This is a genomic window from Bacillus sp. F9_6S_D1_P_5 (assembly GCF_054823925.1).
Genome location: NZ_JBTREW010000033.1, coordinates 1 through 41,989 on the forward strand (window position 1 = coordinate 1; position 41,989 = coordinate 41,989).

The following is a 41,989-nucleotide window of genomic DNA, read 5'->3' on the forward strand; positions in this document are numbered from 1 at the left end:
TAAATTCTATGATTTTATATTGTTTTCTTTCACTAAAATCAAAAAAGATTCCGGAGTGTTGGGAACCCCTTCAGGGTTTCCCAACACTCTGAAAAGAAGCTTACGTTTTTACGTAAGCTTCTTTCTATATATTATCTCTTCATCTATGACTTATCTCTTAAAATTACAGAAAATTCATTTTATAATCATTCGTTTTTAATTTTTTATGATACAATTTACATATACAGGAAAGGGTGAGACCTATGAAAAATTTTTCTCGTACAGGAAAAATTTTATTCAGTTACGGAGCAATCCAACTTTTTTGGGGACTTGTAATGCTTAACGTTAATTTATTTGAGCATACAAGTGAAACGATAAAATATATTATTCTAATTACCGGAATAGTTTGTTGTATTATATCCAACTTTTTTAAAGCACCTCAAAGTCATACTAATACGTGATTTCATGTTAACTTAATGGGAGCGGAAACCTGCATTTTATGCAAAGTTACGCTTCCTGTTGTAATATCATCACTTATCCCAGAGTAAACCGATTTTCACATAGACAAATTACGATTTCGAATATATAAATTATATCCCTACTCGCTACCTCTCTCTAGTTTCACACCGCATAGGGCTAAAAAAGGCCCTGACCGCTTCTACCCGTGGCTGGATCATCTATTCCATCTAAAAAGAAGTCTTTTATCTTTTTAGCTCTTCGTTAATTCTTTCTCATCTTTCATGCTATAGTAGCCTAAATTAACAACAATTAAAAAATAACCGCCCATAATCCCTACTGCAAATGCCCACATAACCATGTGGTGCTCAATTTCATACATAATAATAGCACCCAAAATAGCAGCGGCAAAACGGTTAAACATACCGAGCGTCGGTGCTTTCGTTTTCTTTACGATACTATCTCCAAGCTTCTCAATTCGTCTCCCTAAAAGCCAAACACAATACATACTTACAATAAGTCCAATTCCTGCACCTAGAAAATGTGCTGAAAACGGCGTTACCATCCAGCCTAGCAAAAGAATACCTAGTATATAATACGATTGAATCTTAAACGACCTTAATGACATACTAATCATGCTGTTCTCCTCTTCGATAATTTTTATCCCGCATTAACGGGCAGTAAGACCCTCACCTCAAAATTCAGCGGAAGCAAAGAAGTTAGGTGGGGGTCGGGCTGCCCGTAAAAGCCCGATTGGTGAGGGCTGATAATCAGTGGGGGATGAACAAAACCCCCACTGATTAAAGTTTCACTTTATCTATCCAACAAAAAATTTCTTTCCAGTTTATACTGCTTACATCCATTTCACTCAAATTAAAAACAACATAAACAGTACGTTTATGTTGTTTAAATATTTTTAGAAAATAATATTATACAAGATTTCAAACATCATATCCTCATAATTTGTGAAGTTTTTTCAAACATTTTTCGTCCATTTATGAAAAAAATGATATCAATCTATGAACATACGGATATGATGTAATAAGCACACAAATAAAGGGGGCGTCTAATGATTTATTTTTTAATGGCTCTCATTCACCTTATTATCCCTGCACTTATTGGACTTTCATTGTATTGGTATACGAAAAATCATAGTATTTTCTACGCTGTCCTCGGTGTTCTTCTTCCAGGTATTATTCTTATCACACTCTTCCGTATTCCATTTTTAAACTTAATTCCACTTATTACTGCTATCTTATTTCTCATCTTCTTACCAAAAATAAAAAAATAGGAAAGCAGATCATAGGTGATCTGTTTTCCTATTTTGATATAGGTTCCCCCGCAGCAGAATGTACATTTACTTTCTCCGATTTTACAAACCATAGACCGAAGAAAATAATAATTCCACCGATTATTTGTTGAAACGATACATATTCATTTGCCCATACAGCTGCAAATAAAACAGCTACAAGCGGCGTTATATACATATATACCATCGTATGTGATGCGCCAATTTTTTGAACACCAACATACCACATGACTAAACCAAATACTGTTACAAAGAAAATGGAATATAGTAAGGCGAATAGTGTCATTCCGTGTGTAATGTGAAATGGCATTATAAATACATATGGTCCACTTAACAATAAAAGCGGAATCGCGCCAACTAAGGCTGACCATGCGGTAACACGTAGTGCTGAATATTTTTTAATTAATGGACTTGCTAAAACAGGATAAAGTCCCCAGCATATTGATGTAATGAGTCCGATCCCATTCCCGTAAAACGAACTAGCAAGTGAATGCCCTGCTACTAAAACTAATGCGGCACCGCCAAACGCAATGATAGAGCCGATGAGCTTTCGAGAAGAAAACTTTTCTTGTTTCAAGAAAATCGCAAATACAGTTGTAAAAATAGGTGAAATAGAAATGAGTAAAGAGGCATTTGTAGCGGATGTATATTTGACAGTTTCCATAAATAATGTTTGATACAGTACAATACCTACAACGCTAACGATGATTAATCGAGGTATATCCTTTCGCTCCATATGAACCGACTTTTCAATAAAAAATGTAAGGAGTAACATAAGCGGTGCTGCCGATATCATCCGAAGTGCAGTAAACTCAATTGCTGTAAATTCTAACAGTCCATATTTCGCAATCGTAAAATTAATCCCCCAAATAATAACGACACTTAAAATTAATAACTCCATCCCCCATTTTCTCACGCGTATCCCCTCCGCAAATAAATTATACAGAAAATTCAATCACATGTACATTTCATTATGTGAAAAAATCTTTGTATTGTCTGGAGAGGGGTGCGTTGTTTGGTACATGAAATTATATCGGCGATTTTTCGAATATATCAGCGCAACTCGAATTATATCAGCGATTTTCCAAATATATCGGCACAGCTCGAATTATATCAGCGATTTTCCAAATATATCGGCACAGCTCGAATTATATCGACTTATCAACAAAAACGACAATAATAGCGACTTATACAATAAAAAGGTGGTTCCAAAATACATTTTGGAACCACCTTTCCTTACTTACACTCGAACGTGTAACTTCATATTCGGATTATAAAATTGGCTCGGACTCTTCAGCTGAAAAGTTCCTCCACCTTCATGCCAATCAACTGTTAACTTATCATCCATAAATACAAGCTTTGTGCGATCTGCAATAAAATTCATTACGCTAGATTCGATATCCACATCGCGCTCATCTTTTTCTGCTACAGCTACTAAATCGATAATTCCGCTCATTACACAACCGCAACCTTCATTATCGTAAAATAACTTTATATATTTCGCCTCATTTGGAATCGTATCCATAATTTTTTTATATGCTGCTTCTGTTACAGTAACGTACATATTCTAAACTTCATCCTCTCTTCTCGTATCCTTCATATATTGTACCACCATTTTTCTTTAAAAATATATACAGAAAATTACGAACAATATACAATGTATGTAGTAAAGGAGGTTGTATCACTCATGCTCAAATTATTGCGATACCCCATCTTCCTAGGTCTACTCGGTAGCTTTTTTATTTCTAGCGGTATGGTATTACAACATATACTTCCCTATTCTCCTTCTATTGGTTGGATTTTAGGTTTTATTGGTTTCCTAACCGCTTCTTATTTCGCTGTGAAGAACAAAAACATCTAATTAGTTCAAGGAGGATAACATAACATGCCAGCTTTAAAAGAAATAGAACAATCACTCAATCATTTATTCCAAATAGAGAAATACGGAAAAGACAGTGCCTTTAGTCGATTTATCCCGGCCGTATATGATCCTATCCCATTTCCATGGCAAAAATTTTTTGAAGCCAATTTTATAGAGCTATTTAACGGCCTTATGATACGAGGAGCTGAAACTGTAAATAAAGTATTTTTAGCTGTTTTTCCTACAAATGACGTTCTTGAAACATTCATTTCACAATCCACATCTGGTGATTTACTTTTTATGCACCACCCACTTGTAATGGAATGCGGTGATCCGCTTGGAAAATCAGGTCGTGGTTTTATTCCAATATCTGAAAAATATTTGCAAGCGATAAAAGAAAAACAACTTTCTATATATACATGTCACGGACCAATGGATGTTCATCAAACGCATGGAACGAGCATTTCAATTGCAAAATCCTTACATGCTCATGTAGTTGACGGCTTTGCATATGAAGGTCCAGAACAAGAGCCAGTTGGCCTTATTTGTGAAATAGATGAAACATCCACAGAAGCACTCCAAAAGCGTCTCAAAAATCTCTTCCATATTCCTTACACAGACTTCGAAGGTAAACAACATAATTCTATCAAAAAAATTGCAATTATTGCGGGATGTGGTGATGTCGTTTCTCTCATGAAAGAAGCAGAAGCAAAAGGCGCTGAAGCATATATTACTGGGGAAATCCATTGCCATATCGACAATAATTACGGCAAACATAAATACTCGCTCATTATGGATTACGTAACAGAAACGAATATGTCACTCATCGGTGTATCACACTCTGCCTCTGAATATTTAGTGAAAGAGACATCGATGTATGATTGGTTTAAAGAGAATTTTGAAGTGGATGTTACTTTGGTTCCACAGGAGAAATGGTGGTTATAAACTTTTAAAGAGATAGCTAAATTAGCTACCTCTTTTTACTAAACTTAAAATTTCATGAGGCGTTTGAAAAATATAATCAGCCTCTTCGAATCCTTTCCTTGTCTTTGCTCCCCACAAGGCTAAACCAAATTTTGCTCCCGCTTGTTTTGCGCATTGTAAGTCATATACTGAGTCACCTATGTATATCGCTTCTTGTGCATCTATATTCAATCTTTTTAGACATGTCACAAGTGGCTCTGGATGTGGTTTATGTTTCATTGTATCTTCCACACAAATAGAGTGTTCAAAATATGAATGTAATCCAAATGGCTGGAAATCATCGATAAACTCTTGACGTGTTTTTGAAGTCACAATACCTGTTCGAATCTTATATGAAGATACTATTTCAATCACTTCTGCAATTCCTTTAAATACTGTAATTTCATTCTTAAAATCTGCCATATTACGTATCCATTTCTCATGAACTGCTTTCATATTTTCCACACCAATTTCTTGTAACGCAGCCATACCAGGAATACCTAATGCAAAATGTAGCTTTTCTAATGAATAATTCATCCCTTCATCTCGCAACGTTCTCTGTAATGAATATAAAACTGCTTTTTCCGTATCTAACATCGTTCCGTCAATATCAAATATAATCCCCTTCATTTTTACGTCCCCCTTTACTTCACTCCAACGATTAGCTCAATTCCATATTCTTTCACTACTCTTTCTAAATCGCCAGGAATAACATCATTCGTAATAATTGTATCTATCGATTCTAATGACAGCGCCTTAAAGTTTTGACGTTGATTCATTTTTGTCTCATCGGCAAGTAAAAACACTTCATTTGTTTGTTTAACAATTTGACGCTTAAAATGAATATCTTCCTCATACGCATAATAGACACCATCTTCTGTAAGACCGGGTGATCCAATAAAAACTTTATCAAAATGATAATCTTTTAGTTTCTCCATTGCAGAAAAACCCGTCATATAACGTGAGTGTTTATTTAATTCTCCACCCAAAATATGAATATTTACATTCTCCATATCCATTAAATGATTTACTGTATCAATTGAATTTGTAACAACCGTTATATTACTTGCTGTCAAAAATGAAGCCATACAGTTAACAGTTGTTGAAACATCAAGATAAATCACTTCATTATCTCCTACAAAAGAAGCAGCTCGCTTTCCAATAGATACCTTATATTCAATTTCTTTTTCCTCACGATTTACATAATCCGATATTTTATGGTGGAAAGATGATAAAGCTACACCACCATGGGTTCGTACTATTGTTGTTTCATTTGTTAACTTTACAATATCTCTTCTTGCTGTATCTCTGGAGACTTGAAATAGCTCACACATTATCTTCAAACTCATCGTCCTATGTTCATTCAAATACTCCATTATTTTTATTAAACGTTCCTCTTGATTCATACTCTCACCCATTTTCATTTACTTTTAAGTACTTTTAAGCTATTTTAAGTATATCACAACGAAAACCCTTAAATAAGCCTTGAAACAACTTAAAACAGGAGTGAGAAAATGCTACGTACAATTATTTTTGATTTTGATGGCACACTAGCTGATACTTTACCTTTATGTTATTACTCGTTTCAAAACGTTTTTTTGCAATTTGATAATAAAGAAATTACTGAAGCAGAGATTCTTTCTATGTTTGGTCCAAGTGAAGTTGGTATTATTCATGAGAACTTACTCTCTGAAGAAAAAGAAGTAGCAGTTGAAAGATACTATGAATGTTATGAAGAAAAGCATCATGATTACGTAGAGCGAAATCATGAAATAGTAAACCTTTTAATACATTAAAAAAAACAAGGGTTTCAGTTAGCTATCGTAACTGGAAAAGCAAGAAGAAGCCTGGATATTTCTCTAAAAGCATTAGGATTAGTTTCTTTCTTCGACTGTATAGTAGCTGGAGATGATGTAACGAAGCCAAAACCTGATCCTGAAGGTATTCTTCTTGTATTAAATACATTAAATGTAAATGCAAACGAAGCAATTTTTATTGGGGATAGTGATGCTGACATACTTGCTGGAAAACAGGCAGATGTACGAACGATTGGCGTACAATGGTTACCGAACTATCAATCTGCTACATTTACTGTGCAACCAGATTATTTTATTAAGAAAATAGATGATTTTCTCATCTCATTAAATACTAGATTTTCAAAATAAGTAGTCTACTACTGACAAAATTACTGGATCGGAGCAAATTCAAGTATTTAATCCTACTTCATCTGTAGGTCCCGCTACTGTAACTTGGACTAGCATTACAACTGGAAACCCAGTTTCAAGAGGAGATGCTATATCCCTTTATATTACCCCTGGGATTACTGCCAGTGCTGTATATTCTATTTTTCTAATCATTGATATTTAGTTCCCTCTTAAAAGTAATTTATTTAACAAAAAAAGCCCCAATAATTTGGGCCAACAAATAGAAATACAAATGGATTAAAACAAATAACAGACAAATTCACTATATACTATCATTATAAAAATACCCATCTTTTGGATTATCAATTATATAATGCGTCAATAGTATAAACACTTTCAAATTTTTCTTCACAAAAAAAGAGATCCCTCTCAAATCAGTGATCTCCTTTTTAAAAATAATTTTTTATGATATCGGCAATATAACCTTCACCGTCGTTCCAACCCCAACTTCACTTTCAAAACTCATTTTACCGTTGTGATCTTTAATAATTTTTTCTGTGACTACTAAACCTAAACCTGTTCCTGTTTCTTTCGTTGTGTAAAAAGCTTCATTTAGCTTCGGAATTTTATCTTTTGGGATGCCGCACCCTTCATCCTTAACTTGAACAATGATTGCATCTTCTACAGTCACTTTAATCGTAATTGTTCCGCCAACTGACATTGCTTCAATCGCATTTTTAATTAAATTAAAAAATACTTGCTTTAATCGTTTTTCATCACATGTAATCGATGGTATGTCTTTACTATAAATACCTTGTATGTGCACTCCTTGATTTAAAGCAGGCTTCCCCATAACTCGGATAACATAAGCGATAATTTCTTCTATATTATGAACTTCTGATTCTAGTGATTTAGATTTCTCAAATCCACTAAGTTCTGTAGCGATTGTATGAATTCGTTCTACTTCTTGTTTCATAATATCACTATATATTTTATCCTCTGGATATTTAATCGCTTGCTTATTAACAAATTTATCTAAATTAGCTAGAGGTCTTCTAATTTTGTACCCAATAACTGTAGCCATTTTCCCAACAGTTGCTAGCTTTTCTGTTTGTTGTATTTCTTTATCCATCATCTCAAGCGTACGAACGTAAGATTGAAACCTTAAAAACATAATCCAACATATGATAGTAAATACGCTATATAATGCCATCGGGATTAAAACGAGTGACGAATGAATAATGATTCCTATAAGGGCGTATTTCCCAACAAGTATACCAGTAACTAACCAAAAATACCTTTTGTTCACAAAGAGTGGGACAAATAAAATAAAAAATCCTTCTACTATATTCCCACCATCGAACTCAGCATCACTACCGTAGTAAATCATAAAATTATGGATAAAATCTAATAGGTTATATCCAATTAGAATAATATATTTCACTGCAAATGGATTCTTCCATTTCATGAAGTATACTCCAATACAAAACAAAATCACCATTAGAAAATAGAGCCATAAACCTAAACCATCTTCAAATTGTCCAACTCCTTCTTGCTCTCCTCCTATTAAAGGTACAATAAATTCGTAGGCAAGATCGTATACAAAAAATATAATGAAAAATAAACTTAAAAATATTTTCAGTGCCTTCATTTCTTCATTTTTAAATATATCGTCTTTATTCATATGGTAACTCCTAGCTTTTCTCCCTCTTGGATTTCATTATTTCTACGTTGCTTCGGGAGCATAATATCTATTCTAGTTCCAATATCTCTTTCACTTGAAATATGTAATTCACCAAGATGCTGCTCAGTAACAAGCCGATTCGCTACCGTAAGTCCTAGGCCAATTTTATCTTGCTTCGTTGTATAAAAGGCCTCTTTAACACGAGCTAAATTTTCTTTCTTAATACCGTAACCATTATCAATTACACTTAGCATTACATAATCTTGCCCTTTGTTTTCTAACCGTAACTCTAATGTGCCACCTTGCTCCATTGCCTCCAGAGCATTTTTTATGACATATAGAAAGACTCCTCTTATTTTCCGCTCATCACATTCAACTTCTATCGTATTTTCTTCCACATTAGAAATAAACTGGACGCTAGATTCATTCATTTTTTCGCGAACAATTGTTACTGCTTGTAATGCAATTTCACCTATATTATGTTTCTTATAAACAGAAGGTTTACATGTAGCAACTTCCATTAACTCGCTTATCATATTATTCATATTTTCTATTTCAAAAATCATCTGTTTGTAAATAGGATCCTCCCCATGCTTCTCTCGTTGTAATTGCGTAAACCCTTTTAATGAAGCAAGTGGATTTTTAATTTCATGTCCCACTGTCGCTGCCATTTTGCCGATTACTGCTAATTTTTGTGATTCACTAGCAATCTTAATACTTTCCTTTACCGCTGAAAGATATTGTATAAATCGATTTAAAATGATGTATGCCGCTATTAATACGAGTGTATACATAATGAGGAACATAAACCCTTTTACTTCCTTTAATACAAATAAATAAATAACATATTTCCCTACAATTGTCGAAAGTACAAACACAAAATATTTTTTACTTAAAAATATAGGTACAAAGAAGATGAAAATAATTTCTATTATATTTACTCCATCAAATGCCGCCTCATTATAAAGCATATACGAAAGTATATTAACGATTTCTATTCCTATGTATGCAAATACACATGCATATTTAACAAGGTTCGCTTTCTCTTTTTTTATTAAATATACATTCACACCGAGTATTGCAGTTCCGCAAATAAATTGCCATAGTATGCTATGTCCCTTATCGGTTAGCGATTTATTCTCTAATACGATTGCGTAGAAAATTTGGTATGAAACAACAATGACATACAGCACCCATAAAAAAATTTTTGCATTCCTTTCTTCTTCTTTATATGATAGAAAACTTCCTTTCACTTCAACACCCCTTCAAAATAATATCTCGAAGAATACCATTTATTATAATAAATGATTTTCATAGACAAACAAAGATAAATCGAACATTTGAGGGAAATCATTCCAATAAAACACATCATCTTCAGACTATATATACACATAAAAGCTATGAACAATAATACTTATATTATGGGTGCAAAAAAATAAAAAAGCATAACAACGCTTTTGGGATAGAGCATATGAATAGAATAGGGGGATGATTTATGTTTGTTACCGTCGAGAAAGATGTTCATATTTTTGTGCAAGACGTTAATCCCAGACCCGGTAGTAAAACTGTTTTCTTCGTCCATGGCTGGCCTTTAAATCATCAAATGTACCAATATCAACTCAATGTGTTACCACAGCGCGGTTTCCGCTGCATCGCTATGGATATACGCGGGAACGGGCAATCTGATAAACCGTGGACTGGCTACACATACGATCGTTTAGCAGACGATATCGCCATTGTTCTAGAAGCACTTCAAGTCGAAAATGCTACATTAGTCGGTTTTTCAGTAGGTGGTGCTCTTTCTATTCGGTACATGTCTCGCTATAATGGCCATCGTATTTCTAAACTTGTATTAGTCGATGCCGTTTCCCCCTCTTTCGTTAAAAATGAAGAATCTCCCTATGGTGTCCCAAAAGAACAAGCAGATACCCTTATTAATCAAATGTATGCCAATATGCCAAAATTTTTAAATGATGTGTCTTTATCATTTTTCAATAGAAATTTAGGGTCTGCTACGTTAGAATGGTTTTCTTACCTCGGTATGCAGTCTGCTTCCTACGCTCTCATCAAAATATTGCAAGCAGCCGCAAAGGAAGACGTAACGAAAGATTTAAGTAAAATTAACGTCCCAACAAAAATATTCCACGGTGTTCACGATCAACTTATCCCATACAAAAGCGCTGAACTTACGCAAAAGCGGATTAAAAATTCTCAGTTACACCCTCTTACAAATAGCGGTCACGGCTCTCCAATCGATCAAGCGGATGAATTAAATGAAGAACTTATAAAATTTTTGAATTCATAAAAAATGTATGCTAAATCGTGTAATAGGAATGCAGTTTTTGAAAAATAAAATTCACATATTTCTCACAAATCAATTAATAAAACGATTACATTTTCATTTATACTAAATGTACAGGTAATACTCCCTAACCCCAGGTTACCCCGTTAAATATTATAAAAAAAAGAACTTGTATCGTTATACAAGTTCTTTTTGTTTTCTATTTAAACAGTATATCTTTACTATACTGTTTTCCAGCAAGTAAATCATATTGGATCATTTTATATTTCTCTAACATTTCTTTTTGTTCTTTTGTTAAATCAGTTATCTCTTCCCCATCTTTATTAACCTTTAACTCATCTCTAAGAACCGGTATCTCTTTATGCATTTCCGATAAGAATTGATAAAACGGTGATTGATTTAGTCCTGCATAATCAAAAACAAGACTAGAAAAATAAATTGGACTTACTAAACCTAAATTGTCATTTGGCAAATCAAAGTTTGCATACATTAACAATGGTGTTTCTGACATAATTAATCTTTCTCTTACCGTCTCTTCGTCTTCTATATATCCTGCTTCTGCATAAATAGCTTTATTAGTTCCTAACATAGGTAAATGGTCTCCAAAGAAGACTAGTAAAGTAGGTCTATCTAGATCGTCAAGCTGCTCAATTAAATATTGCAACGCTTCATCTGATAGTCTTACACCTTCTGTATACGCTTCTAATTCCGCTTTCGATTCCTCTTCTGTTAATCCACTAATTTCTATTTTATTTTCTCCAAACATATTTGGCGTATATGGAAAATGATTTTGCATCGTAACCGCATGAATAAACGTAGGTTGTTCTCTCTTTTTTAATTCATCTATTATTTCTTTACTCATAGATAAATCACCAATATTGTCTCCAACTACTTCTTTATTTTTCATCGTGTCTTCTGCATTAAAATTATCAAATCCCAATGTTTTATATACATCTTCACGTTTATAAAACGATCGGTTGAAAGCATGAATTGCACTTGCATAATACCCTTGTTTTTTCAATTCACTTGCAATAGATGGCACTTCTTTCTGGCTTGGAATAGCTTGTTGATATGGTATAGACCCAGGCATTAAAAGACTCATTGAGTAACTCGTTAACGCTTCAAATTCTGTATTCGCTGTATTTCCTCCAAATGTAGGAGCTATCGTTTGTCCCCCTGGAAAATTCTCCATATAACGATGTAAATTCGGCACTGGATCTTCGCTAAATGACAGATTTGTTAATTTTGTCGGATCCCAGAATGCCTCACTCATAATAAATATAATGTTCGGCTTCTCTGCTTTTTTTTGCGCTTTTACTTTACCGCCATATTGTTTTTCTATATCCTTTGCAATTTGCTGCATATTTTCCTTTGAATACTTCTCTGGCTCTTTAATGACTGTCGTATCTAAGTTACTTAAAAATCCAATAACAAAACCATTCACCTTATAATTTGCAGCTTGATTCCACGCACGGATGTCTACCCCAGCTTTTGTAAATATATTATTCATAAAGGTAGTAGGATAGTTACTATATGCATACAACATAAACGCAGAGCCACATATGAAAATAACCCTCATAATAATATGTGATTTTATAACTGGAATATACTTTCGTATATACATAACTACAAACACAATCAAAACAATGCTAATTATTGTAAAAGATATAGTCCTAAAACTGAAATAATCCATAACCATTGGTATAACGGAATCCATATGACCAACCTGTGTGAAATCAGACGGATAAAATGGTTCTCCTCTAAAAATGAGCTTAAAATGGTTCACCATCACAAAAATAATTAAAACTAAGCTAGTTATCGTTGTACTTAAGAAAACTCTTCCAAGCAAATTATATGCAAAAACGTATACCATATAAATAAATAGCAGGCTTAATATATACTGGCCATATTGTAAATACACCCATGCATTTACTGCTATAAGACTCATATCTTCCTGCACGATGATATACATCCAATTCATTGTATGAGCAATTAAAAATAATACGACATAAACTCGAATAGCCGGCCTAAGCTTATGACCGATGCCTTTATTTAAATGAATGATGTATAGTAGTACACTCCACAAAACAATAATGAGTATACTTAGCGGTAGTTTCCCATTAAAAAATTCTTTAGTTCTCTCAAATTCGAAAGATCTTAACATAACAAAAAACAGCGTTTCTAAACAAATCGCCCACATTCCACTAAGAATGATAGAAATTAGTAGGTTCTTCCTCGATTCTTGACGAGAAAAACTAAGATAAAATTCATCTCTTCTTCGTTGTTGTGTTAAAAAATCAAAACGCAATTTATTCCCTCTTTCCTTTACCCCTTCGTCTCGCATCAACGAACATATTGTCATATACAAAATAACATATTTGTATACAGTTAGTCTCCCTATGTGTTTGTATTATACACGTATCTCCTTAATTTTCCCTTAAAAAATACAACTTCTTCATCTCTTCTATATTCTAGTAGCATAATAAACGAACTATGCTTCATGAAAATATTACCATAAGAAAAGAACCTACCAACAATGACAGGTTCTCCTTCATTTTAACAGACATGGACATATTTATTATAGAAGAGAATACATCCATACCTTCCATATAATACATACAAGTACGATAACTACAAAATCAAAAAAGTCTAATCTCGGGCCCTTTTTCATATTCATCTCTAGCCACATATGAATCCATTTTATTTTTGTATATTTTCGGATGTTTTTCTTTGCAAATCGGTAAACGAGTACTTGCATAATAAAAAATCCGACTACGAAAATGAACAATAAAATGAGAAAATCGACCACAAAACTCCTCCCTATTTTTGCAGCGATTTTTCTACTATTTTATTTCTCAAAACCCACTCTTCAAATTGAGCACTTCCAAATTCCCAGCTAAGATCACGAGCATGTACAGAAAAAACGTAATGACCAGCATATTCGTCCATAAATCTACCTGTCTCGATCTCATCTTTCTGAAGACCATATGCTCCAAAATTAAAATACACATCCCACACGTCTTCATTTTTCCTTTTATAAGCAATCGATTCCATATCACATTCTGTTCCAAAATAATCAAGATGTAAATGTACACTATCATCATATTCGTATTCCATTTTATCACCCCTTATATTTGTACTTCTTTATCACCCAAAAAATTCCTGCTATCTACACTCACATGTGGGCACTTACCTACATATCATGCTTGTAGAGTGACTTCTAGGAGGTGTTATATAGTGAAAAAATTAATAGCTGTTTTTTGTATCATGTTACTAGCTGTTTTCACATTTGCTGCTTGCAGCAGTAAAAAAGAAGGTACGAAAGAACAAACACAAAACATTCGCGTCGGCGAAGTTACCCATTCTCTCTTCTACGCCCCGTTATATGTCGGGATTGAAAAAGGATTTTTTAAGGATGAAGGATTAAATATTGACCTCCAAACAACAGCTGGCGGAGATAAAACGATGACCGCCCTATTATCTGGCGGGATTGATATCGCTCTCGTCGGTTCTGAAACGTCCATTTACGTTCATCAACAAGGCGCAAAAGATCCTATCATTAACTTCGCACAACTTACACAAACAGATGGAACATTTTTAGTTTCGCGTAAAAAATTAGACTCTTTTAATTGGAATGACGTAAAAGGTGTTACATTTTTAGGACAGCGTAAAGGCGGCATGCCACAAATGGTTGGAGAATACGTTTTAAAGAAAAATGGCATTGATCCTCGCAAAGATACGAACTTAGTCCAAAACATCGAATTTGCTAACATTGCAAATGCCTACGCATCTGGTACAGGGGAATTTGTACAGCTCTTTGAACCGACTGCAAGTATATTCGAAAAAGAAGGTAAAGGATATATTGTCGCTTCATTCGGAAATGAATCTGGTACTGTTCCGTATACAACGTTCATGGCAAAAGAAAGTTTCTTAAAGAAAGATAAAGATGCTGCTGAAAAATTCACACGTGCTCTCTATAAAGCGCAGCAATGGGTTGATACTCATAGTCCAGAAGAGATTGCTGATGCCGTTTCTCCGTTATTTAAAGACACTTCAAAAGACATTACAGTAAAAGTAATCGAACGATATAAAAAACAACACTCTTATGCAACAAATCCGCTATTAGATGCTGAAGAATGGAAACAGCTCCAAACGATAATGAAAGAAGCTGGCGAATTACAAAAAGAAGTTCCACATGAAGCGCTCGTCAATACAAAAATTGCCGAAAGCGTTATTAAGAAATAGAGGCGAAGTGTATGAGCTTTTTACAAATACGTAACGTTTCTCACTGCTTTTTCGCAAAAGAGAATGCCAAACTGATTCTCGAAGATATGAGTTTACAAGTAGAAGAAGGCGAATTCATTTCTATACTCGGTCCAAGTGGCTGCGGCAAAACGACACTTCTCTCCATTATTGCTGGGCTGCTTGATCCAATTGAAGGTATCGTCTTTTTAGATGGTGAGCCCATTACAACGAAAACTTCATCCATGGGATATATGTTGCAGCAAGATTACTTGTTCCCTTGGAAAACAATTGAAGAAAATATTATGCTTGGACTTCACACCCGAAAAATTTACAATGAACAGACGAAAGAACATACTTTACAACTTTTAAAGCAAGTCGGTCTACATGATGTAGAAGAGCAATACCCTCGTGAACTGTCCGGCGGTATGCGTCAACGCGCCGCTCTCGTTCGAACATTAGCGACCGATCCGAAAATTTTATTGCTAGATGAACCATTCTCAGCGCTCGATTATCAAACGAAATTGAAACTAGAAGATCTCGTTTTCAGCTTACTACGCAAATATAAGAAAACGTCACTACTCGTGACACATGATATCGAAGAAGCCATTGCGATGAGTGATCGTATTTATTTACTACAAGCGAACCCTGGGAAAATTGCAAAAACATTTATCGTCCCAGAAAGCATCCGTTCCTTATCACCGTTAGAATCACGCCACCACCATGACTTCCCATCCCTCTTCCAAGATATATGGAAGGAGCTGGAGCGACTTGGATAATATAAAGCAACTGCATGAACAGTTTCGGAAGAAAGAACGCAAGCGCGCATGGTTAGCTCGATCACTACAGCTTTTACTGCTCATTCTTTTCTTTGCACTATGGGAAATAGCTAGCAAAAAAGAGTGGATTGATCCCTTACTCTTTAGCTCTCCTTCAAGCATTTGGGATCTCTTCCTTAATAAATGGCTTGACGGTTCCCTTTGGGTCCACATATGGACGACATTACTTGAAACGGGAGTAGGCTTCATTCTTGGAACAGTGCTCGGCGCTATTATCGCTACTTTCCTTTGGTGGATACCGCTTCTCGCCCGCGTACTTGATCCCTATCTCGTCGTCCTAAACGCCATGCCAAAAGTGGCACTTGGTCCGATTATCATTGTAATCTTCGGTCCAAATATTTCTTCGTCGATTGCAATGGGCGTAATCATTTCCATCATCATTACCATTCTCGTTATTTACAGCGCATTTCAAGAAGTCGATTCTAACTATATAAAAGTGATGGACACATTTGGCGCAAATAAATGGCAATGTTATAAGCAAGTCGTTCTCCCAGCATCCTTCCCAGCAATTATTTCAACGTTAAAAGTGAACGTTGGGTTATCATGGGTCGGTGTTATATTCGGCGAGCTTCTCGTCTCTAAACAAGGTCTCGGTTACTTAATTAGCTACGGTTTCCAAGTGTTTAATTTCACGCTCGTCTTACTAAGCGTACTACTCACCTGCGTCCTCGCAACACTTATGTATGTGTTTGTTGAGGCATTTGAAAAACTTCTAATTGGAAAAAGAAAAAAAAGCTGACTTAGAGCGATAGACTATAGTCAGCTTTTTTCTTTACCTTTTATCACACATCTTTGTTTCATTTGTAACGTTGCCATTCGCAACGGTAACTGTATGGAAACAATCTTTCACACGTACTGTAACCACATTTTCTTTTCGATCTATTACATGATAATCATCATACTTTTTATTTAATGCACTACGAATTTGCTCTCCTTCAAAAATCGGAAAACCGTGAGACATTACCCAAATGAGACCAGCAACCGCAAGAATCGTTTTCATACGTTTCATTACCTCCTCGAGAGTAAACTTATAGTCCCTATAATATGCGCATTATAATTGTGTCTAATTTGTGACATTTTTATACTAATTCTCTTTTAAAGCTTCAGTTCCTTCTTCTTTTTTATTAAAAATACAGAATTTTCAATTTTATAAACATAAAAAAACGTAAAGAATTAAAATTCTTTACGTTTTTTTAGCTACAATATATCACTCACATTATTGTCCACTTTGTTGTTCTATCGTTTTCGAAACATCATATAATCCCGACAACACTTCCGCTCTCATTTTGACAAGCTCAGGGAACTGATAGAAGAACGCAATCTTTTTATACTTTAACTCCGATCCTTCTTTCACTTTTTTTGAATCTTGCAAAATAAATGCTGTAAACGTATCTGCAATATCTTCCGCTACATTTGTCGTTCCATACTGCGATACAAACTCCTCATGCTTTTCTTTAAAAAATTCAATTTGAGTTTCTTCGCTTTCTTCTACTTTCTTTTCTGTCCACTCCTGCTCAATTGGTTTCCAGAAAGAGTTATAAAATTGATTAATATAAGATTTCCCCTTCGTGCATCCCTCTTGTAAGAAAAGAGTTTCACAGTTATTTCTGTACGTTGAAATATCTTTATCTTCTTCAAAATCCTTTACATACTTTTCATCCACTGGTATTTTCTTATGTCCGAGCGTCAACACGTGAGCTGTCTCATGAATTAATGTTTTCATCACTTCATCAATATTTACCGCAGAATCAAGCGTATCTAAGCTAAGAACCCAATCTTTCGGATTCTCCATACTCGGCATAACGTGGGCAACAACACCGTCATAACCATCCGTTATTAAATCAAATTCTGTTATATTCCCGCGATATTTAGCTGGGATGAGGGTGCGGTATATATCCCATAAATCTTCATGATAACCTCTATCTTGACGTTGTTGTAGCACCTCTTCTTTCGCTTCTTTATCCTCAGCGAATACTTTATTTAAACGTTTCCGTTCTATTTTTTCAAAATAAGGATCTACAATTTCATCACCATCAATATAATAAGAAGCTAAAAAGAAGTAACTTTCATCCTCTTCTTTTTTCTGTTCTGCCTCTTTCATATCCGCAATTTCATGCTCTCCTATATTATAATCTTCTACTGCTTCAAGCTCAGATAATCCATCTATTTTTTCATATACTTTTTGAAGTTTCTTATCTCCTATTTCTACGCATTCTTCTTCTGTCTTACAAATTTCTTTTTCTTGCACACTCTTCATAGAACTTTCGCATCCTGCCACTAAACCGATTGCGACAATAACCCCTACTAACTTGCCATACAGTCTCTTCATACACTCCTCCATTATTCTATTCTACAAAAATATAATAATCATTTTTTAAAGAATATGCGATAATTAATTTTAAAAACTGTAAGGGGGTTTCTCATGATTCGAGCAGTCTTATTCGACTTAGATGGAACACTATTAGATCGGCGCCAATCTTTAGAACAATTTATTCATGATCAATATAATCGCTTTGCTTCTCACTTAATGAACATAGAAAAATCCGAGTATTGCTCTCGGTTTCTTGAACTCGATAATAATGGCTATACGTGGAAAGATAAAGTATACGCTACTCTCCTTTACGAATACAACATTACTACTTTAACGCCCGAGCAACTGTTGCACGACTACATTACTAACTTTCAACATCATTGTATTCCTTTCCAAAACATGCACGAATTACTTCAGCGTTTAACACAACAAAATATGAAAATCGGCATTATAACAAACGGCTTTACTGATTTTCAAATGAACAATCTTCGTGCACTAAACATACATACGTATACAAATACAATTCTCGTTTCCGAAGCGGAAGGAATTAAAAAACCACATCCTGAGATTTTCGAACGTGCTTTAAAAAAGCTAGATGTTAAGGCCACAGAATGTCTTTACGTTGGAGATCACCCAGAAAACGACGTGCTTGGTTCTGAACGAGTAGGGATTCTTGGTGTGTGGAAAAGAGATTCATTTTGGGGTGATTTTGAGCATTCGCGTGTAGTGGATGATTTGTTGGAGGTGCTTTCGTTTTTAGAGGTAGAGACAAAAACAAGACAGTAGTAAAAGGAGGTTTCGTTTTCCGAACACCTCCTCTTCCTTTATGATTCATATACTGTAAACTGCGGTTTACTCGGATGATCTTTCACTATCGCATCGTCTGGAAACTTTGAAACTTTTCGATATAAGGCAATGTCACCAATGCAACCTGCTGTCAGTAGAATTCCTAAAAATGAGAGTGGCTCCAGATTCATAGCTAATCCCAATACAATTGGCAAAATGCCAGTTGGTAAAAACGGTAGCATTAACACTTTCTTCATTTGCTTTACTGTAATCGCCTGTTTAGAATGTGCATATGCAACACCTAATTTCCAATTGACGCCCCATTTTAGTTCACTCCACGGCACGCCTCCGATATAGCGAAAGCCTATTAAATGTATCGCTTCATGAATACAAATGAGAACAAGCATTGCGATAATAAAAAGAAACATAGTTGGTAACGTAAATTCCAATTGAACCCCGCCTGAAAGAAATACATGCAAAAAACTAATTCCAAATGCTAAAACAAATATTATAAGAAATGCATAGATATTTAATTTAACCATCGAAATAGTAACAGTCGTTTCTGCTCTTTTATCCATCTTTCCCCTCCTAAAATGTAAATATATCTTTGCAAAATTGTATAATATATCCAATACAATATAAAGATATATTTACATTTGTTCTTACACACAAAAAAAGAAACCGGCCACTTTACTTCGTAAAACAGCCGATTTCTTCTATATGTTTCATCGTACGCGCCAATACATCGTCGCGCATTATAAAGCTAAATTTTCTATCCGTTTTAATGTTGTCAGGAATTTCTGTTAATAAAACAGATCCTTTCGTTTCTTCGTAATGCGTATGTTCTTCTACCGCACTAATTGTTGCAAAATAAATGTTTTTAATGATTATTTTGTCTTTTCCAGATACTTTATATTGTCCTAAGTAAGTTAAATCAGAAACTATGCCGCCGGTTTCTTCATGAACCTCTCGAACTGCCGCTTCTTCCGGTGTTTCCCCGAGTTCCACTTTACCACCTGGAAATTCAAGACCGCGACGTAAATGATGCGTTAATAACCATTGATCCCCGTACCGGCATACAACCCAAACATGCTTTGGCTCAGGAGAAAATGGATAACGTTCAAACGATAATTGTACAGTGTTGTGGTAATAATCTTTAAATTTGTACATGCCATTACTCCCCTATTGATGGTTACAAGTTTTTCCTACCACAAATTGTAGCATATTCTCGCTTTTCTGCATAATATTATCCAATTATAATCCATTGATTATTCCCATTTGCGCGACTAATTCTTTCGTCTCATGATTTCCTAAATCGTAAATCATTTTATATGCTTTTTGTAGTTGTTCATCATAGCGGTCATTATTTGAATCGTGATGATACTCAACAAATGGAACGTGAGAACGTACAAATGAGCCTAAATCTTCTACATACGCTTGATCAAAGTACTCTCTTAACTCCGTAATTTCCTCATCACTTGCGGCAATCTCAAAATTATACGTATCCGCCGTCTTCACTTGTGAAATTTGACCGTTTCCTATTGATATATAATATGTTTTTTTCGTCTCCATGTAACACCCTTCTTTCATCCTTTTAATTTCTATTGTTTTCATCAAATACAAAATTATGTAAAATAAAGAAAAGGAGGGATTTCATGCTGAAAATATTAATTATCGGTATTATCATCGTCCTAATCATACTAGTACTCTCCGTCATGACGATTAACAAAGGCTACGCTTATAAACATTCTGTTGATAAACCAGAAGATAACCCTTATACAAAAAACAACAAGAAGAATCCATAATACGCTTCGTATACTACTTATTTTAATCGTACTCAATGCCATTCATATCTAGTATTACTTTAACGACAGTTCAAAATACCTTTCTACCACTTGCACAATTTCTATTAGGAGCTTCACTATTCCCCATTGCCCTTGAACAAATAAAGAAAAAAGATTCAAGAATCGGATTTGTTTAGATTTTCCTCATCATTAGCTATATAAAATAACAGGGGGGATATATATGCTAAAAGGATTACAGATTACTTTTGCACTCATTGCATTATGTATAGTAATATACGGATATTTTACTGGTAATAGAGAAATGACGCCTTATATGTTCATTTTCTTAGGATTAATGGCTTTCACTGTTGCGCTAGGAGAAATAAAACAACATAGAAAATCTAATGGTATACTCGCTTTCATGGCTGGTGCTGGTGCTTTATTTCTTAGCTTCTCAGAACTATTCCGATAAATAGTCTATTTAAAGGAGGTTATATAATGCTAACCGGATTACGGATTGTTTTAAGATTTATTACTCTTCTCGGACTCTCTCTTTGCACTTATGCTCTTATTACCGATAATTTCACACTTCTCCCCTACACGCAATTCATCCTTAGTTGTAGCTTTATTCTTCTAGGAATTAACGAATTGCAATCCGGACGAAAATCAATGAGTATTCCGTTTTTTTTCGTTTCTAGTCTTATATTCTTCTTTTTAATATCGAGCTACTTTCGCTACATGTAGAATGAAATTCCAATCAATTTAGCATTTATAATTATTTTCTTTCTACTAAGGAGTGCTAAAATGCATATTAGACAAATACAACTAACCATCGTTTTTATTACTTTAATTCTATGTCTATACAGTACATTTACAATGAACTTTCAAACCTTTTCACCTATCATTTTGTTCCTCTTTAGTTTATATGGCATTTTAGTAGGAATTGAGACGATTCAAAAACAACAAAAGTAAATTGGAGTCATTAGCATCAGTTTAAGCATGTTTACAATTTTTTTGTTATTCCATTTATATTGTTCTACTAAAGGAGGATTATATGTTTAAAAACATTCGAATTATACTAGCAACGATTGCCCTCATCCTCGCTATATTTAGCCTCTTTGCAAATATCTCTATACTTTTGTCATTCGTATTCATCCTTTTGAGTATTATGTTTATCCTGTTTGGAATTGATGAAATAAAGAAACAGGAAAAAGCAAAAGCATTTGTTTATTTTCTCGGTTCTGCCTTTGTTTTATATGTTGGGGTGTCTAGTATATTTTCCTAAAAAAGAGGCCGTCCAATACATATTTTAGACGGCCTTTTCTTTTTATTCGCTTCATACCCTTGTCAATTTTTGTCGGTAAATCGATATCCAGTGTCGAAACGTCGATATATAAAAAAAATCGTTGATATATTAAAAAAATCGTTGATATATTTCAAGTTGCGTTCGATATATTTGAAAAATCGTCGATATCATTTCATTTATTATGGTGCTACAAAAAAACTGCCCTTTTACAGGCAGTTTTCCTTTTTATCCAAACACTTTCTCAAGTTCATCTTTATCTTGGCTTAACCAGAAGTTCATTAAGCGTTGTGCTCCTTCTAAGTCGTGAAGCTTCGCTTGGCCACACTGCGTTTCATTTGCAGCTGGAATTTCTGTAATTTGAACCGCATCTTTTAATGTTAATTCTAATAAATCAATGATTTCTCGAACCGTCGGTGTTCCGCTTACTACAAGATAATATCCTGTTTGGCAGCCCATTGGTGAAATATCGATAATATCAAAATGCGGATAACGATCAATATATTTACGTAAATTAAATGCTAATAAATGTTCTAACGTATGAATAACATCTGGTTTCATTGCTTGTTTATTCGGTTGGCAGAAACGAATATCGAATTTATTTACAATACCGTCACTACCTACATTGTGAACTCCGCAATGTCTTACATAAGGCGCCTTTACAATCGTATGATCTAATTCAAAGCTTTCTACTGATGGCATACAACATCTCTCCCGCTTTTAATTTAATTCCGTTATATCCAATATGATATAACGGAAATGCACATTAGTAAAGTATTATGTACAGTCGTGCTATAATACTTTAAGAATATGCTGAAAAGGAGACCGTTATGAAACAGATTTTTATTGAGATTATACGCTTTTATCAAAAGTTCATATCTCCGATAACACCACCAACTTGTCGCTTTTATCCAACCTGCTCTCATTACGGGTTAGAAGCGTTTCAAAAACATGGTGCCTTGAAAGGGTTTTGGCTTACATGTAAGCGTATATTAAAATGTCACCCTTTCCACCCGGGAGGATTTGATCCTGTCCCAGATAAAAAGGATGACAAAGTAAATTCTTAATTGTCGTAGCCATTCACAACTAAATCTAATTTTCCTGTGTCAGGGTTAATAACAAGACCGTGAACAGGTACTTCTTCAGGAAGTAACGGATGGTTACGAAGTACTGATACGCTATGTTCTACGCTTTCTTCTACACTAGAGAAACCGCGCAGGAATTGTTCTAAATCGATTCCAGAATAACGAAGTGTATCTAATTTTTCTTCTGTTACACCGCGTTCTTTCATTTTTTCGATTGTACTGCTTGCTTGAATTTTAGCCATACCGCAATCGTGGTGACCAACTACACATACTTCATCCGCACCAAGCTCGTATACAGCAACTAAAATACTACGCATAATACTTCCGAATGGATGTGAAATAACAGCACCTGCTACTTTAATAATTTTCACATCACCGTTACGCATATTCATTGCTTTTGGTAATAGTTCAACAAGACGCGTATCCATACAAGAAATAATTACCATCTTTTTGTTTGGAAATTTCCCTGCTACAAACTCTTCATATCTCTTCTCTTCAACGAATTTTTCATTGTACTGCAAAATCTCTTCTAATGACTTCATAGTAAAGGACCCTCTTTTCTCTCGTTTACACTACATAAACAGTGTACCAAAATATGAAAAACACAAAAAGTATATTGCAATATTATAAAAGCGATATATTTTCAGATAACCGACATAATTCTTTCAAAATATACACACAGCTTTGTAACAAGTCTCACATACTACACTCTTATTTTCACTATAAACTAATTGTAGATAATGTAAAAAAGGAGTGAATATTTATTATGTCCGACGTTCTGTTACTGAGTCGTTTTCAATTTGCAATTACTATTTTTTATCACTTTTTATTTGTACCTTTGACAATCGGACTTGTTATTTTAGTGGCATGTATGGAAACTCAATACGCCCGCACATTGAATCCAACATATCGCAAAATGGCAAATTTCTGGGGTAAATTATTTACAATTAACTTCGTCATGGGGATTATAACCGGGATTACGATGGAATTCCAATTTGGAACAAACTGGTCTGAGTACTCCAAATATATGGGAGATATTTTCGGATCCCCTCTCGCAATCGAAGCACTCGTTGCCTTCTTCTTAGAATCTACTTTCATGGGAATATGGTTATTCGGTAAAGACAAAATTTCACCAAAGTTCCGTGCCTTCTGTATGTGGATGGTTGCACTTGGAACAAATATTTCCGCACTTTGGATTATTACAGCAAACGGCTTTATGCAAAATCCGGTTGGCTACGTCGTACGTAACGGCCGCGCTGAATTAAATGATTTCTGGGCACTTGTTACAAATCCATATGCTTGGAACATGTTCTTCCATACTGTAATTGGCTGTTATATTGTTGGTGCTTTCTTCGTTATGGCAATTAGTGCCTATCATTTGTTACGTAAAAACGAAGTGGAATTCTTCAAAAAATCATTCAAATTTGGTTTACTGTTAGGTTTATTCGCTGCAACTGTTACACCGTTTATGGGGCATCAGTCTGGTGTATCCGCAGCTAAATATCAACCAGCAAAAGGAGCTGCGATGGAAGCTGTTTGGGAAACTGGAAAAGGACAAGGCTTCTCGATCGTTCAAATTCCTGATGTAAAAAACGAAAAGAACTTTGAATTCCTTACGATTCCGAAACTAGGAAGTTTCTTCTACACAAACTCATTTGATGGAGAAATTGTTGGTTTAAAAGATATTCCGAAAGAAGATCGCCCAAACGTTAACCTCGTGTACTATAGCTTCCGCTTAATGGTTGCACTTGGTATGTTCTTTATGGCATTAACTTGGTACGGTTTCTATTTAAACCGAAAAGGAAAACTAGAAAACTCAAAACGTTATTTAAAAGTTACAATGTGGTCTGTTTTACTACCATATATCGCAATTAACGCTGGTTGGATTGTTGCCGAAGTAGGCCGTCAACCATGGACGGTTTATAAACTAATGCGTACAGCAGAATCTGTATCACCTATATCTGTTCCGCAAATTTGGTTCTCATTAATTAGTTTAATCTTGTTCTACACTTTACTTTTAATCGCAGACGTATACTTAATGCTGAAGTTCGCGAAAAAAGGACCTGCTGCATTAGAAGAGCCTGCTACTGAAGGAGGTACAGCTCATGTCTCATGATATGCTTGCGATCATCTGGTTTGGTTTATGGGGCGTAATTTGGACAGTTTACTTCATTCTTGATGGGTATGCACTTGGTAACGGAATGATTTTTCCTTTCGTTGCGAAAGACCGACAAGAACGAAATCAATTACAAGAAGCAATTGGCCCTTTCTGGGGTGGTAATGAAGTATGGTTAATTACAGCTGGTGGTGCAACATTTGCTGCCTTCCCAGTCACCTATGCAAATATGTTTAGTTATTTATATACACCGTTATTCTTAGTATTACTTGCACTGTTTGCTCGTGCTGCTGGACTTGAATTCATGCATAAAGACGATTCCCCAATTTGGCAAAAAACTTGTAAATGGGCATTTACAATTGGTAGTTTCCTAATCGCCTTCTTATTCGGGGTTACGTTCGCTAACCTTTATTACGGACTACAAATCGGAAAAAATGGCTATGAAGGAAATTTACTTAGCTTACTAAATCATTACGGTATTTTAGGAGGTCTGTTCTTCACTGCTATATTCGTCGTATCTGGTGCCCTTTGGGTTATGATTAAAACGACTGGTGAAGTATCTGATCGTGCTTATAAAATTGCAAGACCATTTTCAATGGCAGCTGCTATCATTTTAGCTATTTTCTATGTAGCAACTGCAAATCGTACAAACTTATTTCAAAACTTCACGGAGTATCCGGTACTATTCATTCTTCCAGTACTCGCCATGTTAATGAGTGTACTCGCACTTATTATGGTGTACAAACATAAAATTGGTCTCGCATTCACATTCGTTTGCTTAACAATCGCAATGTTTATGACGACTGGCTTTGCAGGTATGTTCCCAAGAATGTTACCGTCACGTATTAACGACGCATACAGCACAACGTTATATAACGCAGCAGGTAGTGAGTTAAACTTAAAAATTATGTTCTTCGTTGCAATGGTTATGGTACCAATTGTTATTGGATATCAACTTTGGAGCTACAGTATCTTTAAAAATAAAATTCATAAAGACTCTGCTAAAGGGTATCACTAAAATGAAAAAAGACACTTCGTTTGAAGTGTCTTTTTTATACGTATGATTTTTGATAGGATGTTATATTTCTAATCTAACAACTATAATACAGAGAATCATTAACAGCTCACAGCTAGATTGTAGCACAAGGTAAGTTCATCATTTTATGCAATTTTACATATTTCCCTATAAAGTAAATTGTATTCCTTGATCATTGGCATCGCTATCCCCTACATCTGCTGTACTAATCCCATTAAATGTTTGTACTTTTTTTCCAGTATTCGATGATCCCGATCCATTATAAGCTTTCGTTTTTTCAATTGGCTGCACGTTATATTTATCACCTAAATTAATTGTTCCGTTACAATTTTCAATAATAACACCTTCCACAACTGATGGCATTTTGTCACCTACTTTCATTTCGTTACTTTTAGTGTATGAGAATCGCCTACAAAAATAGCTTGCTTCCATAAGAAAAAGCACTCAGCCTGAGTGCTTTTTCTTATTTACCTTTTTTCTTTTTTTCACAAGCAATTCCATCGCCATCACGATCTAAATGCTTACCATAATACGGGCTGTCTCTTGTAATATCATAATATCCAGCATCGTTTGCTTCTTTACAATTAGCAAAACGTTTCGGATCAGGCTTTACTTCTGGTTTCACTTCAGGTTTTACTTCTGGTTTCGGTTGTGGTTGTTTTGCTCCTGGTCTTTCTTCAAGTGGTAACGTTGCATTATATAAGAATTGAACGTATTGCTCACGACTTACATGCATTCTAGGTGCGAATGTACCATCACCAGTTCCAGCTGTAATATAATTTGATTTAATTGCAGTAATCGCAGGGTTCGCCCATCCATTTCTATCTACATCTGGGAAATTATGATCCCCTCTTATTTGCAATTGGAATCCCTTTGTCAAAATTTGTGCCATTTCATCGCGAGTTAACGAATCTTTCGGTCTAAAGTTTCCTGTGCCATCTCCAGTAAATATACCCATCTCTGTTAAAGCAAGAATCTCTTTTTTAAACCTAGTTGAACGATCCGTAACATCCTTATATGGATTGTTATACTGTTCTTTTACTGTCGGTTTTAATTGACGGAACATAAGAGCAGCAACTTGCTCACGTGTTACATCATCACCAAATCCAAAAAGCCCATTTCCGTATCCAGCAACAACGTTTTTATTTGCTAAATCCATAATCGCTTTATAAGACCAATGATTGTTTGGAACATCTTTAAAATCTGCACTTGCCTGTGCTGTTCCAATTGAAGTAAATGCTGTAGTTGCAACAAGTGCACCTGTTAAAATTAATTTTTTAAATTCCATACTTAAGTCTCCTTCTCTTTCCACAATAATCATTTAACAATATAACAAATTATATAAATATAATTTGTCATATTCTGTCGAACACAAAAAAGAATCCAGCAGGATTCTTTTTTGCTAAGCATGAATGGCAATTTTGGAGACAGTTGACTTCTTCAAAAATTTATTAGGGGTAATATTTTGAAAAAGAAAGCCTTTCATATGTAGGTTAACACCACTGGAATATATAGTAAATTGATAATGTTTATACGGAAGATTGCTAATGTTTAGTATAGATAGTTTCCACTATGCAAACAGTAAAAACATTCTATACTAAACAAAAAAGGTGCCTTCAAAGAAGACACTTTTATAAACAGACACTATAAAACAGAATTATTTATTGTTATACGATTGTTAGATACAAAAAGTAGAGGGAAATGTTTGTATAAAATTCTGCTTTATATAGTCTACCTACCACTTATATTTTAATCCTCTTTACTTGAAAATAAATATAATATGCATAATTACATACGAAAAAGAAAAGGCACTCCATAGAGTGCCTCTTCAACCATTTTACTTTTAATATATCGCTTTACATACATTGTAACATATGTATCTATATATTTTATTGAGAAAATTCTAAATCATTTTTTCTTTCATTTTCAATTATAAAATCATGTAATATAAATGGTATGTCAAATTCTTATACAAATTGAGGTGTACTATATTTATGTATTTCGGAATTATTCCCCTTATATTGTTTATTATTTTTCTTATCTCTTATTTAAAGGATCCACGAAAAATAATAAACGGCTTTTTATTTAATGCCTTTTTCTGTTCATTTCTATTATTTTGCGCTATAGCCTCATATGAGTCTGGTAGTAATTCTTTGCATTTTATCGTTATTCTACCTATGTTAGCACTACTTGTAATGATACCTTTTGGTATCGTTGCTTTAATGTTTGGGCTATTTCTTAATGCGAGAATCTTGATGAAGCGTGAAGGAAGACGATTTACAAACTCTTTAACCTTAATTGCAGCCTTAGGGATTTTATTATGCATACTACTCGCTATCATAAATCCAGCTAACTTATTTTCACCACATTTCCAACCTATTTTTGGTGGTATTTCTCTTATAACCTTATATTTCTTTATACACTTATCTAACTTCTTAACCGCTTATTTTTTATATCAATTCAACAGACCAAGGCGTAATCAAGACTTCATTATCGTTCTTGGTAGCGGCTTAATTAATGATAAAGTACCACCTTTACTTGCAAGTCGTATTAATAAAGCGATCGATTTTTATTGGAAACAAGTGGCTGTAAATACACCACCAACAATTATTTTCTCTGGCGGACAAGGTCCAGATGAAGGCCTTCCAGAAGCAGAAGCGATGCAAAAATACGCTGTTGAAAAAGGAATTCCGCTTAAACATACCGTACAAGAAAATCGTTCGGTAAACACATATCAAAATATGTCATTCTCTAAAGAAATTATGGATTCTTTAAAACCTGAAGGTAAGTACAGAAGCATTTTTACAACGAACAATTTCCACCTTTTCCGCGCTGGTATATATGCTAGGCAAGCAGGTCTTAATAGCCAAGGAATCGGATCAAAAACTGCCTTTTATTACTGGCCTAATGCAATGATTCGTGAATATGTCGCAATCGTTGTGATGGGACGTAAGCGTCATATGAAAGTTTGCGGAGCTATTTTAGGATTTTCTTTATTCCTATCCGTGCTTAGTTTTATCATTTCTTAATAGTCTCCCATCCTTTGAAAGGATGGGATTTCTTATACTCATTTCAAAAATATTTTAAAGTTAATATGGTCATAATATTCCCTGCATACATCCATTAAAGGAGAATTTTTTCAAATAAAATGTTAAAATGGAAGTTAGGTGTGAATGACGTAACAAATAAGAAACTAGTTTGAAACGAGGAAATTACATGGAGAAAATTATCAAAAACAAGCCCAATAAGCTAAAAATTGCTTCTAAAGCTTTGATGATTATTATTGGGGCATTTATCACAGCGTACGGATTAGAAGCAGTATTAATTCCAAATAACGTATCAGACGGTGGTGTGACTGGTTTAAGTATCGTTAGTTCAAGATTATTTGGATTACCATTAGGGGCTCTAATCGCAGTTATTAACATTCCTTTCGTCTGGTTAGGATATAAACAAATCGGTAAAAGCTTTGCAATTTATTCTATTATCGGGATTGCTTCATTAGCAGTAGGCACTGTTGTTATGCACGGAATACCAGCTATTATTGAAGGCGATACACTACTTGTTACAGTTGTTGGTGGTATTATCATCGGTTTCGGTATGGGACTAGCATTACGTAACGGCGGCGCATTAGATGGAATCGATATGCTAGCTGTATTGCTTTCTCGTAAGTTACCTTTTGGAACAAGTGACCTTATTTTATTCTTAAACATGTTCGTATTTATTTTCGTATCAACAGTATTCGGTCTTCAAGGAGCTATCCTTTCGGCAATTGCTTACTTTATTGCTTCGAAAGTGATTCATATCGTTGAAGTTGGTTTAAGTGGTTCAAAAGCATTTAAAATCATTACGAAAGAGCCTGAATTAATGGTAGAAACCATTCGCGATCGTTTAGGCCGAAGTGCAACATATAACGAAGTGTACGGTGGTTATTCAAGAGAGAAATTCAAAGAAATTTCTTGTGTAATTAACCGTTTAGAAGAAAGTAAAATGAAAGAACTTATTAATGAAATCGATCCACACGCCTTTATTACAGTTTATGACGTAGCAGAAGTAAAAGGCGGTAACTTTAAGAAACGTGATATTCATTAATCATTATGCAAAAAAAGAGGCAGTCCCGAATTTCGGGATTGCCTCTTTTTATTATGAAGCTGCTATTGTTATCAGTTTTTGTCGGTAAGTCGATATATGCCGATAATCGCCGATATATTTAAAGTTATGGTCGATATATTCCAATAATCGCTGATGTACTTTTACTCTCCCCATCTTCTTCCTCTCTTAATCCATGATACATATTTTTGAAAGGCGGGCACTTCTTGTTGAAAGCGGAGCGGAACATATAGAAAGAGAGTACATGTACATAGTATCCATAGAATACCTACTACAAAGTGAAATTTCATCGTTGTGCTAATAAACAGGCTTACAAATAATACGAGGAACATTATTACACTAAATCTTTTATACATAGTCATACTAATCCCTCCTTATACATTAATTGTACCAGCTACAAGGAATTAATTTCCATAATAAAAAGACCGAAAAGCGAATTCCACTTTTCGGTCTCTCTAACTATCTTCTCTTCGTAATCTTTCCTGAACCACCGACCCTCGTTTTCGGAGGAGATGTATTCCTTGGCGGCGTTTTAATAGATGATTTCGGCTTCACATCTGATCCGCTTGAACCACCTGGATTTTTCGTTATTTTCCCTTTGCTTCCAGTAGAAGGCGGAGGCGTACTACTTCCTTTTTTCGTAATACTTCCTGTATCGCCTACGGAAGGTTTCGAATCTACATTATCGCCTCGCTTAATGATAGATCCTTTCCCTTCCTTCGTAATTGGAGGAGGTGTTTTCTTTTCTTCTTTCGTAGGTGGTCTTTCTGGAATAACTGGTTTATGATTTTGTCTGTCATTATATCCGCGATAATCACCGTATGATGATTTTCGTGAACCGAATATATCGTTTAAAATACTCCCCATAATATATCCTTGCAGGAAGGATGGTTGGTAATTTTGACGGACAAATTCTTCATTGCTTACTTCAATTAACGTATCAGATGGTTTCTCTTTATCCTTTTGCAAATTATACATTTTATCAGAATAAACGAGGAACATTTGATTTTCGTCTTCTTTAGATGCTTGCTTCGGTTTCCTTTCAGCTATAAGTTCCTTTGCGACTTCAGGAACTGACCGATTGGCGGCCCTATACACGTAAGATTCTTGTTTACCTTCCTTTGCGACAGATTCAAGCGGATAACGGTCTTGAATCGACTTTGTCTGTCCGCCTTGACAACCTGATAAGGCATATCCAGCAACAACAAGTAATGTAACGATAGCAAGTATAGGGATCACGAACGATTTAATCATGGTAAACAATCGGTTTGACATGATTACGCCCCCTTACGTTGCTCTTATAATTTGTACATCAGCAGGAATAATTGCTTCTCCCTCATACATCATTGTGCGACCATTTTGCCATTCAATACGTAATAATTTTCGGTTATCTGATTGGAATTCCCATACGTACTGTTCCTCTGAAGCAGAGAATGGTGTTTTTCCCATCACAACAACACGTCCGTTATACTGCTCTTCCATGTGGTACTCTGTATCATCCATTTCAATTGTCGTCGGAATTTCATCAATCGAATCTAAGCGACCATCAATTGGTGTATATAATTTGTAATACGTATTTTCACGGTCTTCAATTTTTAAATAACGAATATCTTTCCCGTCTTGCAGTGTTAAAACAATTTCTTTACGAGAATGCATACTCGTTTTCCCAGTTAATTCGTACATAACTAATGAAACTTCAACCATATCGCCAGGAGCTAACGTTAACAAACTTTTTTCTGGTTTCGGCGGCTCTGGGCTCTTCATTATATTTTTAATTCGTTTAAATAAACTCACGATCTACCCCTCCTTCTCTCTTTATAAACAAGCACCTAAAATAAGTGCACCAACGATATGTAATGATCCGGCCAACATCGCATGCGCAATACTGCCTTCTTTCGTACCTTCTTCTAAATCTAAACCTGCTATTTTCTTTAACACAAATTCGATAAACATTTCTACCACTAATAAAATAACGAAAGAAACTGCTGATGCAAGTAGCGCTTGCCATAAGTCATTTGCTTTCGTTATCGATTGAGATAAAATGTACCCTTGCGCGAATAATTTCATGACGAAACGCGTTGTTACAGCTGTATTCCCATTCTTTATTTCTTTTAAATCATTGTATTTCGTAAAAATTGAATCAACCCACATAATTGCAAATAAAAGTACTGCACTTGCTCCAGTCCATACAAGCATGGCTACTACATTTGTCCATGTCATTGCAAAACCTCCTCTAAAAAATAATAGAAAACCGACATGAATTTATTTAGACATGTCGGTTCATTTGTCTCTATTCTATATTATTTCTCATACTGCTTCATAATACGAGCTAATTCATCGTCAACAGCAGAATTTTTGTTTAAGCTTGCGAATTCATCATCTAATGACTTTTCTTTTTTATAAACTTCGCCGCTTGCTTCTGCTTCAGCTTCTAATTGAAGAGCTTTCTCTTCCATACGGCTTAAACCAGCTTTTGCTGAGTTTGAATCAAATCCAGACATCGCCTGATTAATGTTCTTTTGTGCTTTCGCCGCATTTACACGTGCTACAAGTGTTTCACGTTTATTTTTCAGCTCTGTTAATTGCTTACGCATTTCTTCTAGCTTCAGACGAAGATTATCAGCAGCAGCTTTGTTTTGCTCATAGCTTGCTTTATACTCATTCATCTTTTGTTCTGCGTTTTGTTTCTCTTCAAGAGCACGACGCGCAAGATCAAGATTGCTTGCTTGAACAGCCATATGAGCTTGCTCTTCACGTTTTTTCACAAGTGCTTCTTGCTCTTCAAATAATATTTTAAATTTCTTCTCAAGTGCAATTTGAGCCGCTACACTTTTCTCAGCTTCTTGTACATCTGCTTGCATATCGCGTAAATATTGATCCGTCATCTTAACTGGATCTTCTGCTTTCTCAATTAATGAATACACATTCGACATAGTTAAATCTCTTAATCGTTTAAATACAGACATCCAAATTCCTCCTATGATATACCTCATATTTCAAATTCACTACTCGGAAAAATAAAAATCTCCCTTAACAGTAAAGAATAGTCATTTTTACAGCTATGTGTTTATTATAACAAAACGAAGATGTCCTTACATGTTATTTCCAAAATACATCCAATATAATATGACATTCTAGATACAATATTGTATTTCTAATATATTCTCATTACTTCCATTTTAAATTAACTTACTTTTGTGTAATTTCACTAAATTACATAAGTGTAATGTTACTGTAAGCTAACTCGATAGTTACGTTTTCATATTTCTTATACGCTAATACCAGAAGCAACAAACAAGCTTCTCATCATTTCAGAACTAATACAAAAAATGTATTTACTATAAAACATATAAAAGGAGAAATCATCATGAAAAAATTAGTAGGAATCGGATTAGCAGCAGCAATTTCACTAGGAGCATTATCAGGTTGTTCTTTATTAGGAGAGAAAGCGAACGGCTTTGTACTGTATGGATCAGAAGAGCAAGTTCAGCAAATTACAGATAAAAACAAAAAAGAAGTGAAGGAAAAAGACTTCTATAAAATGAAAATGACTACATTAGAGGGTAAAAAAGTTCTTGTCATGGATAAGAAAACTGGTGAAAAACTGGTGATGAAAGAATTACTTAGCAAAGTTGATGAAAAAGACGACACAAAACCACTTGATAAATTGCCAGCTGTAACAGCAGAACAAGGTGTATTATTCGCTAAAGAAAAAGTAGAAAATGCTACACTTGATGGAGCAAAATTAAAATACGAAGGCAACACAATTATCGGAAGTGGCCGTTCATATGCAGACATGTTCGCGATTGTTGACGATGCAACTTACGGAAATGTAAAAGGTGATGAAAAATCTGTTGGGGTATTAAAATTCGATAAAGACCCAAGTAAAGAATTCCCTGGTTACAACGGAGTAGAAGCTTCTCAACTTGTAAAAATTAAAAAATAAAACAAAAAAGCTTTGCGAAATTCGCAAAGCTTTTTTCTATTTATTATGAGCCACTTGCTCCATATCCGGACTACAAGTTTGCGACTGACATGATTTATGTAAAGAACATGCTGCGCATTTTCCCTTTTTACTTCTCTTTACAAAATTAACTAACGTGTATGCTGCATAACCAAAAATGATAGATCCAATTATAATATTGACCATCATCACAATACATCTCCTTCTAAAATCCGAGTAAAGATCCAACTTGGTATATAATGAGCGTTAATACATAAGCAACAACGAGTGGATATACGACAGAGAAAATCGTCCACTTCGCTGATCCTGTTTCACGTTTAATAACAGCTACTGTCGCTAAACACGGAACATATAATAAAATAAAGAACATAAATGCATATGCTGATAGCGCCGTATAATGTGCCCCCATTACATTTCCTAGCACATCTTCTTTCACCGCATAAATAATTGCCATTGTAGAAACGACAACTTCTTTCGCTAAAAACCCTGTTAAAAGGGATGCCGCAGCTTGCCACGTTCCAAAACCAAGCGGTGCAAATAGTGGTGCGATAAATCCACCAATCATCGCTAAATAACTGTCTCCCATATCAACACCAAATCCTGATGGACCTGCATAGTTTAATAACCAAATCACAACAGAGCCACCGAAGATAAATGTACCTGCTTTACGAACAAATCCTTTTCCTTTCTCCCACGTGCTTAGCCATAACGTTTTCGCTTGTGGCACGCGGTAAGGAGGTAGTTCAATAACGAAAATAGATTTTTCCGCTTTTAAAATGGTAAGAGACATAATTTTTGTAACGAGTAATGCAAGAACGATACCTGCAACATATAAAGAAAACACCACAGTTGCCTGACTTTGAGGGAAGAATACTCCCGCAAATAATGCGTATACAGGTAAACGTGCCGAACAAGACATAAACGGTGTTACAAGAACTGTAAGTAAACGTTCCTTTTCTTGTTCAATCGTTCTCGCTGCCATAATACCTGGAACATTACATCCAAAACCGATGATCATCGGAATGAACGCTTTTCCGTTTAAACCGAAGAACTCCATAATTCTATCCATAACAACTGCAATTCGCGCCATATATCCTGAGTCTTCTAATAATGAAATGAAAAAGAATAGTGCAAAGATTTGTGGAACGAATACTAATACCGCACCAACACCGGCAATAATACCTTCTGTAACGAGCGCTTGAATAAAATCAGAAGCTCCAACACTTGTAAGCCCAGCCGTTACCCAATCCGTAAGCTTTCCGCCAAAAAATTCATCTAACATATCCGATAAAGGTGTCCCAATCCACGTAAACGTAACCTGAAAAATAAAAAACATAACTGCTAAAAAGATTGGAAGTCCTAAAATTTTATGTGTAATTAACCTATCAACTTTTTCCGAAAAAGGAATTTTCCCTTCTTTCTCATGCTTCATAACATTTGTTTTTAACTTTTCAATATACGCTTCACGAGTTTTGTAAATATGCTCTTCCAACGTACAATCAAGTTTTCCTTCTAGACGAGATCGAATGGCTACAAGTTCCTTATAAATTAGTAATGCTTTCATTTCTTTTTCTACTACTTCGTTATTGCTTAAAAATTGAAGGGCTAACCATCTCGGATGCTTATAATTCTCTTTCTCTAAAAGAGAAATTACCTCTCCAATTCCTTCATCCATTAGTACACCATATGAAATAATGAATGGCTTTTTCTCGTTTTTGTCATTTTCTTTAAGAGTCGCAAGTAGTTCTTCACAGCCTTTTCCGCTTCTTGCAACGACAGGAACGACTGTTACACCTAATAGTTCTGATAATCGTTTTACATCAATTATAATTCCTCTTTGCTTTGCCACATCGACCATATTTAATCCAATTGAAATTGGCTTTCCAAATTCCAGTAATTGCAATGTTAAATGCATATTTCTCTCGAATTGCGAAGAATCCACTATATTTAACATATGATGAAACTCGTCTGTTAGTAGAAAATTCGTAACAACACCTTCATCACGCGAAACTGGATTCAAATCATATACACCTGGTAAATCAATTAATGTTCCTTGCTTATCTTTTAATTTACCAACCTTTTTTTCTACTGTTACACCGCTCCAGTTTCCTACATACTCATAAGAACCAGTAAGTGCATTAAATAATGATGTCTTCCCTGTATTCGGATTCCCTAGCAAAGCTACCTTATTCACGCTAATTCCACCTTTATCATTTTCGCGTCACAATGACGAATACTAATTAACTGTCCACGACACTCCAATGTACAAGGACCTTTGAACATCGCTTTTTGCTTCATGCGAAGTTCGCTTCCTTCAGAAAGACCGAAAGCAGCCAATCTTCTCTTTAATAAATGATCTAAAGACTGAACACTTTTTACTAGCACTTTCTCACCGATTTTAATATCTACTAAGCTCATAACCTTCCCCCTCCGAAGAGAATGATAATTATTTTCAGAAGAATTATAGCACACTCTTTTTCTCGAGCACTATCCCCTTTGACTTCATATTTATTAACATTTTTCTACAATTTTATTTCAATAATTGTCATAATCGATTCGTTTGCCATTCTCATCCATTTCGCTTACAATAAACAATAGCAAATAAAGAATCTCGTTATCACTGGGGGAGCCATGCCGCTGAGAGGGAACACTTCGTTCCGACCCTTCGAACCTGTTAGTTAATGCTAACGCAGGGATTGTGCAAACGTCCGAAATACATACCTCTTTTTATTTACGTATTTCGTATCCTCCTATGATACCTATTCTTTTTTGTACAACTTGGATTTAGGGGGAGACAACATGCGTAACACCAATTTACAAGCGATGATCGAATCTGCAATTCTTGCAGCCTTCGCCATGATTATCGACATTTTACCATTATCACTTAAACTTCCAACAGGCGGTTCCATTTCATTTGCTATGATTCCTATTTTTATTATTGCATACCGCTGGGGCTTTAAATCAGCTTTCTTAGGTGGTTTAGTTTGGGGACTATTACAAATTGTCGTGGGAGATGCTTACATTTTAACACCTATTCAAGCATTCATTGAGTACTTCATTGCCTTTGCTTTTATTGGATTTGCTGGTTTATTCTATCGTCCAATTCAAAAAGCACTTTTAACGTCTAATGAAAATAACTTAGAACAATCAAGTTTAGGTAGCCGCAAAGAAAAACCTTCATCAAAACAAAACCAAGGTAAGAAAGTCCTTGCTTATATTATCCTTGCTACATTTATCGGTAGCTTTGCTCGCTATTTCTGCCACTTTATTGCTGGTATTATTTTCTGGGGACAATATGCACCGAAAGGTCAATCAGCAGTTCTATATTCATTAATCGTAAACGGCAGTACAATGCTCGGTTCTTTTATTTTATGTACAGTTTTACTTATATTTTTATTCCTCACTTCACCACGTCTATTCAAAAGCATCAATGCTTATCAAATGAATACACAAAAAAAGGGCGCTTAATGAGCGCTCTTTTTTCATATCGTAATATCAATTAAAAATACAATAAATGCACAAAAGAAAATAAACACCATTATACTTAGCCAATTGCTATGCACGGTTCATCGACTCCTTACATAACCTCATTTTCTAACCAGATTATATCGTTTAAAAATAAAGATTAGGTAAAGATAATATGAAAATAAATAAAAAAAAGCGTAGCATGCATCATCTACGCTTTTTTCGGTAAGTAAAAGTAAAATAATACACCATCTTCTGTATTTTCTACCCCATATTCAGCATCATGCAGTTCTAAAATGTTCTTTGAAATAGCAAGACCAAGACCCGTTCCACCTTGTGAACGCTGACGAGATGCATCCACACGATAAAAACGATCCCAAATTTTATCTAATTGCTCTTCTTCAATGTGAGTACCTTTATTTTCAATACACACTTTTATACGGTTCTTCTCATCTATTGTAGAAATAATGATATCCTCTTTATTTGGTGTATAACGTATTGCATTCGTAATGAAGTTCACAATGACTTGTTCAATCCGGCCTTGATTTGCAACTACTTCAAATGAACATATATTTTTATGAACACAAAGTTCTTTTTTCTCTATTTCTACAGATAGATGTTCACATATATCTTCAATTACTGTATCAATATAAAACGAATCCTTTTTCATTTTATATGTACCAGATTCAAATTTAGCTAACTCAAGCATATCCAAAATTAACGTATCCATTTTGTCTACTTCTCTCTCCATCGCTTGAAAATAATACTCTTTTTTATGCTCAGCTACCCCGTCTTTTAAAATAGAAATACAACTTTTCATAATACTCAGCGGTGTTTTTAATTCATGCGAAACACCAGAAATGAATTCTTTCCGTGTATTTTCTAACTTTCTTTCCTTTTCAATATCTTGTTCAAGCTGTCCGATATGAGAATTTAATTTGTTAGAAAGTATATTAATATTTTTCGATAAATCACCAATTTCATCTTTTGAAGTAATCGGAATTTTTTCGGTGAAATCTAAATGCGCTATTTTCTTCGTCGTATCATTTATTTTTAATAACGGCTTTGCAATTTGTTTTGAATAATAAAACGAAGCTAGAAAAATGAGAACGACTACAAATGCAATGATGTAAATGTAGTAATCTTGTACCATTTGTACTGCTTCATCTACAGGCTGTAAAGAAGCCATCGCATAAATATATGTGACTGATCCGTCTCTTTCTGTTATTGGTTTCATTAATAATTTATATTTTATATCATTCTTTTCATAATCAATTATTCGTGTTGCATCTTGTATTTGCTTACTTTCTTTTACTAATAAATCAGCTTGAAATTCCTTTATATTATCCAAAAATAAATTATTTTTATAGATTGGATTTACAGGCCCTTTTACATCAGGGAATTGTACTTTCGTAATTTTCCCTTCTAGATTGAAATCTGAATTTTGAGCCGCCCTCTTCTGTTCCTCAGCACTCATAATTCCAGCAACCTTTTTTCTTTCTACAATGCTAGCATCTTGAGCGACTTTTGGCTTCTCATCACTCACCTGAGGTTCTTTTGCGGCTAATTTCTTACCTAACGGTTTATTCAGCCAACTCAAGTTTACTTCTTCTACATATAAATAAAAAGCAATAAAACTATCATCCCTGTTTAGTCCATGAAAATACACGGATCGTCCTTCCAACTTAGGGAGTGTTCCACCTTCAATTTCATCTATGCTCATGAGATAGTACAAAGGAATTTTGATTACCTTTTTTCCAAACTCCTTTTCTGCCCTACGATCTAAAGTAACCTCTACATAAAAATCATCCACATGTTTTAAATTCCCATTCTGATCTAATGTCGTAATCCATGTATTATTTTCCCTAAAAAAGTCTTGCTCCAACTTCTGAATTCCTTCTGTACTTCCTGTATAATTCAAATAATTCTTCTCAAAAGAATTTAAATTCACTTTAATATCTTCCACTTTTCGATTCGCATAATATTGTTTAAAAAATATCGTTTGTCCAATAAATATCGTCGCTAAAATTAACATGCATAATGCTGTTGTGAGAGTAAATAATTTTAGTACAATCCCTTTTCTCATACATTCCCCTCAAATTTATATCCGGTGCGCACTACAGTTGTAATGTATTTTGCTTTCTCTCCTAATTTATTTCGCAAATTACGAATATGACTATTAACCGTTCGATCATCACCGGCAAATTCGTATCCCCAAATTCTTGAAATCAATTGTTCTCGTGTTAAAACAATCCCTTGATTTTTCATAAAATACGCTAATATTTCAAATTCTGTATGCGTTAAATTAATGTCTGTTTTATCTACCATAACAGTGCGTGACGGAAAATGGACGTGAATACCGTTGATTGATAATGTATTATCTTCATTCTCTAAAAGTTGCTTTGTTACTTTTCTACTTTCTAACAATCTTTTCGCTCTTGCTAATAAAATTGGGGGGCTATACGGCTTCGTCACATAGTCATCCGCCCCAAGTTCAAATCCAAGTAACGTATCATCTTCATCTACACGCGCCGTCAGCATAATAATAGGAACCTCAGAAGTTTTACGGATTCTTCGGCAAACAGACCATCCATCAAGTTCCGGCAACATAATATCTAAAATAACTAAATCCACCTCTTCTTGCTCAAATACAACTAAAGCTTCTTTTCCATCTCTTGCTTCAAACACTACATATTGCTCACTCAAAAAATAATCTTTTAATATTTCACGCAAAATATCTTCATCTTCCACAATTAAAATGTTTTTTGACATAACTTATGTATCCCCTTCCGTTTTCAGAAACTATCACTTCATTTTGAATAACTACCAGTTAACTTCGCCTCGATAATATATCTATCTGGTGCATCCCCTATATAATCAAATGGATAGCAAGTCGTCAGTGTTAATACCGGTTCTTCTTTTTTTATAATAACAGTACGATCATCTGCATGGGTAATCCATGTCTTTTGAATTTCATATGTGTAAATTTTATTATCATACTCTAAAACAAGCGTATCTTTTTCTTTTAACTCCCCTAAATCGGTAAATACAGTATCCCGGTGTCCACTCAAAACAGTATGCCCACCTCCAGATGGCGTTGTCGTTAAATCACTAACGAACATTCCAACGCCTTTCTTCAAAGTTGCATCATCCGCTCCCCAATATATAGAAAACTTCTTCTTTATTTTCGGTATATGTAACATCGCTACCTTTTCTCCTTCTTTATGTTCTGTTTGAGAAGAAGGCACTTGGGAAGTTACAGGTGTTTCAGAAGAAAGTTCATTATCTTGTATATTTTCAAGGCTCTTTAGTTCTTTTTTTGTTAATTGTTGAGCAGAGCTTTTTCCTTTATACCATTCGACAGCGTAATATGCTCCCATAAATAGCCCTATAGCCATCAATATGATACCGATATAATTGAGTATCTTCATGTTTCATCCCTCCATGCAAAAAATGGTAGGAATAACCTACCATTTTTAATATATGAAATTATGCCATTCTTTATAGGACAATATTTGATTTATGCCTTAACTTTATTCCGACGATTCAAACCAAATAATGTACCTAGTGCTACAAGACATGCGCTTAGTCCCATCATTGCTACATTATTAGATGCTGTGTTTGGTAATTTCTCTCCAGCTTCTTTTGCTGCTTCTTTTTTTGCAATAGCTTCCTTTTCTTTCACTTGTGGTGCTACTACTTCTTTAGCCATATTACTTTTTTCTTGTACTTGTGCCGCTTGCTTTTTCGCTACTTCATTCTTCTCTTGCGCTTGCGCCGCTTCTTTTTTTGCTCCTTCATTCTTCTCTTGCGCTTGCGCCGCTTCTTTTTTCTCTGTATCATTTTTTTGCTGCGCCTGAATCGCTGCTTCTTTTTTTACTATATCTTGCTGTATTTGCGCTGCTTCTTCCTTTGTCACTGTTCCAGTTGAAGCACTTGCTACTGAAGAATATCCTACTGTTAAAAGTGCCATCGCACAAATTGGTAATAGTTTCTTTTTCATTTTATTTCTCTCCTCTTATACGTTTTACATCACTTCGCATCGGATGTATTACTAGAATAAACAAGAGATATAAATATAAGATGCAGATGAAATATATTTTATTTAAAGATTTCATTGTAGAAAAATAAAAAAACATCGCAATATATGCGATGTTTTTTCCAGAGTGTTGGGAAACCCTGAAGGGGTTCCCAACACTCCGGAATCTTTTTTGATTTTAGTGAAAGAAAACAATATAAAATCATAGAATTTA

General features: G+C 34.8%; 50 protein-coding genes, 4 pseudogenes and 1 riboswitch. Of the genes and pseudogenes, 23 read left to right on the forward strand and 31 right to left on the reverse strand.

Annotation, left to right across the window (positions count from 1 at the left end):
- Positions 1–242: 242 nt before the first annotated feature.
- Positions 243–440 (forward strand): hypothetical protein, encoded by a 198-nt coding sequence (locus tag ACUXEY_RS26170; RefSeq protein WP_461301920.1) that lies wholly within the window; start codon positions 243–245, stop codon positions 438–440.
- Between the two features lie 248 nt (positions 441–688).
- On the opposite strand, the gene ACUXEY_RS26175 is transcribed toward ACUXEY_RS26170, so the two are convergent.
- Complete coding sequence (locus ACUXEY_RS26175) at positions 689–1,072, reverse strand: ATP synthase subunit I (RefSeq protein ID WP_000624931.1); 384 nt, start codon at positions 1,070–1,072, stop codon at positions 689–691.
- 432 nt (positions 1,073–1,504) lie between these two features.
- Between ACUXEY_RS26175 and ACUXEY_RS26180 the strand changes: the two genes are divergently transcribed.
- Positions 1,505–1,726 carry a hypothetical protein gene (locus ACUXEY_RS26180; RefSeq protein ID WP_000639042.1) on the forward strand — a complete coding sequence of 74 codons (222 nt, stop codon included), beginning with the start codon at positions 1,505–1,507 and terminating at the stop codon, positions 1,724–1,726.
- A 28-nt stretch (positions 1,727–1,754) separates the two neighbouring features.
- On the opposite strand, the gene ACUXEY_RS26185 is transcribed toward ACUXEY_RS26180, so the two are convergent.
- Positions 1,755–2,660: a DMT family transporter gene (locus ACUXEY_RS26185; RefSeq protein ID WP_429599009.1), complete on the reverse strand. Its 906-nt coding sequence runs from the start codon at positions 2,658–2,660 to the stop codon at positions 1,755–1,757.
- Between the two features lie 324 nt (positions 2,661–2,984).
- Entirely contained in the window at positions 2,985–3,308 is a 324-nt protein-coding gene (locus ACUXEY_RS26190; protein ID WP_166703432.1) for an iron-sulfur cluster biosynthesis family protein, read from the reverse strand.
- Positions 3,309–3,431: 123 nt separating this feature from the next.
- On the opposite strand from ACUXEY_RS26190, the gene ACUXEY_RS26195 reads away from it, so the two are divergent.
- Together ACUXEY_RS26195 and ACUXEY_RS26200 are read left to right on the forward strand one after the other, a co-directional pair.
- Positions 3,432–3,605 (forward strand): hypothetical protein, encoded by a 174-nt coding sequence (locus ACUXEY_RS26195; protein WP_243870711.1) that lies wholly within the window; start codon positions 3,432–3,434, stop codon positions 3,603–3,605.
- 24 nt (positions 3,606–3,629) lie between these two features.
- Positions 3,630–4,550, forward strand: coding sequence for a Nif3-like dinuclear metal center hexameric protein (locus tag ACUXEY_RS26200; RefSeq protein WP_429599004.1), 921 nt, complete (start codon positions 3,630–3,632; stop codon positions 4,548–4,550).
- A gap of 21 nt (positions 4,551–4,571) precedes the next feature.
- Here the strand turns inward: ACUXEY_RS26200 and ACUXEY_RS26205 are convergent, their stop codons facing one another.
- Both ACUXEY_RS26205 and ACUXEY_RS26210 read right to left on the reverse strand, forming a co-directional pair.
- Positions 4,572–5,198 carry an HAD family hydrolase gene (locus ACUXEY_RS26205; protein WP_429599001.1) on the reverse strand — a complete coding sequence of 209 codons (627 nt, stop codon included), beginning with the start codon at positions 5,196–5,198 and terminating at the stop codon, positions 4,572–4,574.
- 14 nt (positions 5,199–5,212) lie between these two features.
- Positions 5,213–5,974, reverse strand: coding sequence for a DeoR/GlpR family DNA-binding transcription regulator (locus ACUXEY_RS26210; RefSeq protein WP_073522393.1), 762 nt, complete (start codon positions 5,972–5,974; stop codon positions 5,213–5,215).
- Between the two features lie 108 nt (positions 5,975–6,082).
- On the opposite strand from ACUXEY_RS26210, the pseudogene ACUXEY_RS26215 reads away from it, so the two are divergent.
- Both ACUXEY_RS26215 and ACUXEY_RS26220 read left to right on the forward strand, forming a co-directional pair.
- A pseudogene (locus ACUXEY_RS26215) lies at positions 6,083–6,733 on the forward strand (HAD family hydrolase).
- A 25-nt stretch (positions 6,734–6,758) separates the two neighbouring features.
- Positions 6,759–6,935 (forward strand): annotated as a pseudogene (locus ACUXEY_RS26220) (collagen-like protein); the annotation flags it as partial.
- 240 nt (positions 6,936–7,175) lie between these two features.
- Here the strand turns inward: ACUXEY_RS26220 and ACUXEY_RS26225 are convergent.
- On the reverse strand, positions 7,176–8,396 hold the full coding sequence (locus ACUXEY_RS26225) for an ATP-binding protein (RefSeq protein ID WP_461301921.1): 1,221 nt from the start codon (positions 8,394–8,396) through the stop codon (positions 7,176–7,178).
- Positions 8,393–9,649, reverse strand: coding sequence for an ATP-binding protein (locus tag ACUXEY_RS26230; RefSeq protein WP_461301922.1), 1,257 nt, complete (start codon positions 9,647–9,649; stop codon positions 8,393–8,395). The genes ACUXEY_RS26225 and ACUXEY_RS26230 overlap by 4 nt, the downstream gene beginning before the upstream one ends.
- A gap of 242 nt (positions 9,650–9,891) precedes the next feature.
- Here ACUXEY_RS26230 and ACUXEY_RS26235 point away from each other — a divergent pair, with 242 nt between their 5' ends.
- Complete coding sequence (locus ACUXEY_RS26235; RefSeq protein ID WP_461301923.1) at positions 9,892–10,701, forward strand: alpha/beta fold hydrolase; 810 nt, start codon at positions 9,892–9,894, stop codon at positions 10,699–10,701.
- Positions 10,702–10,897: 196 nt separating this feature from the next.
- Here the strand turns inward: ACUXEY_RS26235 and ACUXEY_RS26240 are convergent, their stop codons facing one another.
- The 3 genes from ACUXEY_RS26240 to ACUXEY_RS26250 form a co-directional block, all read right to left on the reverse strand.
- Complete coding sequence (locus tag ACUXEY_RS26240) at positions 10,898–13,042, reverse strand: LTA synthase family protein (RefSeq protein WP_461301924.1); 2,145 nt, start codon at positions 13,040–13,042, stop codon at positions 10,898–10,900.
- Between the two features lie 234 nt (positions 13,043–13,276).
- The gene (locus ACUXEY_RS26245; protein ID WP_166703440.1) at positions 13,277–13,507 is read right to left on the reverse strand and encodes a hypothetical protein; all 231 of its coding nucleotides are present in this window, start codon (positions 13,505–13,507) and stop codon (positions 13,277–13,279) included.
- 11 nt (positions 13,508–13,518) lie between these two features.
- Positions 13,519–13,815: a DUF3986 family protein gene (locus ACUXEY_RS26250; RefSeq protein WP_429598990.1), complete on the reverse strand. Its 297-nt coding sequence runs from the start codon at positions 13,813–13,815 to the stop codon at positions 13,519–13,521.
- Between the two features lie 120 nt (positions 13,816–13,935).
- Here ACUXEY_RS26250 and ACUXEY_RS26255 point away from each other — a divergent pair, with 120 nt between their 5' ends.
- From ACUXEY_RS26255 to ACUXEY_RS26265, 3 genes are read left to right on the forward strand one after another with little or no spacing between them, the layout of a single operon-like run.
- The gene (locus ACUXEY_RS26255; RefSeq protein WP_461301925.1) at positions 13,936–14,943 is read left to right on the forward strand and encodes an ABC transporter substrate-binding protein; all 1,008 of its coding nucleotides are present in this window, start codon (positions 13,936–13,938) and stop codon (positions 14,941–14,943) included.
- Between the two features lie 11 nt (positions 14,944–14,954).
- Positions 14,955–15,719 (forward strand): ABC transporter ATP-binding protein, encoded by a 765-nt coding sequence (locus ACUXEY_RS26260; RefSeq protein WP_461301926.1) that lies wholly within the window; start codon positions 14,955–14,957, stop codon positions 15,717–15,719.
- A complete protein-coding gene (locus ACUXEY_RS26265; protein ID WP_461301927.1) occupies positions 15,712–16,518 on the forward strand; it encodes an ABC transporter permease in 807 nt (268 codons plus the stop codon). The genes ACUXEY_RS26260 and ACUXEY_RS26265 overlap by 8 nt, the downstream gene beginning before the upstream one ends.
- A 33-nt stretch (positions 16,519–16,551) precedes the next feature.
- On the opposite strand, the gene ACUXEY_RS26270 is transcribed toward ACUXEY_RS26265, so the two are convergent.
- Both ACUXEY_RS26270 and ACUXEY_RS26275 read right to left on the reverse strand, forming a co-directional pair.
- Complete coding sequence (locus ACUXEY_RS26270; RefSeq protein WP_000849119.1) at positions 16,552–16,779, reverse strand: hypothetical protein; 228 nt, start codon at positions 16,777–16,779, stop codon at positions 16,552–16,554.
- 216 nt (positions 16,780–16,995) lie between these two features.
- Positions 16,996–18,108 carry a recombinase family protein gene (locus ACUXEY_RS26275; protein ID WP_461301928.1) on the reverse strand — a complete coding sequence of 371 codons (1,113 nt, stop codon included), beginning with the start codon at positions 18,106–18,108 and terminating at the stop codon, positions 16,996–16,998.
- A gap of 93 nt (positions 18,109–18,201) precedes the next feature.
- On the opposite strand from ACUXEY_RS26275, the gene ACUXEY_RS26280 reads away from it, so the two are divergent.
- Entirely contained in the window at positions 18,202–18,876 is a 675-nt protein-coding gene (locus tag ACUXEY_RS26280; protein WP_461301929.1) for an HAD family hydrolase, read from the forward strand.
- A gap of 38 nt (positions 18,877–18,914) precedes the next feature.
- Here the strand turns inward: ACUXEY_RS26280 and ACUXEY_RS26285 are convergent, their stop codons facing one another.
- The 3 genes from ACUXEY_RS26285 to ACUXEY_RS26295 all read right to left on the reverse strand — a co-directional run bounded on the left by ACUXEY_RS26285 (position 18,915) and on the right by ACUXEY_RS26295 (position 20,448).
- Positions 18,915–19,454, reverse strand: coding sequence for a DUF3267 domain-containing protein (locus ACUXEY_RS26285; RefSeq protein WP_461301930.1), 540 nt, complete (start codon positions 19,452–19,454; stop codon positions 18,915–18,917).
- A gap of 112 nt (positions 19,455–19,566) precedes the next feature.
- Positions 19,567–20,046, reverse strand: coding sequence for an antimutator 8-oxo-(dGTP/GTP)ase (mutTA, locus tag ACUXEY_RS26290; RefSeq protein WP_048529549.1), 480 nt, complete (start codon positions 20,044–20,046; stop codon positions 19,567–19,569).
- Positions 20,047–20,130: 84 nt separating this feature from the next.
- Entirely contained in the window at positions 20,131–20,448 is a 318-nt protein-coding gene (locus tag ACUXEY_RS26295) for a hydrolase (RefSeq protein ID WP_098346797.1), read from the reverse strand.
- 83 nt (positions 20,449–20,531) lie between these two features.
- Between ACUXEY_RS26295 and ytzI the strand changes: the two genes are divergently transcribed.
- The 5 genes and pseudogenes from ytzI (at position 20,532) to ACUXEY_RS26320 (ending at position 21,945) form a co-directional block, all read left to right on the forward strand.
- Entirely contained in the window at positions 20,532–20,681 is a 150-nt protein-coding gene (ytzI, locus tag ACUXEY_RS26300; protein WP_461301931.1) for a YtzI protein, read from the forward strand.
- Positions 20,674–20,857: pseudogene (locus ACUXEY_RS26305) on the forward strand (hypothetical protein). The gene ytzI and the pseudogene ACUXEY_RS26305 overlap by 8 nt, the downstream one beginning before the upstream one ends.
- A gap of 44 nt (positions 20,858–20,901) precedes the next feature.
- Positions 20,902–21,132, forward strand: a complete 231-nt coding sequence (locus ACUXEY_RS26310; RefSeq protein ID WP_461301932.1) for a YczI family protein — start codon at positions 20,902–20,904, stop codon at positions 21,130–21,132.
- Positions 21,133–21,464: 332 nt separating this feature from the next.
- A pseudogene (locus ACUXEY_RS26315) lies at positions 21,465–21,703 on the forward strand (hypothetical protein).
- A gap of 11 nt (positions 21,704–21,714) precedes the next feature.
- The gene (locus tag ACUXEY_RS26320; protein WP_242252372.1) at positions 21,715–21,945 is read left to right on the forward strand and encodes a YczI family protein; all 231 of its coding nucleotides are present in this window, start codon (positions 21,715–21,717) and stop codon (positions 21,943–21,945) included.
- Between the two features lie 246 nt (positions 21,946–22,191).
- Here the strand turns inward: ACUXEY_RS26320 and luxS are convergent, their stop codons facing one another.
- Entirely contained in the window at positions 22,192–22,665 is a 474-nt protein-coding gene (gene luxS, locus ACUXEY_RS26325; protein ID WP_001141371.1) for an S-ribosylhomocysteine lyase LuxS, read from the reverse strand.
- A 128-nt stretch (positions 22,666–22,793) separates the two neighbouring features.
- Here luxS and yidD point away from each other — a divergent pair, with 128 nt between their 5' ends.
- On the forward strand, positions 22,794–23,030 hold the full coding sequence (gene yidD / locus ACUXEY_RS26330) for a membrane protein insertion efficiency factor YidD (RefSeq protein WP_461301933.1): 237 nt from the start codon (positions 22,794–22,796) through the stop codon (positions 23,028–23,030).
- On the opposite strand, the gene ACUXEY_RS26335 is transcribed toward yidD, so the two are convergent.
- Positions 23,027–23,590: a beta-class carbonic anhydrase gene (locus ACUXEY_RS26335; protein ID WP_048529555.1), complete on the reverse strand. Its 564-nt coding sequence runs from the start codon at positions 23,588–23,590 to the stop codon at positions 23,027–23,029. The two genes, yidD and ACUXEY_RS26335, sit on opposite strands and share 4 nt — an antisense overlap.
- A gap of 224 nt (positions 23,591–23,814) precedes the next feature.
- Between ACUXEY_RS26335 and cydA the strand changes: the two genes are divergently transcribed.
- Together cydA and cydB are read left to right on the forward strand one after the other, a co-directional pair.
- Positions 23,815–25,164, forward strand: coding sequence for a cytochrome ubiquinol oxidase subunit I (gene cydA, locus ACUXEY_RS26340; protein ID WP_429598950.1), 1,350 nt, complete (start codon positions 23,815–23,817; stop codon positions 25,162–25,164).
- Complete coding sequence (gene cydB, locus ACUXEY_RS26345; RefSeq protein ID WP_429598948.1) at positions 25,154–26,182, forward strand: cytochrome d ubiquinol oxidase subunit II; 1,029 nt, start codon at positions 25,154–25,156, stop codon at positions 26,180–26,182. Before cydA ends, cydB begins: the two co-directional genes overlap by 11 nt.
- 165 nt (positions 26,183–26,347) lie before the next feature.
- On the opposite strand, the gene ACUXEY_RS26350 is transcribed toward cydB, so the two are convergent.
- Positions 26,348–26,581, reverse strand: coding sequence for a spore germination protein (locus tag ACUXEY_RS26350; RefSeq protein ID WP_461301934.1), 234 nt, complete (start codon positions 26,579–26,581; stop codon positions 26,348–26,350).
- Positions 26,582–26,663: 82 nt separating this feature from the next.
- A complete protein-coding gene (locus ACUXEY_RS26355) occupies positions 26,664–27,488 on the reverse strand; it encodes an S-layer homology domain-containing protein (protein ID WP_461301935.1) in 825 nt (274 codons plus the stop codon).
- A gap of 706 nt (positions 27,489–28,194) precedes the next feature.
- On the opposite strand from ACUXEY_RS26355, the gene ACUXEY_RS26360 reads away from it, so the two are divergent.
- Together ACUXEY_RS26360 and ACUXEY_RS26365 are read left to right on the forward strand one after the other, a co-directional pair.
- A complete protein-coding gene (locus tag ACUXEY_RS26360; protein ID WP_461301936.1) occupies positions 28,195–29,229 on the forward strand; it encodes a YdcF family protein in 1,035 nt (344 codons plus the stop codon).
- Positions 29,230–29,416: 187 nt separating this feature from the next.
- Positions 29,417–30,289, forward strand: coding sequence for a YitT family protein (locus tag ACUXEY_RS26365; RefSeq protein WP_000411244.1), 873 nt, complete (start codon positions 29,417–29,419; stop codon positions 30,287–30,289).
- Positions 30,290–30,450: 161 nt separating this feature from the next.
- Here the strand turns inward: ACUXEY_RS26365 and ACUXEY_RS26370 are convergent, their stop codons facing one another.
- The 5 genes from ACUXEY_RS26370 to ACUXEY_RS26390 all read right to left on the reverse strand — a co-directional run bounded on the left by ACUXEY_RS26370 (position 30,451) and on the right by ACUXEY_RS26390 (position 33,273).
- On the reverse strand, positions 30,451–30,669 hold the full coding sequence (locus ACUXEY_RS26370; RefSeq protein ID WP_461301937.1) for a hypothetical protein: 219 nt from the start codon (positions 30,667–30,669) through the stop codon (positions 30,451–30,453).
- 97 nt (positions 30,670–30,766) lie between these two features.
- Entirely contained in the window at positions 30,767–31,582 is an 816-nt protein-coding gene (locus tag ACUXEY_RS26375) for a DUF4247 domain-containing protein (protein ID WP_088093589.1), read from the reverse strand.
- A gap of 12 nt (positions 31,583–31,594) precedes the next feature.
- Positions 31,595–32,101 (reverse strand): DUF4178 domain-containing protein, encoded by a 507-nt coding sequence (locus ACUXEY_RS26380; protein ID WP_000051761.1) that lies wholly within the window; start codon positions 32,099–32,101, stop codon positions 31,595–31,597.
- Between the two features lie 21 nt (positions 32,102–32,122).
- On the reverse strand, positions 32,123–32,527 hold the full coding sequence (locus tag ACUXEY_RS26385; RefSeq protein ID WP_087958430.1) for a DUF350 domain-containing protein: 405 nt from the start codon (positions 32,525–32,527) through the stop codon (positions 32,123–32,125).
- Positions 32,528–32,607: 80 nt separating this feature from the next.
- A complete protein-coding gene (locus ACUXEY_RS26390) occupies positions 32,608–33,273 on the reverse strand; it encodes a PspA/IM30 family protein (RefSeq protein WP_000110287.1) in 666 nt (221 codons plus the stop codon).
- Positions 33,274–33,674: 401 nt separating this feature from the next.
- On the opposite strand from ACUXEY_RS26390, the gene ACUXEY_RS26395 reads away from it, so the two are divergent.
- Positions 33,675–34,253 carry a lipoprotein BA_5634 family protein gene (locus ACUXEY_RS26395; RefSeq protein WP_461301938.1) on the forward strand — a complete coding sequence of 193 codons (579 nt, stop codon included), beginning with the start codon at positions 33,675–33,677 and terminating at the stop codon, positions 34,251–34,253.
- Positions 34,254–34,289: 36 nt separating this feature from the next.
- Here the strand turns inward: ACUXEY_RS26395 and ACUXEY_RS26400 are convergent, their stop codons facing one another.
- Genes ACUXEY_RS26400 through ACUXEY_RS26410 form a run of 3 tightly spaced genes read right to left on the reverse strand, consistent with a single transcriptional unit; the run spans position 34,290 to position 36,689 of the window.
- Positions 34,290–34,460 carry a FeoB-associated Cys-rich membrane protein gene (locus tag ACUXEY_RS26400; protein ID WP_429599244.1) on the reverse strand — a complete coding sequence of 57 codons (171 nt, stop codon included), beginning with the start codon at positions 34,458–34,460 and terminating at the stop codon, positions 34,290–34,292.
- A 16-nt stretch (positions 34,461–34,476) separates the two neighbouring features.
- Entirely contained in the window at positions 34,477–36,465 is a 1,989-nt protein-coding gene (gene feoB / locus ACUXEY_RS26405) for a ferrous iron transport protein B (RefSeq protein ID WP_461301939.1), read from the reverse strand.
- Complete coding sequence (locus ACUXEY_RS26410; protein ID WP_000060518.1) at positions 36,462–36,689, reverse strand: FeoA family protein; 228 nt, start codon at positions 36,687–36,689, stop codon at positions 36,462–36,464. Before ACUXEY_RS26410 ends, feoB begins: the two co-directional genes overlap by 4 nt.
- Before the next feature lie 194 nt (positions 36,690–36,883).
- Positions 36,884–36,985: riboswitch (TPP riboswitch) on the forward strand.
- Between the two features lie 85 nt (positions 36,986–37,070).
- On the opposite strand from ACUXEY_RS26410, the gene thiT reads away from it, so the two are divergent.
- Positions 37,071–37,739, forward strand: coding sequence for an energy-coupled thiamine transporter ThiT (thiT, locus tag ACUXEY_RS26415; RefSeq protein WP_461301940.1), 669 nt, complete (start codon positions 37,071–37,073; stop codon positions 37,737–37,739).
- A 208-nt stretch (positions 37,740–37,947) separates the two neighbouring features.
- Here the strand turns inward: thiT and ACUXEY_RS26420 are convergent, their stop codons facing one another.
- From ACUXEY_RS26420 to ACUXEY_RS26435, 4 genes are all read right to left on the reverse strand, one after another.
- Positions 37,948–39,822 carry a sensor histidine kinase gene (locus tag ACUXEY_RS26420; RefSeq protein WP_461301941.1) on the reverse strand — a complete coding sequence of 625 codons (1,875 nt, stop codon included), beginning with the start codon at positions 39,820–39,822 and terminating at the stop codon, positions 37,948–37,950.
- Positions 39,819–40,508, reverse strand: coding sequence for a response regulator transcription factor (locus ACUXEY_RS26425; protein WP_461301942.1), 690 nt, complete (start codon positions 40,506–40,508; stop codon positions 39,819–39,821). Before ACUXEY_RS26425 ends, ACUXEY_RS26420 begins: the two co-directional genes overlap by 4 nt.
- 38 nt (positions 40,509–40,546) lie before the next feature.
- Complete coding sequence (locus ACUXEY_RS26430) at positions 40,547–41,167, reverse strand: class D sortase (RefSeq protein ID WP_098346787.1); 621 nt, start codon at positions 41,165–41,167, stop codon at positions 40,547–40,549.
- Between the two features lie 89 nt (positions 41,168–41,256).
- On the reverse strand, positions 41,257–41,739 hold the full coding sequence (locus ACUXEY_RS26435; RefSeq protein WP_461301943.1) for an LPXTG cell wall anchor domain-containing protein: 483 nt from the start codon (positions 41,737–41,739) through the stop codon (positions 41,257–41,259).
- Between the last annotated feature and the right edge of the window lie 250 nt (positions 41,740–41,989).

Coding starts and splice junctions, on each gene's coding strand:
- ACUXEY_RS26170 (WP_461301920.1), top strand. CDS start 243: ATGAAAAATTTTTCTCGTACAGGAAAAATTTTATTCAGTTACGGAGCA.
- ACUXEY_RS26175 (WP_000624931.1), bottom strand. CDS start 1,072: ATGATTAGTATGTCATTAAGGTCGTTTAAGATTCAATCGTATTATATA.
- ACUXEY_RS26180 (WP_000639042.1), top strand. CDS start 1,505: ATGATTTATTTTTTAATGGCTCTCATTCACCTTATTATCCCTGCACTT.
- ACUXEY_RS26190 (WP_166703432.1), bottom strand. CDS start 3,308: ATGTACGTTACTGTAACAGAAGCAGCATATAAAAAAATTATGGATACG.
- ACUXEY_RS26195 (WP_243870711.1), top strand. CDS start 3,432: ATGCTCAAATTATTGCGATACCCCATCTTCCTAGGTCTACTCGGTAGC.
- ACUXEY_RS26200 (WP_429599004.1), top strand. CDS start 3,630: ATGCCAGCTTTAAAAGAAATAGAACAATCACTCAATCATTTATTCCAA.
- ACUXEY_RS26205 (WP_429599001.1), bottom strand. CDS start 5,198: ATGAAGGGGATTATATTTGATATTGACGGAACGATGTTAGATACGGAA.
- ACUXEY_RS26210 (WP_073522393.1), bottom strand. CDS start 5,974: ATGAATCAAGAGGAACGTTTAATAAAAATAATGGAGTATTTGAATGAA.
- ACUXEY_RS26225 (WP_461301921.1), bottom strand. CDS start 8,396: ATGAATAAAGACGATATATTTAAAAATGAAGAAATGAAGGCACTGAAA.
- ACUXEY_RS26235 (WP_461301923.1), top strand. CDS start 9,892: ATGTTTGTTACCGTCGAGAAAGATGTTCATATTTTTGTGCAAGACGTT.
- ACUXEY_RS26240 (WP_461301924.1), bottom strand. CDS start 13,042: ATGCGAGACGAAGGGGTAAAGGAAAGAGGGAATAAATTGCGTTTTGAT.
- ACUXEY_RS26250 (WP_429598990.1), bottom strand. CDS start 13,815: ATGGAATACGAATATGATGATAGTGTACATTTACATCTTGATTATTTT.
- ACUXEY_RS26260 (WP_461301926.1), top strand. CDS start 14,955: ATGAGCTTTTTACAAATACGTAACGTTTCTCACTGCTTTTTCGCAAAA.
- ACUXEY_RS26270 (WP_000849119.1), bottom strand. CDS start 16,779: ATGAAAACGATTCTTGCGGTTGCTGGTCTCATTTGGGTAATGTCTCAC.
- ACUXEY_RS26275 (WP_461301928.1), bottom strand. CDS start 18,108: ATGAAGAGACTGTATGGCAAGTTAGTAGGGGTTATTGTCGCAATCGGT.
- ACUXEY_RS26280 (WP_461301929.1), top strand. CDS start 18,202: ATGATTCGAGCAGTCTTATTCGACTTAGATGGAACACTATTAGATCGG.
- ACUXEY_RS26285 (WP_461301930.1), bottom strand. CDS start 19,454: ATGGATAAAAGAGCAGAAACGACTGTTACTATTTCGATGGTTAAATTA.
- mutTA (WP_048529549.1), bottom strand. CDS start 20,046: ATGTACAAATTTAAAGATTATTACCACAACACTGTACAATTATCGTTT.
- ACUXEY_RS26295 (WP_098346797.1), bottom strand. CDS start 20,448: ATGGAGACGAAAAAAACATATTATATATCAATAGGAAACGGTCAAATT.
- ytzI (WP_461301931.1), top strand. CDS start 20,532: ATGCTGAAAATATTAATTATCGGTATTATCATCGTCCTAATCATACTA.
- ACUXEY_RS26310 (WP_461301932.1), top strand. CDS start 20,902: ATGCTAAAAGGATTACAGATTACTTTTGCACTCATTGCATTATGTATA.
- ACUXEY_RS26320 (WP_242252372.1), top strand. CDS start 21,715: ATGTTTAAAAACATTCGAATTATACTAGCAACGATTGCCCTCATCCTC.
- luxS (WP_001141371.1), bottom strand. CDS start 22,665: ATGCCATCAGTAGAAAGCTTTGAATTAGATCATACGATTGTAAAGGCG.
- yidD (WP_461301933.1), top strand. CDS start 22,794: ATGAAACAGATTTTTATTGAGATTATACGCTTTTATCAAAAGTTCATA.
- ACUXEY_RS26335 (WP_048529555.1), bottom strand. CDS start 23,590: ATGAAGTCATTAGAAGAGATTTTGCAGTACAATGAAAAATTCGTTGAA.
- cydA (WP_429598950.1), top strand. CDS start 23,815: ATGTCCGACGTTCTGTTACTGAGTCGTTTTCAATTTGCAATTACTATT.
- cydB (WP_429598948.1), top strand. CDS start 25,154: ATGTCTCATGATATGCTTGCGATCATCTGGTTTGGTTTATGGGGCGTA.
- ACUXEY_RS26350 (WP_461301934.1), bottom strand. CDS start 26,581: ATGAAAGTAGGTGACAAAATGCCATCAGTTGTGGAAGGTGTTATTATT.
- ACUXEY_RS26355 (WP_461301935.1), bottom strand. CDS start 27,488: ATGGAATTTAAAAAATTAATTTTAACAGGTGCACTTGTTGCAACTACA.
- ACUXEY_RS26360 (WP_461301936.1), top strand. CDS start 28,195: ATGTATTTCGGAATTATTCCCCTTATATTGTTTATTATTTTTCTTATC.
- ACUXEY_RS26365 (WP_000411244.1), top strand. CDS start 29,417: ATGGAGAAAATTATCAAAAACAAGCCCAATAAGCTAAAAATTGCTTCT.
- ACUXEY_RS26370 (WP_461301937.1), bottom strand. CDS start 30,669: ATGACTATGTATAAAAGATTTAGTGTAATAATGTTCCTCGTATTATTT.
- ACUXEY_RS26375 (WP_088093589.1), bottom strand. CDS start 31,582: ATGTCAAACCGATTGTTTACCATGATTAAATCGTTCGTGATCCCTATA.
- ACUXEY_RS26385 (WP_087958430.1), bottom strand. CDS start 32,527: ATGACATGGACAAATGTAGTAGCCATGCTTGTATGGACTGGAGCAAGT.
- ACUXEY_RS26390 (WP_000110287.1), bottom strand. CDS start 33,273: ATGTCTGTATTTAAACGATTAAGAGATTTAACTATGTCGAATGTGTAT.
- ACUXEY_RS26395 (WP_461301938.1), top strand. CDS start 33,675: ATGAAAAAATTAGTAGGAATCGGATTAGCAGCAGCAATTTCACTAGGA.
- ACUXEY_RS26400 (WP_429599244.1), bottom strand. CDS start 34,460: ATGATGGTCAATATTATAATTGGATCTATCATTTTTGGTTATGCAGCA.
- ACUXEY_RS26410 (WP_000060518.1), bottom strand. CDS start 36,689: ATGAGCTTAGTAGATATTAAAATCGGTGAGAAAGTGCTAGTAAAAAGT.
- thiT (WP_461301940.1), top strand. CDS start 37,071: ATGCGTAACACCAATTTACAAGCGATGATCGAATCTGCAATTCTTGCA.
- ACUXEY_RS26420 (WP_461301941.1), bottom strand. CDS start 39,822: ATGAGAAAAGGGATTGTACTAAAATTATTTACTCTCACAACAGCATTA.
- ACUXEY_RS26425 (WP_461301942.1), bottom strand. CDS start 40,508: ATGTCAAAAAACATTTTAATTGTGGAAGATGAAGATATTTTGCGTGAA.
- ACUXEY_RS26430 (WP_098346787.1), bottom strand. CDS start 41,167: ATGAAGATACTCAATTATATCGGTATCATATTGATGGCTATAGGGCTA.
- ACUXEY_RS26435 (WP_461301943.1), bottom strand. CDS start 41,739: ATGAAAAAGAAACTATTACCAATTTGTGCGATGGCACTTTTAACAGTA.